Genomic DNA, 48,370 nt, shown 5'->3' on the forward strand with positions numbered 1-48,370 from the left:
CCGCTTTAACAATAGGCCGTTTTCAACAAACAATCCTCGGCCTTGTGCCGAGGATCTAACTACCGCTCCACGCGAGCGGAGTTGGCGTTTCTGAGGAGATTGTATTTAAATAGTTTTTTTGGTCCGAGACGCTTGTCGTGGTCATATGTGCTTAGACCCTCGGGTCAAGCCCGAAGATGACTCAGAAATGAAAAGCAGAGTGAAGTGCCCTCTATCAACCGACCCGCCGCATCGCCGGCGGGTTTTGTTTTTGCGCGGAAAGCGCCGGCGGCGGGCGGGCGTTGCACACTAAATCGGCGAAGTATTGCGGAACTGCCTGTTTTTCGGCGCGTTTCTGTGAAGGAGCACTTTAAAAATGGTTGTCGCGCGGCAAGGCATGGTCCTTGCATTGCTGACGATGTTGTATTGATATGTAAGAATAACAATCGGGGGATGAACGCTTTGGCATTCGATGAAATGATGACCGCGGACAACCAGCCGCGCGCGCCCTACCAGGATTATTACGACTGGTACAGCCAGCAAAATCCTGCATCATTGATCGCTAAATCCCGAGATGCCGAAAACATATTCCGCAAGACGGGCATCACCTTTGCCGTTTACGGCCATGCCGACAGTTCGGAAAAGCTGATCCCCTTCGATATCGTTCCGCGCATCATCGCCGGGCGCGAATGGCGCAAGCTGGCCGCCGGCATCGAGCAGCGCGTGATCGCCCTTAATGCCTTCCTGAAGGACATCTACCACAAGCAGGAAATCATCAAGGCAGGCCGCCTGCCGCGCCGGCTGATCGAGGAGAACGACGCCTTCCTGCCGCAAATGATCGGCTTCGAGCCCCCCGGCGGGGTCTATACCCATATCGTCGGCACCGACATCGTGCGCACCGGCGAGGACCAGTTCTACGTGCTGGAGGACAATGCCCGTACGCCCTCCGGCGTCTCCTACATGCTGGAGAACCGGGAAACCATGATGCAGATGTTTCCCGAACTGTTCTACAAGAACCGCGTGCGACGGGTGGAGGACTACCCACAGCTTCTGCGCCAAAGTCTTGCAACGCTGGCGCCACCCGGCTTTGCCGGCACCCGCCCGCGCGTGGCGGTGCTGACCCCCGGTATCTATAATTCCGCCTATTACGAGCACTCCTTCCTCGCCGACATGATGGGCGTGGAACTGGTCGAGGGATCGGACCTGCGCGTCATCGACGGCAAGGTGCAGATGCGCACCACGCGCGGCTACCAGGCGATCGACGTGATCTACCGCCGCGTCGATGACGACTTCCTCGATCCGCTGACCTTCCGCCCGGATTCGGCGCTCGGCATTCCCGGCATCATGGATGTCTACCGCGCCGGCAACATCACCATCGCCAACGCGCCGGGCACCGGCATTGCCGATGACAAGGCGATCTATTCCTACATGCCGGAGATCGTCGAATTCTACACCGGCCAGAAACCGCTTCTGGAGAACGTGCCGACATGGCGCTGTTCGGAACCGGAAAGCCTCGCCTATGTGCTCGACAACATCGCCGACCTCGTGGTCAAGGAGGTCCATGGTTCGGGCGGCTACGGCATGCTGGTCGGCCCGACGGCAAGCAAGAAGGAGCTTGAGGATTTCTCCGCCAAGCTGCGCGCCCGGCCGGGGAACTACATCGCCCAGCCCACGCTGTCGCTGTCGACCGTGCCGATCCTCGTCAAGAAGGGCATCGCGCCGCGCCATGTCGACCTTCGTCCCTATGTCCTGGTTTCCGATCGCGTCCGCATCATGCCCGGCGGGCTGACGCGCGTGGCGCTGAAGGAAGGCTCGCTGGTGGTCAATTCCAGCCAGGGCGGCGGAACCAAGGACACCTGGGTGCTGGAGGACTGATCATGCTCGGAAAAACCGCAAACGGCCTCTACTGGATGTTTCGCTATATCGAGCGCGCGGAGAACATGGCCCGGCTGATCGATGCCGGCCAGCGGGTGTCGCTGACCCGCTCCAAGGGCGCCGACGACTGGGACGGCATCCTGCAGAGCGCCGGCGTTCAGGAGGCCTATTTCGAGGTCTACGACAAGCTGACGGCCGATAACGCCATCGACTTTCTGCTGCGCGACCGCCGCAATCCCTCCAGCGTCGTCTCCTGCATCGATTCCGGCCGCCAGAACGCCCGCATGGTGCGCACCGCGCTGACCCGGGAAACCTGGGAAGCGACCAACGAGTGCTGGATCGACACCCGCGCGCTGCTGGGCGCCAAGGTGAAGCCGGCCGACCTGCCCAAGGCGATCGACGTGATCAAGCACCGGACCGCGCTGATCCGCGGGGCCTTCCACGGCTCGATGCTGAGGAACGAGATCTATAATTTCGCCCATATCGGCACCTTCATCGAGCGCGCCGACAACACCAGCCGCATTCTGGACGTGAAATATTACGTGCTCCTGCCTTCGGTGCACCATGTCGGCACCTCGCTCGACAATCTGCAGTGGGAATCGATCCTGCGATCGGTCTCCGCCCACCGCGCCTATGGCTGGGTGCATAACGGCGAATACCGGCCGAGCGAGATCGCCGAGTTTCTGCTTCTGGACGTGCAGCTTCCGCGCTCGCTCGCCTATTGCTACGAGAAGATCGTGCTGAACCTCGACTACCTGGCCGCCGATTATGGCGCCCGGGTGCAGGCGCACGAAACCGCCCATGCGATCCGCAACACGCTGAGAACGCAGAAGATCAAGACGATCATGGATAACGGCCTGCATGAATTCCTGGAGGATTTCGTCAGCCGCAACAATATCGTCAGCCAGCAAATCAGCGAGGGGTATCGCTTCTACGTCTGACGCAGAAGCGTGAAAAGGGACAGGAAACTATGCTTTTGAACATCAGCCATGTGACTGAATACAGTTACGACGAGCCGGTTCAGTTCTCCCTGCAGCGGCTGCGGCTGACGCCGGTGAGCGCCGCGAGCCAGACCGTGAAGGACTGGACGGTATCAATCGAGGGCGCCAAGAGCGAGGTTGCCTATATCGACCAGTATGAAAACCATGTCCGCCTCGTCTCGGTGGAAGGCGACCACAAGACCGTGCGGCTGACTGCGGCAGGCGTGGTCGAAACCCGCGATACCGACGGTATTTTCGGTCCGGCCTCGCCCGATATTCCGCTCTGGCTGTTCCTGCGGCCGACGCCGCTGACGATGGCGGAAGAGCCGATCAAGGCGCTTATCGCCCGCCTTGAAGGCGATTCCGATCTCGCCCGGCTGCACGATCTGATGGCCATCCTGCACAAGTCGATGACCTTCAAGCCCGGCTCCACCTCGATTGCGACCACCGCCGCCGAGGCGCTGGAAAACAAGGAAGGCGTCTGCCAGGACTACGCCCATATTGTGATCGCCGCGGCGCGCGCGATGAAGGTGCCGGCGCGCTATGTCTCGGGCTATCTCTATATGGAGGAAGGCCCCAACCAGACCGCAAGCCACGCCTGGGCGGAATGCTATCTGGAGGGCCTCGGCTGGGTCGGCTTCGACGCCGCCAACAAGGTCTGCCCGGACGAACGCTACGTCCGCGTCGCCACCGGCCTCGACTACCGCGACGCCGCCCCCGTCTCCGGCATGACCATCGGCGGCGGCCGCGAAACGCTCGAGGTAAAGCTCAGCGTGGCCGGCCAGAGCCAGTCGCAGAGCCAGAGTTGAAATCGATGCCGCTTGCCCCAAACAATCTCTCCCCTTGAGGGAGAGATGCCCCGACAGGGGCGGAGAGGGGTGAACCCTTTCCTCATACTCGGAGTTTGCGGCTTATGCCCATACCCCTCTCTGTCGCTTTCGCGACATCTCCCCCTCAAGGGGGGAGATCGTGGGCTGATAGGTCTTGCCTCAGGGTTCAAACGCTACCCGGATAGTTCGGGCTTTCGCGGGTGATCGTCACGTCGTGGGCGTGGCTTTCGCGCAGGCCCGCGTTGGAAATCTGGACGAAGGTCGCCTTTTCCTGGAAGTCGGGGATGGTCTTGCCGCCGACATAGCCCATGGCGGCGCGCAGGCCGCCGCCGAGCTGGTGCAGCACCGCGCCGGCCGGGCCCTTGTAGGGCACCTGGCCTTCGATGCCTTCGGGCACCAGTTTCAGCGTATCGCGCACCTCCGCCTGGAAATAGCGGTCGGCGGAGCCGCGCGCCATCGCGCCGACGGAGCCCATGCCGCGATAGGCCTTGAACGAGCGGCCCTGGTAAAGGAACACCTCGCCCGGGCTTTCATCGGTACCAGCAAGCAGCGAGCCGACCATGACGGCATCCGCGCCGGCGGCGATCGCCTTTGCCATATCGCCCGAAAACTTGATGCCGCCATCAGCGATCACCGGAATGCCCGCCGCGCGCGCGGCCTCGGCTGCGGCCATGACGGCTGCCAACTGCGGCACGCCGACGCCGGCGACAATGCGGGTGGTGCAGATCGAGCCCGGCCCGATGCCGACCTTGACGGCATCCGCGCCGACATCGATCAGCGCCTTGGTACCGTCCGACGTCGCGACATTGCCGGCCATGATGCGCACCGAATTCGACAGCGTCTTCACCCGGCCGACCGCATCCAGAACCTTCTGCGAATGGCCGTGGGCGGTGTCGATCACGATCAGGTCGACGCCTGCATCGACCAGCATTTCGGCGCGCTGATAGCCATCATCGCCGACCGAAATCGCGGCAGCAGCCCGGAGCCGGCCCTGCGCATCCTTGGAGGCATTGGGGTTGAGCTGCGATTTCTCGATATCCTTCACGGTGATCAGGCCGACGCAATGGCCGCGATCGTCGACCACCAGCAGTTTCTCGATGCGGTGGTGGTGCAGCAGGCGCTTGGCTTCCTGCTGCTCGACCGTCTCGCGCACGGTGATCAGGTTTTCGCGCGTCATCAGCTCATAGATGCGCTGTTCGGGATTGGAGGCGAAGCGGACGTCGCGATTGGTGAGAATGCCGACAAGCCGGCCCGATGTGTGGCCGTCGCTGGTGCCCTGCTCGACCACCGGAATGCCGGAGATGTGATGGGCCTTCATCAGCGCCAGCGCTTCGGCGAGCGTGGCGTCGGGACCGATCGTCACCGGATTGACGACCATGCCGCTTTCGAACTTCTTGACCTGGCGAACCTGCTCGGCCTGTTCATGGGGCGAAAGGTTGCGGTGGATGACGCCGATGCCGCCGGCCTGCGCCATGGCGATGGCAAGCCGGGCCTCGGTCACGGTATCCATGGCGGAAGAGAGGATCGGCAGGTTGAGGTGGATGTCCTGGGCGATCGTGGTCGAAACATCGACCTCGCCCGGCATGACCTCGGAATGACCCGGCTGCAGCAGCACATCGTCGAAGGTGAGCGCCTGCATGCCGGTCGCGGCCTGAATGATTTGCGCCATGGCCAATTTCCTTTTCAAAATACGAAATGGCCCGGAAGGATTTCCCCATCCGGTCCCTTGCAAGATAATCCTGGAAGTTGGCGAGTGCTCGTAACACGAAGATGACGGCTTGGAAATAGCAATCCGCAGCCATGACTGCGGATTGCAGGGTTTTCCAGCAAAGCCGTGGCGCTATTGAGGTCTCAAAGCGCGAACTGGTAGGTTTTCGGCATGAACATATAGCCTTGGTCAGTCTTCTCGACATAGCCGACCGAGGGGAACGGCATGTGATAGCCGAGGAACGGGATTTTCTCCGCCGCGACCATGTCGAAGACTTGGCGACGAGTCGCCGCCGCCATCTCCTTGTCCATGTCGAACCGCACCTGCCAGTCCGGCCGCTGCAGCGAAAGCACGTAGTGATTGGCGGTGTCGGCGGTGAGCAGCAATTGCCGACCGCCCGATTCGAGCATGAAGATCATGTGGCCCGGCGTATGGCCGAAAGCCTCCATGGCGGTGATGCCGGGCGCCACCTCATCGCCGCCCGTGATGAACCGCGCCTGATCGGCGAGCGGGACGATCAGTTTCGTGACGCTTTCATGCCCGCCTTCCGCCGGCGTGCCGACGCGGGCCTCATCGCTCCAGAAGGCATATTCCTTGTCGCCGAACACATAGCTGGCATTGGGAAAGGCCGGTCCACCCTCCTCCATCAGCCCGTTGATGTGGTCGCCATGCATATGGGTGATCACCACGACATCGATATCGCCGGGCTGATAGCCATTGGCCTTCAGGCCCGCCATAAGCTGCCCCGCGCCCCAGGAGCGACCGGCCGGGCCCATGCCGGTGTCGAACAGGATCGTCTGCTCGCCGGTATCGACCAGCACCGGCGCGAAGCCGTTCACCATCTTGTCCTCAGGCAGGAAGTTTTCTTCCAGCAGTGCCGCGACGGTTGCCGGATCCTGCCCCGTGCCGAAGGTATCGCCCGGATTTTCCATCACGCGGGTGCCGTCCTCGACCACGACCAGCTTGAAATCGCCGAGGTTGAAGCTGTCCGCCCGGGGACCCCGCGACGTTTCCATCGTCTCTCCGTCGGCGGCGATCGCGCTGCCGCCTCTGGCGATAAAGGGCGCGGCAAGTGCGGTAATGCCGGCTGTCGCCATCAGGCGGCGGCGGTGAATGCCATTGTCTTCTGCCATCATCGTCCTCCTTGAAATAAAAACACTGACTTTGGGGAGAAAACCACGGTTTCAAGACAATGAGTCCATTTCGGCCGCGCTCGGGTCTCACTTTTGCGTGAAACGCCGCGTGATTATCGTTTGGCGTTTCGGACGGTGGGGTCTAATAAGTATGCCTTTCGCATGTTTTTGACAGAGAAGTCCCGTCTATGAATCCCGTCGTTCCGCTCATCATGGCTGTTGCCCTGTTCATGGAAAACATGGATTCAACGGTGATATCCACGGCGCTGCCGGCGATCGCCGCCGATCTCAATGTCGGGCCGATCACGCTGAAACTGGCGCTGACGACCTATATGGTGGCGCTGGCGATCTTCATTCCGGTCTCCGGCTGGATGGCCGACCGTTTCGGCGCCGCGCGGGTGTTTCGCTCCGCGATCCTCGTGTTCCTGCTGGGCTCGGTGGCCTGCGCCGTCTCCGGCAATCTGCTGGAATTCGTCGGCGCCCGCTTTCTGCAGGGCATGGGCGGGGCGATGATGACGCCGGTGGGCCGTCTCGTGATCCTGCGCACCACCGACCGCTCCGAACTGGTGCGCGCCATGGCGCTGTTGACGATCCCGGCGCTGGTCGGGCCGATGGCGGGCCCGCCGGTGGGCGGCTTCATCACTACCTATTTCTCCTGGCACTGGATCTTCCTGATCAATGTGCCGATCGGCATTGTCGGTCTCATCATGTCGGCCATATTCCTGCCGACGATCAAGGATGAGCCGACGTCGAACCTCGACTGGATGGGCTTCTTCCTGGTGGCGACCGCCGCTTCCGGCATCGTCTTCGGCATGTCGGTGATCTCGCTACCGGCCCTGCCGCCGTCAACCGGGATCATCACCACCTTGATCGGCATCGCGGCAGCACTTGCCTATCTCTGGCACGCACGGCGCAAGGCCAATCCGCTCCTGAACCTGAAGCTGTTCCAGACGCCGACCTATCGCGCGGCGGTGGGCGCCTCGGCCTTCTTCCGGATGGCGACCGGCGCGTTTCCGTTTCTGATGCCGCTGATGCTGCAGCTCGGCTTCGGGCTCAACCCGTTCCAGTCCGGCATGATCACCTTTGTCGGCGCGGTCGGCGCGCTGGTGATGAAGTTCGTAGCGCCGCGCGTCTTTGCCGCCTACGGTTTCCGCACCGTGCTGATGGTTGCAGCACTCGGCGCCTCGCTGCTGACGATGAGCTTCGCCTTCTTCGAGGCGACGACGCCCTACATCATCATTGTCACGCTGCTGTTTGCCACCGGGCTCTGCCGCTCGTTCTTCTTCACCGGCGTCAACGCGCTCGGCTATGCCGATATCGAGCCGGCGCAGGCAAGTCAGGCAACGGCTTCGACCTCGATGTTCCAGCAGGTCAGTCTCGCGCTTGGCGTCGCCTTCGCCGCAACCATCCTCGAGGTCACGGGCTGGATTACCGGCGAAGGCCTGACGGTCCAGCACTTCCACATCGCCTTTTTCGTTGTTTCCTTCATTTCGCTGGCCGCGATCATTCCGCTGTTGCGGCTTGACGCCGACAGCGGCTCCGCCGTTTCCGGTCACAGACGGCTGAAGCCGGAGGCCAGCGGCGAAGCGGCCGAATGAGTTCGCAAAACGCCAAAACGAATATTTTCGAACATTTTCTTTGACAAAACGAATGTATCCGCGCATGCTTCCCCCGTTCACCAGCGGGAGCGCGCATGTCGGAACCTGTCGACATTTTTGTTATCGGCGGCGGCGTCAATGGCGTCGGCGTGGCGCGTGATGCCAGCGGGCGCGGACTGACAGTGGCGCTCGCGGAGATGCACGACCTTGCCTCGGCCACCTCCTCGGCTTCGACCAAGCTCTATCATGGCGGGCTGCGCTATCTCGAATATTACGAATTCCGGCTGGTGCGCGAGGCGCTGATCGAACGCGAGGTGCTGCTGAAGGCGATGCCGCACATCGCATGGCCGATGCGTTTCGTGCTGCCGCACCACAAGGGCCTGCGCCCCTGGTGGCTGGTGAGACTCGGCCTGTTCCTCTACGACCATCTCGGCGGGCGCAAGATCCTGCCCGCCACCAAGGCGCTCGATCTTTCCCGCGACGAGGCCGGCAAACCGCTCAAAAACGAATATCGGCGCGCATTCGAATATTCCGACTGCTGGGTGCAGGATGCCCGCCTTGTTTCGCTGATGGCGCGCGATGCCGCCGCGCGCGGTGCGCGGATCATGACCCGCACGCGGGTGACCGGGGCCGAACAGGTGGCGGGTGAGGATGGTACGACGCTGTGGAAGATCTCTCTTGAAAATGCCGCCGGCCCGCAGCCGCCGGTCCATGCCCGCGCGCTGGTGAATGCCGGCGGGCCCTGGGTCGCCGATCTGCTGAAAGACACGCTCGGCATCGAGACGAAGGAAAAAGTGCGCCTCGTGCGCGGCAGCCATATCGTCACCCGCAAGCTTTACGACCATGACCGCTGCTACTTCTTTCAGGGCTCCGACGGCCGGATCATCTTCGCGATCCCCTACGAGCAGGATTTCACCCTGATCGGCACCACCGATCAGGACCACCACGGCCCGGCGAGCGAAGCGAAATGCACGCCCGAGGAGGCGGACTATCTCTGCCGCTTCGCCTCGGAATATTTCGAAAAGCCGGTCACGACCGACGATATCGTGTGGACCTATTCCGGCGTCCGTCCGCTTTATGATGATGGCGCTTCCTCCGCCACCGAGGCGACGCGGGATTATGTGCTTTCGCTGCGCAAGGAAGGCGCGCCGCTACTCAGCGTCTTCGGCGGCAAGATCACCACCCATCGCAAGCTTGCCGAGGCGGTTATCCACAAGCTGTCCCACTATTTTCCACAGGCGGGCGACGACTGGACGGCAACATCGACATTGCCCGGCGGCGACTTTCCGGTTGCCGACACGGCGGCCATGCCCGACAGGCTCGTCCGCGATTACCCCTTCCTCGACCGTGCCGCTGCCTTGCGACTGATCCGCAGCTATGGCAGCGAATGCTGGGACGTGCTTGGCGATGCAAAAACGCCCGCCGATCTCGGTCGCGATTTCGGCGCCGGGCTTTACGAGGCCGAGGTGCGCTGGCTGATGGAAAAGGAATTTGCCGTCACGGCGGAGGATATCGCCTTTCGCCGCACCAAGTGCGGCCTTAGGATGAGCAGCGAGGAAATCGCGGCGCTTGACGATTGGCTGAAGGCGGTCGATTGAAGGCAAGCGCCGTGCAGTAAAACGGGGAGGAGAAACCCATGGGCCATATTCTGGCAATTGACCAGGGCACGACATCAAGCCGGGCCATTATCTTCGATGACGCAATGAAGATCGTGGCATCCGCCCAGGAGGAGTTTCCCCAGCATTATCCCGCTTCCGGCCATGTCGAGCACAATCCCGCCGACATCTGGTCGACGGTCGCCGCCACCTGCCGCGAGGCGATCGAGCGCGCCGAGGTCGCGACCTCCGATATCGCCGCGATCGGCATCGCCAACCAGCGCGAGACTGTGATCGTCTGGGACCGTGACACCGGGCGACCGATCCACAATGCCATCGTCTGGCAGGACCGGCGCACCGCCGAGAGCTGCGCGAAACTGCGCGAGGACGGCCATGAAGGTTTCATCACGTCGGCCACCGGCCTGCTGCTCGACCCTTATTTCTCGGCCACCAAGCTCGCCTGGCTGCTCGACAATATCGAGGGCGCGCGCCGGCAGGCGGAAGACGGCAAGCTCGCCTTCGGCACGGTCGACACCTATCTGATCTGGCGGCTGACCGGCGGGCGCTCCCATGTGACGGACGCCACCAATGCGGCGCGCACCATGCTCTACAATATCGACAAGGGCGAATGGGACGCCGATATCTGCAAGCTCCTTGATATCCCGCAGGCGATCCTGCCGGAGGTGAAGGACTGCGCCGCCGATTTCGGCATGACGCGCGCCGATCTGTTCGGCCGCGAAATCCCGATCTACGGCGTTGCCGGCGACCAGCAGGCGGCAACCATCGGCCAGGCCTGTTTTACGCCCGGCATGCTGAAATCCACCTATGGCACCGGCTGTTTCGCGCTGCTCAACACCGGCGACAGGATGGTTCAGAGCAAGAACCGCATGCTGACCACCATCGCCTACCAGTTTGACGGCCAGCCCACCTATGCGCTTGAAGGCTCGATCTTTATCGCCGGGGCGGTGGTGCAATGGCTGCGCGACGGGCTGAAGGTGATCCGCCATGCCGGCGAGACCGATGCGCTGGCAAAATCCGCAGATGCCGGGCAGACGCTCTACATGGTGCCGGCCTTCACCGGCCTCGGCGCGCCCTATTGGGATGCCGAAAGCCGCGGCGCGATCTTCGGGCTGACGCGCAATTCCGGCCCCGCCGAATTCGCCCGCGCCGCGCTTCAAAGCGTCGGCTACCAGACCCGCGACCTCCTGGAAGCGATGCAGGATGACTGGGGCAGCGCCGACAGCGCCAATATCCTGCGGGTCGATGGCGGCATGAGCGCCAATGACTGGACCATGCAGTTTCTCTCCGACATTCTGGGCGTTCCCGTCGACCGACCCAAAGTGGTCGAAACCACCACGCTGGGTGCCGCCTGGCTCGCCGGCAGCCGGGCTGGAATCTACCCCGATCGCGAGGAATTCTCGAAAATCTGGGCGCTCGACCGCCAGTTCACCCCGTCAATGGACGAGGCCACCCGCGAGCGGCTCTACAAGGGCTGGAAAAACGCCGTCAACCGCACACTCGGGGCGATTTGAACGCCTTTCCCAACGCACGCACTTTTCAATGGACCACCTGCCTCTCCCGCGTCGTCCTCGGGTTTGACCGGAGGATCCAGGCCGTCTCGCATCGACTAAAAAATACCCTTCTGATCAACGGCTTGCGCAGTATGGATGCTCGGGTCAAGCCCGAGCATGACCCCTGTGGGGGCTGCGTGAGACAAAACGCTGTGGCCGCGGCCTAGTCAGCAGTCTCACTACTCCGCAAACAGATACTGCATGGTGACGAGGTCGAGCCAGCGGCCGAACTTGGTGCCGACCTCAGGGTAGCGGCCGGTGTGGAAGAAGCCGAGCTTTTCATGCAGCGCGATGGAGCCGGCATTACCGGCCTCGATGGCGGCGATCATCGCATGAACGCCCGCCTTTTTCGCATAGGCGAGCAAAGCCTCCATCAGCGCCCGGCCGATGCCGCCGCCGCGCGCATCGCTGCGCACATAGACGGAATGCTCCACCGTGTGGCGATAGCCGTCAAAGGCGCGCCAGTCGCCATAGCTCGCATAGCCGAGGACCGTGCCGTCGCGCTCGGCCACAAGCACCGGAAAGCCCTTGGCGCGGCGCGCGGCCAGCCAGGTCTGGCGGTTGTCGAGATCGACCACGATCTCGTTCCAGATCGCGGTCGAATTCATGACAGCGTCGTTGTAAATCTCGAGAATGGCCGGAAGATCGGCCTCCACGGCATCGCGTATCAGCATGGGCTCACCTGAATTGGGTCTGACCCGGCTCTACAACGCCGCGAGAGGCTCGTCCACGCGCTTCAATTCTCCTGCCAGGAATTTTCGAGATAGATATACTGGCCGGCCGTCATCTCGAGCAGGCAACCCGACGCGAGCGTCGAAGCGATCGTGCCGCCCATGCCGAGCGCATACTGAAAGGTGCAGGACGCGTCGCGGAAGGTGATCCAGGCGCGCTGCATGTCGCGCAGGCTGTCGGCGATCTTGTACATGATGCGCGGATCGTCCGCGTTCATCTTGTCGAACTTTTCGGCGCGCGCCATCAGTTCCTTGTAGGTCGCGTTCAGCTTCGCGTCCCAGAAGTCGGTTTCCTTGCCCGTACATTCCGCCATGCCGACGGTGGTCGAGCCATAATCCGAGGCATCGACGCATTTTGCCGTCGCAAGCCCGATACAGGCGCGCATCGCATCCGCCGTATCGGCCGCCGCAAGGCAATCCGCCGTCGGCGCGTCGGAATACTTGACCTCTTCATCCTGAGCGAAAGCCGATCCGGCCAGCATCAATGCCGCCGCCAAACTCAAACCAAACGCCTTCATGATCGCCGCTCCTCATGTTCGCAATGCGCATCATATTGAGCGAGAGGCGGGTCCGTGTCAAAACGATCATTCAGCCGGCGACCGCGCTTTCCGCAGTTATGTGCCCCCAATTCGGTTGCCCGGTCTTGAAGTCCTGTTGACGGAGCGTGTAGAGCGCCACATTCCTACCGCACTCGGCACTGAAAGCCGACATCAACCTTACCGTTCTTATGGAGTCGCAACGATGCGAGCGCTCAGCCTCTTCGCTTTAGCTGTTCCGCTGTTTTCCCAGCCGAGTCTGGCCGAGCTTGCGGACAAGACCGCGCCTCTCGCCGATTGTGCTGCGCTTCTCGCCTCCATTCCGGACGTTAAGACCACACAAGATACCCTTATCGAAGATGTCGATGGCGGCTGCCGCGCCACTGACCTGTCCTGGGTCGAGAGTTCATACATCCATTATAGAATTGATGAAGTCGTTCTGCTCAGTCCCGACCTCCCGCAAACCTTGCCGACCGCGAAGCTTTCCGCCGCTGCCGATCTGACGCTAAAGGGTCTGCGTATCGTGCCGCAAACGGGCTCACCGCTCCAGGATTACATCATCAGCCTCTCCAGTACCGGCATAGACCTTCACCTTGCCTACACGACCGATCCGACTGATCGCACCGGCGAGGTCGATTTCGAGCTCAGCGCCGGAAAGCTCGGCCGTCTCTCGCTATCAGCCGGTCTCTCGGACTTCGACAACAGCGATGTGCCGCTATCAAATCTGACCGAGGTCACTGGCACGCTCGATCATTTTGAGGCTTCTCTTGAAGACAACGGCCTCTTCGCCGGGCTCTTCGCGCCGCCCATCCTGAGCACCCTGCCTGCCGACCAGGACCCACGCCCCGCAATCGCGGCAGCTCAGGAGGCTGCGATTGCGATGCTTGCAAGCTGGCCTGAGACAACGATGCCCCCCGAATCATTGGCCGCACTCAGCGCGTTGATCCGGGCCTTCCCCAAACCGGAAGGCAGTTGGACGCTGAGCATCGACAGCGAACCCGGTCTCTCCCTGGAAAGTCTTTCCAGCGGAGACCTTTCCGCTCTCTCAGCCGCCATCGCAGGAACCAAGGTCACGGCCACCGGAACGCCTGCAGCGCCCTAACAACGTGGCTGCTCTAGAAATCAATTGTAACGGAGGGCGCGCTGCGTTTTGCCTCTCCCTGGTACACGGCCTCGATATTGTTGCCCTCGGGGTCGAGGACGAAGGCGGCGTAATAGGACGGATGATAGGCCCGCAGGCCGGGCGCGCCATTGTCACGCCCTCCATGCGCCAGCGCAGCGCTGTAGAAAGCGTCAACGGTCGCACGATCTTTCGCCTGGAAGGCGAGATGATGACGCCCGGTCAGTTGACCCGAAGCGGTTGCGCTGCCAACGGACGATACGACCAGTTCGTCTGCCATGAGGTAATCATCGCCCATGACGAAAACCGGTATGTCGAGTACCGACATGACCGCCTTGTAGAAGGTTTCGCTGGCCTTGAAATCGGGAACCACGAGCTGAACGTGGTCAATCAGACGACCGCGATGAAGCTGGTTTGTTGCCATGACCGGCCTTCCTTTTGAAGCGGGTCGAAGGCTTTGACCTTCAGGCCAATCAGCCTCCGCCCATCCGCCAGATCAAAGAGAAGCGGCGCATTTCTTGCAGAATGGCGTCTGCGGCACGACTTCCAGACGTTCCTCGGAGATCGGCTTGCCGCACTTCACGCATTTGCCGTAGGTGCCGGCCTCGATGCGCTGCAGGGCGGCTTCAAGCGCCTTCAACTCGTCCGAGCCGACATGGCCGAACTCTTCCAGCACCTCGTCGTTTTCGGCTTCCGTCGCCCGTTCCGCGCTGTCGGGATCGCGGGTGCGGCCGAGATCATCGTCGATCCGGTGCAGCCGTTTCAGGATTTCGGCCTGGCGCGTTTCCAGCACGGCCTTGTAATGTGCAACGTCCATGATTGTTCTCCTCGGCTGTCCGACCTGCCGGCCGGAAGCCCTCAATGATATGATTATCTGCGCACCAGCACCGAACAGACGGCGTGACGCACGACCCTGTCGGCGGTCGATCCCAACAGATAGTTCGAGAAATCCGGCCGATGCGAGGCGATGATGATCAGGTCCGCGCCCTGCTCCTTGGCGCAGGCGAGAATTTCGCGCGCCGGCGGGCCGCTGCGCAATTCGATCTCGGCATCGATGCCGGTGTCGTCGCGCAACTTCACGAGTTTGTCCTGCGCCTCGTCCGTGGCATTGGCGATGAGATCGGCCGGCATGTCGATCGCGAGGTAAGAAGGCACTTCCTCCACCACGTGGAGGAGTATGATCTTCCCGCCCTCGTCCAGAAGGCTGGCGGCTTTCCTGAAGATATCGGCGCCCTTGTCGAGGGTCGAAATATCGACAGGAACGATGATCTTCGTAAACATGACGTCTTGCTCCTCTGTGCAGAACTTATGGCTTCAATCTGCCCGTCCTGCCGGAGTGCGGCATTGACTAAGATCAATTCTGCGGACGCCGCGCGCCGCTTTCGGGAAACTGGTCGGGGTGAAGCGCGATCTCGCGTTCGATCAATGCCAGCACGCGCTTGACCGGCGGCGGCTGCAGCGCCGACACGCGCTGGATGATCGAATAGGCGCTGACATCGATGGCCTCGCGCACGGGCAGTTGGCAGATCGCCGCGCCGAGCTTGCCGCCGGCATGAAAGAAATCCGCCACCGGCCGGGCGACCGGCGTCACCGCGTCGGTCTCCGCGATCATGGCGAGCGAGAGCAGCGGCGATGTGGTGACCAGAACATGGCGGGGAAGCTGGAAGCCATTCGCCATCAGATGCGCCTCGACCGAGCGACGCAACGGCGTGCCGACCGGCTGCATCACCCAGTCATAGTCCAGGCACTCGCCGATCGAGATCGACTCCCGGCCGGCGAGCGGATGGTGCACGCCCGCGATCATGGTCACCGGTTCGACGCCCAGCGGCCGCATGGTCACGGATTTCGCGTCCATATCCTCCGGCAGGCGGCCGATGTAGAAATCGACAGCGTGGGAAAACAGCGCCTCGGCGAGCTTGTCCGAGGTATCGACCTGCACCGAAACCTCGATCTCGGGAAAATCTCTCCTGAGCTGCCGGATGACCGGCATGATCAGTTGCAGCGAGGGGCCGGTCACCGCGCCCATGCGCACCAGCCCGCGCGCGCCCTCGACGATCTGCGCGATCTCGCGATGGGCGTAATCGAGCTGGTTGAGGATCACCAGCGCCTGCTCGGCCATCGCCTGGCCGGCCTCTGTCAGTTCGACGCCGCGGCCGTGGCGTTCATAGAGCTTGGCGCCGACCGTATGCTCCAGTTCCGACAACAGCCGCGAGGCCGCCGACTGGGTCATGCCGAGCTGGGCGGCGGCCGATGATATCTGGCCCTTGCGGTCGAGCAACGCGATCAGACGCATCTGCGAAAACCGCAGTCCGCGCCGGATGAATTCGTCCTGTCCGCTGTAGCGCTCGCCGTCTGACGTCATATCCATACCATTTCTGCTATATCAGAAACACGATTATTCATTTGTCCCTATAGCGGTAAATTGCAACACTCCCCTCATCGCAAGGACATTTTTTGCGGGAAGCTTGGCCGGGAAACCTGCCGGTTGCCGCAAAACGCAACGGTCGTGGCGGGAGGACATGCCCCCGACCGTGCGGAATGTCTCGGCGTAGTGCCGGGTGGCTCGAAAGCGCCGCCGGCGTCTGCGGCAAAGCCTTGCCGCGTTCTGTTAACGGGAGGACATAACAGATGAAGTCTCTATTGCTTACAACCGTCGCCGCCATCACCATGACGGCAGCCGCCGCCTCGGCCCAGACCGTCGGCTTTTCGCAGATCGGCTCCGAATCGGGCTGGCGCGCAGCGGAAACCACGCTCACCAAGCAGCAGGCCGAAGAGCGCGGCATCGACCTGAAATTCTCCGACGCCCAGCAGAAGCAGGAAAACCAGATCGCCGCCATCCGCGCCTTCGTGGCCCAGGGCGTTGACGCCATCCTGCTCGCCCCGGTCGTCGCCACCGGCTGGGACAGCGCGCTGGAAGAAGCCAAGGATGCCGACATTCCGGTCGTCCTGCTCGACCGCCAGGTCGACAGCTCCGACGATCTCTATCTGACGGCGGTCGGCTCCAACCTCGTGCATGAGGGCGAAGTGGCCGGCGGCTGGCTGGTCGAAGAGGTCGGCGACAAGGATTGCCGCGTTGTGGAACTCCAGGGCACGACCGGCTCCTCGCCGGCGATCGACCGCGCCACCGGTTTCCGCAATGCGATCGAAGGTCATGACAATATCGAGATCGTCCGCAGCCAGACCGGCGACTTCACCCGTTCGCAGGGCAAGGAAGTTATGGAAAGCTTCCTGCAGGCGGAAAACGGCGGGGCCGACATCTGCGCGCTCTATGCGCATAATGACGACATGGCCGTCGGCGCCATCCAGGCGATCAAGGAAGCCGGCCTGAAGCCCGGTTCCGATATCCTGATCGTCGCGATCGACGCGGTTCCGGACTATTTCCAGGCCATGGCCGCCGGCGAGGCGAATGCCACGGTGGAACTGACGCCGAACATGGCCGGTCCCGCCTTCGATGCTCTGGAAGCCTACTGGGCCGACGGCACCATGCCGCCGAAATTCATCCAGACGGAATCGAAGCTCTACACCCAGGCAGACGATCCTGCGGGTGAGGCAGAGCGCCGCAAGAGCCTCGGCTACTAAGCCATCCTCCCGGGTGCGGTCGGGGTCATCGGGGTCCCGGCCGCCTCGGCACGCCTGAAGCATATTTCGGTCGGGCGCCTCGCCCGCCGAAAATGCTTGCAAGACAAAAGGCGCCGCGCGATCGATCCAGGGTGCTCGAAAATGCTTCTGACAATTCAAAACCTTACCAAGAGCTTCGTCGGCATGAAGGCGCTCGACGATGTCGATTTCGAGCTTGCCGCCGGTGAAGTGCACGCCCTGCTCGGCGAAAACGGCGCCGGCAAATCCACGCTGATCAAATGCCTGACCGGCGCCTACAGCCGCGACGAGGGCACGATCACGCTGGACGGCCAGACCATTTCCCCGCGTTCCACGCTGGAGGCCCAGGATCTCGGCATCGGCACGGTCTATCAGGAGGTGAACCTGCTAGCGAACCTCACGGTCGCGCAGAACCTCACCTTCGGCCGCGAACCGCGCCGTTTCGGCATCATCGACGGCGGAGCCATGCGCCGCGAGGCCGAAGCGATGATCGCCGGCTACGGTCTCGACATCGACGTCAATCGCGATCTCGGCAGCTATTCGGTCGCCGTCCAGCAGATCGTCGCCATCGCCCGCGCGGTGGCGCTTTCCGGCAAGGTGCTGATCCTCGACGAGCCGACCGCGAGCCTGGATGCCCGCGAGGTCGAGATGCTGTTCGACGTCGTGCGCAAGCTGCGCGACGAGGGCCTCGGCATCATCTTCGTTTCCCACTTCCTCGATCAGGTCTTCGCGCTCACCGACCGCGTGACCGTGCTGCGCAATGGCTGCAAGATCACCACCGAGAAGACCGCCGAGCTCGACCGGGTGCGGCTGATTTCCCACATGCTCGGCCGCGAGCTGGACGAGAGCGAAACAGACGCCCAGCGCCGCGGCACCGAGGGCCGGGTCGGCAGCGAACCGCTGATCAAGGTGCGCGATTTCGGCAAGCGCAATTTCATCGAACCCTTCGATCTCGATATCCATCGCGGCGAGGTGGTCGGCCTTGCCGGGCTGCTCGGCTCGGGCCGCACCGAAACCGCGGAACTGATCTTCGGCGTGCGCAGCGCCCAGTCCGGCTCGATCTCCGATGAAAACGGCAAGATCGCGATCGCCAATCCGCGCGACGCGATCGCGGCCGGCTTCGGCTTTGCGCCCGAGGACCGCAAGACCGACGGCATCATCGCCGATCTGTCTGTCCGCGAGAATATCACACTGGCGCTTCAGGCGCGGCGCGGCTGGGCCCGCCCGATCAGCCGCGCCGAGCAGGACCGGCTGGCCGCCGAATATATCGAGAAGCTCGATATCCGCACCTCCAGCGCGGAAAAGCCGATCGGCGAACTCTCCGGCGGCAACCAGCAGAAGGTCGTGCTCGCCCGCTGGCTTGCCATGAACCCGCGCTTCCTGATCCTCGACGAGCCGACGCGCGGCATCGATGTCGGGGCGCATGCCGAAATATTGCACCTGATCCAGGACATTACCGAGGAGGGCATGGCAATCCTGATCATCTCATCCGAGCTTGACGAACTGATCGCGGTTTCCGACCGCGTCATCGTCGTGCGCGACCGCCGCCATGTCGCCGAACTGACCGGCGCGGAGATCGCCACCGACAATATCGTCAAGACCATCGCCTCCTCGAAAAAGACGGAGGCCGTGTGATGCCCGCCGGACTGAAACGCGTTATCCCGCAACTGATCACGCTCGCGGTGCTGGTGGCCCTCGTCAGCCTGTTTTTCCCGAGCTTCCTGCAGATCGAATATTCGTCCGGCCGCTTCGTCGGGCCGGTGATCGATGTTCTGAAACGCGGCGCCCCGGTGGCGCTCTTGGCGATCGGCATGACGCTGGTGGTCGCCACCCGCGGCATCGACCTTTCCGTCGGCACCGTGATCGCGATTACCGGCGCGATGGCGGCCGCCACCATCGGCGCGGGCTACGGCCTTGCGGCGGCGATTGCCATGGCGGTTATCGCCGGGCTCGCGGCCGGCCTTTTCAACGGCGTGCTGGTGGCCTTCATCGGCATCCAGCCGATCGTCGCCACGCTGATCCTGATGATCTCCGGGCGCGGCATCGCGCAGTTGATCACCGAGGGGCGGATTCTCACCTTCAACCTGCCGAGCTTCGCCTTTCTCGGCTCCGGCTCCGTGCTGGGCATGCCGGTGCCCGTCTGGATCTGGGTGCTGACGGCGGCGCTTGCGATCCTGCTGGTGCGGCGCACCGCGCTCGGGCTCCTGATCGAGGCGATCGGTGTCAACCGGCGGGCAAGCGCGCTCGCCGGCATCAATGCCCGCGTCCTGCTGATCGCGGTCTACATGGCCTCCGGCTTCTGCGCGGCGCTTGCCGGCATCATCATCACCGCCGATATCCGCGGCGCGGACGCCAACAATGCCGGGCTCTGGCTCGAACTCGACGCGGTGCTCGCCACCGTCGTCGGCGGCAACTCCCTGATGGGCGGGCGGTTCTCGATCTCGGCGGCGGTGATCGGCGCGATGATCATCCAGACCATCGACACCGGCATTCTGCTCGCCGGCTTCCCCTCGGAATACAATCTGGTGATCAAGGCGGTGCTGGTGATCTTCATCCTGGTTCTGCAATCGCCCAACATCACCGGCGACCTGAAATATCTGAGGCAGAAACTGCTGGGCCGCAAGACCGCACAGGAGGCGGGAGAATGAGAAATCCGCGCCTCTATCCGCTCTACGCCACGATCGCGATCTTCATCGTCGCCTATGCGATCTGCTACATCCAGTTCCCGTTCATGCTGTCAACGCGGGTGGTGGGCAATTTGCTCACCGACAATGCCTATCTCGGCATCGTCGCCGTCGGCATGACGGTAGTGATCCTGTCGGGCGGCATCGATCTTTCGGTCGGTTCGGTGATCGCATTTTCCGGTGTGTTCATCTCGGTCCTGCTGCGCGACACCGGGCTGCATCCGCTCGTAGTGTTCGCGCTGCTGCTCGCCATCACCACGGCCTTCGGCGCGGCCATGGGCTGGCTGATCTACACGCTCGGCATGCCGGCCTTCATCGTCACGCTTGCCGGCATGTTCCTGGCGCGCGGCGTCGCCTATATGCTGACCATCGATTCCGTGCCGATCGACAATGAATTCTTCAACATGCTGCAGAAGACCTACTGGGTGATGCCCGGCAAGGGCCGGCTGACGCTGATCGGCATCGTCATGCTGCTTTCCTTCGTGGTCGGCCATCTGGTCGCGCACAAGACAAGGTTCGGCGCCAATGTGTTCGCGCTTGGCGGCGGCGAGCAGACGGCGCGGCTGATGGGCTCGCGGATCGGGCGCACCACGGTCTCGATCTACGCCTTTTCCGGCTTCATGGCCGGGCTTTCCGGCATCGTGTTCGCGATCTACACCGGTTCCGGTTATCCGCTCGCGACCGTCGGCACGGAGCTGACGGCGATTGCCACCGTCGTTATCGGCGGCACGCTTCTGACGGGCGGCGCGGGCTATGTGTTCGGCACGCTCTTTGGCGTTCTCACCATGGGCCTGATCCAGACCTACATCGTCTTCGACGGAACGCTTTCGAGCTGGTGGACCAAGATCGCCATCGGTATTCTTCTGCTCCTGTTCATCCTGCTGCAGAAGGGCTTGCTGCGCTTGACCACGGAGCGGGCAACAGCACAATGAAAACAACAGCACAGTCTCCGGCTTGCCGGGGACCCGCTAATAAGTGAATGGTTTAGGCGAGGCATCCATGTTCTCCATAGGTATCGATTACGGCACAAACTCGGTGCGTGCTCTGGTCGTCGGCTGCGATGACGGGTTTGAATACGGAACCCATGTCTTCGATTATCCAAGCGGCGATCAGGGCGTGTTGCTCGACGCCGATGATCCGCTGCTCGCGCGCCAGAGCCCCGCCGATTATCTGCAGGGCCTGGAAGCATGCGTTCGCGGCGCGCTGGAACAGGCGTCCCGGCACGAGAAGTTCGATGCCGCGAAGGTGATCGGCATCGGCGTGGACACCACCGGCTCCAGCCCGCTGCCGGTGAACGCCGAGAACGGCGCGCTGGCGATGGACCCGGAATTTGCCGACAATCTCAACGCCCATTGCTGGCTGTGGAAGGACCACACGAGCTGGCGCGAGGCCGAGAAGATCACCGCGCTCGGCAAGGCCGAACGGCCGCATTATCTCGCCATGGTCGGCGACACCTATTCATCGGAATGGTGGTGGTCGAAGATCTGGCACTGCCTGAATGTCGACCGCGCCGTGTTTGATGCGGCGGCCTCCTGGGTCGAGCTCGCCGACTGGATCCCCTCGGTGCTGGCCGGGGTAAAAGCCCCCGCCGATATCAAGCGCGGCGTCTGCGCGGCCGGCCACAAGGGGCTCTACAATCCCAAATGGGGCGGCCTGCCGGACAAGGAGTTCCTGGGCATGCTCGATCCCGCGATCGCCGACCTGCGCGACCGGCTTTACGATACCGCGCAGGACATCTCGGTGCCCGCCGGCACGCTATGCGCCGAATGGGCCGAGAAGCTCGGCCTGCCGGAAGGCATCGCGATCGCAACCGGCGCCTTCGACAACCATCTCGGCTCGATCGGCTGCGGCATCGAGGAAGGCATGCTGGTCAAGGTCATCGGCACGTCGACCTGCGACTGCGCGATCGTCGACATGTCGAAATCGGACACCATCCCCGGCCTTTGCGGCATTGTCGAAGGCTCGATCCTGCCGGGCTTCTACGGCATCGAGGCAGGGCAATCGGCGGTCGGCGATATCTTCAAATGGTGGGTCGAGCGTGTCTGCCAGGGCGGCCCGGAATTGCATGACGAGCTTTCCCGCGAGGCCGCGGGGATGAAGGCCGGGCAAAGCGGGCTTCTGGCGCTCGACTGGAACAATGGCAACCGCACCATTCTGGTCGACCAGCGCCTGACGGGTCTCATCCTCGGACAGACGCTCTATTCGACCCGCGCCGAGATCTATCGCGCGCTGGTGGAGGCCACCGCCTTTGGCGCGCGCGCCATCGTCGAGCGCATGACCGACTACGGCGTGCCGATCGACAAGGTCGTCTGCGCCGGCGGCATCGCCGAGAAGAACCCGATGCTGATGCAGACCTATGCCGACGTCATGAACCGGACGATGCTTGTGACCCGCTCGGCCCAGACCTGCGCGCTGGGCGCTGCCGTGGCCGCCGCCTCCGTCGCCGGCGCCCATGGGGACATCAAGGCGACCACGCGGGCGATGACCGGGCTGAAGGACATCCGCTACGACCCGATCCCCGAAAACGTCGCGATCTACGAGGAACTCTACGGTCTCTATTTGACGCTGCATGACGGTTTCGGCGGGATTACCCGCGATTCCGACCTGTCGAAGATCATGAAGGACCTGATCGAGATCCGCGACAGGGTTCGCGCCGCATAACACGGTGCCAGAAAGCGCCATACATTTGTTTCACGCGCGTCAGGCCGGGAAACGGCAACTTACCGACGCGCTCACATTCCGGAGGATAAACATGATCGGCCTCAAACCACTGAAGATCTGGTTCGTCTGCGGTTCGCAGCATCTCTACGGCCCCGAAACGCTCGCCCAGGTCGACGCTCAGTTCACCGAGATCGCCAACGCGCTGTCGACGGATGGCAACCTGCCGCTCGAAATCGTGCCTCAGCCCGTGGTCAAGAGCCCGGCGGAGGCGACCGAACTGGCGGTGCGCGCCAATTCCGATCCCGAATGCGGCGGGCTGATCCTGTGGATGCACACCTTCTCGCCGTCGAAAATGTGGATCCGCGGGCTCAACCTGCTCAACAAGCCGTTCCTGCACTTCCACACCCAATATGCCCGCGAATTGCCGTGGGATACGATCGACATGGACTACATGAACCTGAACCAGGCCGCCCATGGCGACCGCGAGGCGGGCTTCATCCACACCCGCATGCGGCTCGGCCGCAAGGTCGTCGCCGGCCATTGGACGGACAAGGAGGTTCATGCCCGCATCGACGCCTGGATGCGCGCCGCGCGCGCCTGGGACGACTGGCAGGGCGGCCGGTTCTGCCGCTTCGGCGACAATATGCGCGAGGTTGCCGTGACCGAGGGCGACAAGGTCGCCGCCGAAATGAAGCTCGGCTTTTCGGTCAACGGCTACGGCATCATGGACCTGGTCGATGTCATGAACACGCTCTCCGACGGCGATGTCGCCGATCTCGCGGCCAGCTACGAGAACGAATACAATGTTGCTGACGTTCTGAAAAAGGGTGGCGATCGCCATGACAGCCTGCTGAACGCCGCGCGTCAGGAACTCGGCCTCAAGACCTTCCTCGAGGCCGGCGGATTCAAGGGCTTTACCGACACGTTCGAGGACCTGCATGGCATGGAGACGCTGCCGGGCATGGCGACCCAGCGGGTGATGGCGGCCGGCTACGGCTTTGCCGGCGAAGGCGACTGGAAGACCGTGGCGCTGGTGCGCGCGCTGAAGGTGATGGGCCACGGCATGAGCGGGGCGACCTCGTTCATGGAGGACTATACCTACCACATGGCCCCCGGCCACGAGCAGGTGCTCGGCTCCCACATGCTGGAAATCTGCCCGTCGATCGCCGACGGCAAACCGTCGATCGAAATCCACCCGCTCGGCATTGGCGGCAAGGCCGATCCGGTGCGCATGGTGTTCAACGCCAGGCTCGGCCCGGCGCTGAACGCCAGCCTGATGGACATGGGCAACCGCTTCCGCCTGCTGGTCAACGAGGTGACCTCGGTGGAGCATCCCGACCTGCCGAAGCTCCCCGTCGCGCGGGCCGTGTGGGAATGCAAGCCGGACTTCAAGACCGCGCTTTCCGCCTGGATTCTGGCAGGCGGCGCGCACCACACCGCCTATTCCAACGACGTGACCACCGAAATGCTGGAGGATTTCGCCACCATGGCCGGGATCGAGCTTGCCGTCATCAATGACGACACGCGCCTCGACCGGTTCAAGCAGGATCTCCGCAACAACGAGATCTACTGGCATCTCGGCCTCGGCATCAAGGCTTGAGGAGGCAGGCATGTACAAGGAAATCCGGCGCGAGGCCTATGAGGCCAATATCGCGCTTCCGAAACAGGGGCTGATCAACCTGACCTTCGGCAATGCCAGTGCAGTCGACCGCGACAAGGCCGTATTCGCGATCAAACCGAGCGGGGTCGACTATGCCGACCTCACGCCCGGCAACATGGTGATCGTGGATTTCGAGGGGAATATCGTGGAGGGCAATCTGCGGCCCTCCTCCGATACACCCACCCACCGCCGCCTGTTCCTGGCCTTCGAGGAGATCGGCGGCGTGGTCCACACCCATTCCACCCGCGCCACCGCCTTCGCCCAGGCCGGCCGCGCCATCCCCAATTTCGGCACCACCCATGCCGACTACTTCTATGGCGAGATACCGGTCACCCGGAAGATGACGCCGGAGGAGATCGCATCCGCCTATGAATGGGAGACCGGGAACGTCATCGTCGAGCGGTTCAAGGACCTCAATCCGCTCGATTTTCCGGCCGTGCTCGTCAACCGCCATGCACCATTCACCTGGGGCAAGACCGTCGCCAAGGCCGTCGAGGTCGCCGTCGCGGTGGAATGCATCGCCGATATGGCGCTGTCATCGCTGCAGCTTGAGCCTGGCCTGAAGCCGATCGAACAGGAGCTGCTCGACAAGCATTTCCTGCGCAAGCACGGCGCGACCGCCTATTACGGACAGCCGGAATAGCACATGCGCCTGTCGGCCGGAAGGCTTCTTGCCCGCCGGCCCTGATCTCTGTTAGCGTCGGTGCATGTTTTCCGGTCGCGTCCGCGACCCATGCTGTCTTGCGCTGGAGGTGTCTGCCCGATGAAATCGCTACGCCGCCTGTTTTCCCGTCCCGGTCCGGCAAGTCCGGACCCACTGCCGCCATCCTTTCGCGGCGGCCTGCCGACGCCGGACGAGGGCTTTGCGGCGATCGGCGATGTTCACGGCTGCGTCGACGCGCTCGCGGCGCTGTGGGACAAGGTCGCCACCGCCGCGCCCGGGTTGAGGATCATCCATGTCGGCGACTATATCGACCGCGGCGAGGATTCCGCCGGCGTGTTGAGGATGCTCCACGAACGCCAGACGCATGACGGCGATATCCTCTGTCTCAAGGGCAATCACGAGGAGATGCTCCTCGACTTTCTGCGGGCGCCGGAGGAAAAGGGCGAGCGCTGGCTGCGCAATGGCGGACTGCAGACGCTGCAGAGCTTCACGGAAATTTCCCTCGGCAACGCGCTGACGGACCGCAATTTTTCCGTGGTTCGCGATGCCCTGGCCCAGCAGCTCGGCGACATGGCCGGCTTTCTGGAGGCAATGCCCCGGCTCTGGAAAAGCGGCAATGTCGCCGTGGTGCACGCCGGCGCCGACCCGCGCAAGCCGCTGGAGAACCAGCGCCCGGCCAACCTGACCTGGGGGCATCCGGCGTTCGGGCAACTGCCGCGCGAGGACGGCACATGGATCGTCCACGGCCATACCGTGGTCGACCGGCCAATCATGGCGAACGGGGTGATCTCGATCGATACCGGTGCCTATGCCAAGGGTCGGCTGACCGCCGCCATCATCCGGCCGGGGCGCGAGGTCGAGTTCGTGCAAGCCGCCGCGCAGCGACAGGGCTGAGCTCCTAAAACTGCTTGGTCACGAACAGCGAGACCGTGCTCTTGTTGTAATCATAGAGCTCGACATTCGAAAAATTCTGCGAATAGGCATATTCCAGACGGGGCGCGAAGCCCTTCATCGCCAGCGTGCGGAATGTCGCGCCGACTTCGATATCGATGCGACGGTCGAGCCGCGGCTCGGTCATCAGTGGAAAATCGCCGACATAATCCCTGAGCGTACCCGAGACCGCGATATCGGTGAGGATGCCACCTGACCATTCGCGCGCATATTTGGCGTTCAGATTATAGCCGTCATAGGAATTGATGTCGTTTTCGGCATGGACGTAATTATACCCGCCGCCGAGGCGGATGCTGCTCGCCGCCGTCAGCGCGTAACGATGATTGAGGCTGAAACCGACCTGATAGCCGTCAAAGGCATCGACCTCGTCGTAATCCAGCCACTGATACGAGACATTGGCGGAAGTGACGCCGAAAGCCCCGAAGGACCGGCGCACGGAAAACACCGGCCCGTAACCGGTGCGATAAGGCTCATTGCCCAGCAGCACCCGCTCGGCCGCGATGCCGCCGCTGAATATCCAGGGGTCCATGCGCCAGGAAAGTTGCGAGAAGCCGCCGAACTGGGTCTGGTTATAGGCGGTTTCCTTGTAGGCAAGGCCGGTGACGGAACCGCCGAAGGTCAGCGAGAGATCGTCGACAAGTTCGAACGTGTAGGTGCCGTTCACGCCGTAGTTCAGACCGACGCCGCTTTCGGCCTTCTCGCCGGGCACAAGCGGAATGCCGCCGATATGGACGAGGTCCTCGTCGGTCGAATTCGAGATGTTGGTGCTGGGGGCGATCGCCACATAACCGCCGAGCGTCCATGGCCGGTCGAGATTCACGCGGTCGATGAAATCCTCGTAGAAGGAGCGCAGCGATTCGCTCGGCGCATTGTCGGCGAGGATCGAGAAATGGTAGATCGCGGCCTTCTTCTCGCCCATCAGGGAAAGCGTATGGGCAAGCTCCTGGCGCACCCGCGACAGGTTCGGCTTTTCCGCGAGGATCGCGCGCATGATCCCCGCCGCCTCTTTCAGCTTCCCCTGGCGCTTCAGGATCAGCGCATAGGTGAATTTCTGCGACAGGGCGGACATTTCCGGGTCCCGGGTCAGATGCGCCGACAGCGCCATTGCCTGGTCATACTGGCCCGACTCGATCAACATCTTGATCTCGGGAAACGGGTTGTCGGCCAACGCCGCGCCGCCGGAAAGGCCGACGACGACGAGTGCCACGGCGGCCGAAGCCGCCATGCGTTTCAGACCGAGAATGAGACGTGCGAACTGCATCCGATGACCGCGAACTCTGTACCAATGCGTTTCGCGACCGGATGGCTTCGCCCGAGGTCTGCGAAAAGGCTTCAAACACATGGAGAGAACGGTTGCGCTTTGGCGAAAGGGCAAAACCGCTCCATCGACCGGAATATCTCCCGAGGAACGACCGCGGGCCGAAAGGGGCCCGCGATCGCTCCGGCGAGGGTCAGTTCCGGTCGGCGACGAAGGCGCCGACGGCGCCTGCGCCATCCAGCGACCCCTGACCGTTCAGCAGATAGGTCCCCGCCATGCCGGACGCGCCAGAGCCGTAGAACCCGCCCTCGACGCCGGAAGCCCCCTGGTTGATGACGCCGTAATCATTGCCGATCGCGATCGAATTGGCGTTCGAGTTGAACTCGGCCCCGGAAATGGTGGCATCGAAGGTGATGTCGCCCAGATCGCTTTGCATCGCGCCCGCAAGCTGACCGGCGCCGAAATCGACATTGGCCTGGAAACCGCCCTCGATATAATCGAGATACTGGCCCGGGATCGTCGCTCCGCCCAGATGGCTGCCGGTATAGGTCGCAAAGCCCGTGACCGGCATGTCGGATTCAGCGGTCATGTCGTTGCTCGAGCGAAGCGCCATCAGGGTGAGCTCTTCGTCATTGTCATTGACGTCGATCAGGGCCACCACCGGGCCATCCTTGACGTTCGGATTGTCGAAATAACCGAGCTGCAGATAGGCCTCGGCGTCGTCGGTCGTATAGCCGCCCGCGCCGTCGTAATAGAAGGTTCTGGTTTCCCCGGCATAGGGACCCTCGTTGATCTGAACGGTCACGCTGTCATCGTCGTTGACCTGAATACCGGCCTCCGCCGTCCCCGACCCGTCGATCCGGCCCGTGTCCCAGTTCACGTCCCCGTAATAGCCAAGCGCGTTGGTCGCGATGCCATCATTGCCATTGTTGCCACAGCCAGCCGCAAGCGCGGCCGCGCCCAGCACGACACATGTCAGATATTTCATTGTCCCTCTCCAGTCACTCGTCAGATTAACAAGTAGTTAACTTTCTCAATCTCCGCTAGCCATGTCAACCAGAGGTGAAATAAATTATAGACTGCAACTCAGACAAGACGAATCGAGAAGAGGATCAGCGATTGTTCCGCTCCGGCAACCCATGTAAGAGAGCGGTACGTCATACCGGACAGGGCCGAGAGGAGACCATAATTCAATGACCACCCAAACCCAGTTGCCGCTTTTCTACAGGAAGCCGCAGGTACTGCGCTTCGAGGACCACAAGGCGATGGGGCTTGTCGGCAGCCAGGATTTTTCGTTCACGGCCGAGGCCACGGCAATCCCGCTGTCCGTCAGCGAATTCATGCCCTCGATCCGGCATTATCCGATCGTGTTCGTCGGCGGGAAAGAGCCCTCGCCGGTCGCGATCGTCGGGCTGAAGCAGGGCCGCAACCTGATGCTCGAGGAAGACGGCGCCTGGGCGGCGCACACCTACATTCCGGCCTATATCCGCCGCTATCCCTTCATTCTGGTGCAGTCGCCGGACCAGGATACCCGCTATCTCGCCTATGACAGCGAGAGCGGCCGCGTGAAACCGCTTTCGGATGCGCCGGACGCGGCGCCGATCTTCAACGAGGACGGCACCGCCAGCAAGGCGGTCGAACCGATGCTGCATCTGTGCGAGGCCTATCATCAGCACCGCGCGCAGGACACCGCCTTCCTGAAGGCGATTTCCGAGGCGGATATCCTCGTCGCCCGCCATGTCGACATGGATTTCCCGGACAAGTCGCGCTATCGCCTCGACGGCTTCAGCGTGATCGATATCGAGCGCTACCGCGCGCTGCCGGCAAGAACCCTGAAGCAATGGACGGAAAAGGGCTGGACGGACGCGATCGCGCTCCACCTCGCCTCCGCCCAGAACTGGGGCCTCCTGATGGAACGCAATCAGCGCTTCGTCAAAAGCGCCTGATCTGCCCCGACTGAAAATGGAGCGTGCCCGGAAAACCGGGCGCGCGGAATCCGCCGGTCAGGGCATATATTGCCCGCCATTGATGTCGATGATCTGTCCGGTGATAAAGCCGGACATGGTCGGCGAGGCCAGGAACACGAAGCTCCAGGCGCAATCCTCCGCCGTGCCGAGGCGTCCGAGCGGGATCGCGTTCAGCGCCGCGTTCATGGCCGCGTGCGGCGTCTCGTCGTGAAACGGCGTCTCGATGACGCCGGGCGCAAGCGCATTGACGCGGATGCCGTCGCCGGCCAGCTCCTTGGCAAGGCTGCGCGTCAGCGAATGGACGGCCGCCTTGGCCGCGGCATAGACGCCCGATCCCTTGTTGCCGCCGTGACGCGCGGCAATGGAGCCGAGATTGATGATCGAGGCCCGGTCGCTTTCCCTGAGCAGGGGTGCTGCGTGGCGCACCATTCTGAGGATCGAGCGGGTATTGAGGTCGAAGACTTGCTCATAGACCGCCTCGTCGAAATCGGAGACCGCGACCCGGCCAATCGCGCCGGCATTGTTGACCAGGCAATCGAGCCCGCCCATCAGTTCGGCCGCTTCCCTGACGATCCGCTCGGTATCCGGCGCCCGCGAAACATCACCGCCGACCACATGCGCCGTGCCGCCCGCCGCCCTCAGCTCCGCCGCCAGCGCCTCGGCCGCTTCCTTGCCGCTGTAATAATGCAGGCACACCTCGGCCCCGGAACGAGAAAACGCGGACGCGGCCGCAGCGCCGATGCCGGAGCTTGCGCCGGTCACCAGAACCTTCATTCCAACGAGATCGTCGACAGGTATCATGAGATCGCCCTTTCAATCGAGAGTGCGGGTTTTATAGACCGGAAGCCGCCGGCGATGCCACTGATGATTTCTGTAAATGCTGCCGCTGAAATGCAAAAACCCGGCCGGAGCCGGGTCTTTTGGGGTCGGTCAACGCGTGATCAGTTGCAGGTGCTGATCTTGTTCAGCGCCGCGGTGATGCCGATCAGGGAGTAGGTGTGGGACGTCTTGGTGCCGCGAGCGGAGGTGGCGTCCACCTCCATGGTGCGGCCGGCCTTCATGGCGGCCACCAGCGTCGGCTCCTGCGCGGCGTTTTCAAGCCAGCCGCCCTTGCCCTTGTGATACATCGGGAAGCTCTTGCCATCGACCACGACGTCGATGGTCGAACCCTCCTTGAGGGTGAAGCCCATCATCGCCTGCGGCTCAAGCGAAACGTTCTGGCCCGGATATTTGGTCACCACGAAGAAGTTGTCACCGTGATCGACATTGGACGGTTCCTTTTTGGCCGGCACCGAGAGGGCGTAGCACACCTTGCCGGCATCCGACTGGTAGGAATAGGCGACCCATGCGTCGAATTTCTGGATGGGCGTCGGCGTCTGCGCGGAAGCGATCGAGGCGCCGGTGAATAGAAGTACCAGTACGAGGACGATTCTTTTTGCAAACATGTGATCCTGCCGATTTTCTCTGCTTTGGGCCGGTCGCGGCACCATAAAGATGCGCGCCCCGCGACTTTGAGACTTGTCCAAATACATACGCAAGCGAGGTTACCAAAATCTCAACACCGGAGCGTTTCCGGCCTTGCCCCGCTTATGTGCGTCCTGACGATTATGCCACGACAAATGCCGCCAATCACGGCAAGATTGCGGCAGAGGGGGAATCGCATTCCAATCAGTGCTTGCGCAGCACCGTCAGAGCCGAATCCGCGCGTTCGTAATGCGCGTCCTCGATGTTCCTGCGGATCATGGTCAGCGCCGTGGTCAGCACCGCCAGATCGTCGGTAAAGCCGACGAACAGGAAGATATCCGGAATGAGATCGGCGGGCATGATGAAATAGGCAAGTGCCGCGTAAAGCACCACCCGCACGCCGAGCGGGGTGTTGCGATCGGTGGCGCAATAATAGGCGGCAACGGCATCGCGGGCGAAGGGAATGCGGGCCGCCGTGCGGGTCAGCTTGCGCCAGAAGCCCTCGCGCACGATCCGCTCGTTTTCGGCCTGCGTTTCCTCGTCGCCCGGCTCAAGAATGTCGCCATATTTGATATCGCTCATGACAAACTCCGTTTTACCGGCGATATAGGGCGTGTACGGTCAAATACCATAGCGCCGGGCCGCCGCATCCATGATCTTCGACATTTCAATGTCGCGGGCGGAAACGCCGCCGGAGGAATGGGTGGTCAGCGACACGCCGACCCTGTTATAGACATTGTTCCAGGAGGGATGATGATCGAGCCGCTCGGCGGCAAGGGCGCATTCGCTCATGAAGGCGAAGGCCTCGCGAAAGTCAGCGAACTTGAAATCGCGGGTGATCGCGGTTTCGTCTTCGGCAAGCGCCCAGCCCTCGCGGGCGCTGAGGGCATGATTCAGCTCTTCCGGTTCCAGTCGGGTGTCATCCATGGCATCCTCCATCACCATAATACCTACATGAAATTGCGCAAACATCATGGCACAACCGCATAAACACGCCGTCCTGTTCGTCTGCAGCGGCAATATCTGCCGCTCTCCGCTGGCCGAGGGCCTGTTTGCCCACCTCGCCGAGAATGCCGGACGGGACGACGAGTTCCGGCTGGATTCCGCCGGTATCGGCAACTGGCACCAGGGCGAACTGCCCGATCCGCGCTCACGGGCAACCGCGATCCGCCATGGCTTCGATATCGCAAATCAGCGCGCCCGCCAGATCACGCGACAGGATTTCAACCGGTTCTCGCTGATCCTCGGCATGGATTTCAACAATGTCACGGCGCTCAAACGCCTCGCCGATCCCGATCCGGAAGCGACCGTGGCGCTCTTCAGCGAATACACGCTCGGTCGCCGCGAGGAGATCCCCGACCCTTATTATGACGCGGAAGACGGTTTCGAGACCGTCTACCACATGCTGTTGGCGGGTTGCCAGTCGCTGCTGTCGAAGCTGTAGGCGTCCTGCGGATCGTAAAGATCGAACGCCTCCTCGACCTTGTAGGGCCCGCCGCCGACGGAATCGCGCGACGACATCAGCACGAAGCGCCCGACCGTGAACGGCAGCGTCTGGAAATTGCCGCGCGCGGCCAGGTAATCGACGACATCGGACACCTTGGCGCCGCGCAGCCGCGCCAGCGTGACATGCGGCATGAACTTGCGCGGATCGGCCTTCAGCCCGAGCCTCTGACAGATGCGGTCGATATCGGCCTGCAGCGCGACAAGCTCTGGCGAGGGCGACACCCCGGCCCAGATCGAATGCGGTTTCTTGGAGCCGAAATGGCCGGTTCCGGCGAGACTGAGCCGAAAGGAGGGCCGTTCGATCCGGTCAAGCCAGTGAACGACCTCGTCGGCGGTGCGGAAGTCGACATCGCCGATGAACCGCAAGGTGATGTGGTAGTTCTCCACATCGATCCAGCGGGCCCCGGGCAGGCCGCCGCGCAACAGCGAAAGACTTAACGCCTGTTCGCGCGGGATTTCGAGGGCGGTGAAAATTCTCGGCATGGCGAGCTCCCCGAATCTGCTAGTCGTAACCTCAGCGAATCATTTAACCCGCCATGAGGCAAGCGTTAATTTGATTGTCCCCCGCTCTGTGGCCTGATCGACCGGATGAAGGCTTCGACGCTCGGCAGCGTGTTTTCGACCATCACCTCGACGCCCTCGGCATTCGGATGCATGCCGTCGGCAAGCTGATATTCGGCATGGGTGGCGACGCCATCGAGGAAGAACGGATAGAGGTCGAGCCCGTATTCACTGGCGAGTTCGGGATAGATCGCATTGAAGTCGGCGGCATAATCGGCGCCCATGTTCGGCGGCGCCATCATGCCCATCAGCATCACCGGAATTTCGCGGTCCCGCAGCCGCTCGATGATCGTCGAAAGGTTTTCCGCCGCCTGATCCGGCGAAAGGCCGCGCAGCGCGTCATTGGCGCCAAGCTCCAGGATCACGGCATTGGCGCTGTCGGGCACCGACCAGTCGAGCCGGGCCAGCCCGCCGCTGGTGGTATCGCCAGAAACGCCGGCGTTGGAGATCGCGACATCGTAGCCGGCTTCGCGGAGCGCGGCTTCGAGCTTTGAGGGGTAATCCTCGCCGGGCGCGAGTTCGTAGCCGGCCACCAGACTGTCGCCGAGCACGACGATTTCGAGCGGCGTTTCGGCGCTTGCCGAGGCGCCGGAGAGCGCAAGAGCGGCAAAAACAATCGGCGCTGTCGCTTTTAATCGCATGGTCGAACTCCTAAATCCAGTTTTCTACCCGGTCCATCGGGACCGATGCTGCGTATTCCTTTATGTGTTGAGCCAAGCGTCGAATTTCAAAGCGGGAAGCGAATTTGTCCGAAAATCTGATTGCACTTGAAGACGCCCACCTGACCCTAGGCAGGGGCACCGCCGCCGTTCATGTGCTGAAGGGCATGTCGCTTGCAATCGGCAGCGGCGAGTCCGTCGGCATTCTCGGGCCCTCCGGCTCCGGCAAGTCGACGCTGCTGATGGTGATCGCCGGCCTCGAGCGGCTCGACAGCGGCGAGATCACCATTCTCGGCACGCCGCTTACCGGCCTCTCGGAAGATGCGCTCGCCGCCTTCAGGGGCGAGAATATCGGCATCGTGTTCCAGTCCTTCCACCTGATCGCCAACATGACCGCGCTCGAAAACGCCGCGATCCCGCTGGAGCTTGCCGGCAAGCGCGACGCCTTCGAGCGCGCCCGCGCCGCCCTTGAGAGCGTCGGCCTCGGCCATCGTCTCAGCCATTATCCGGGCCAGCTTTCCGGCGGCGAGCAGCAGCGGGTGGCGATTGCCCGCGCGCTTGCCCCCGAACCGGCGGTGCTGATCGCCGACGAGCCGACCGGCAATCTCGACGGCGACACCGGCGCGCAGATCGCCGACCTTCTGTTTGCCCGCCAGCGCGAGATGGGAACCACGCTGGTGCTTGTCACCCATGACGCCACGCTTGCCGCGCGCTGCGACCGGCAGGTTCATGTCCGCTCCGGCGAGATCGTCGCGCCCGCCGAAACCGTAGCGCCCGGAACTGCCGCGCCCGGAACTGCAGCGCAATGAGGCAGAACCGGCTCAACCTTCTCCTCGCATTGAAATTTGCGCTGCGCGAAATGCGCGGCGGGCTTTCGGGTTTCTATATCTTCCTCGCCTGCATCGCGCTTGGCGTCGCCGCGATCGCCGCCGTCAACTCGGTGTCTCAGGCCGTCAACGCCGGCATCGCCGAACGCGGACGAGAGATCCTGGCCGCCGATATCCGCTTCGAACGCGACAACGAGCCGCTTTCCGGCGCCGCACTTGGCTATATCGAGACACTCGGCCCGGTATCGCAATCGGTGACGATGCGCTCGATGACGCGGCTTCCCGATGGCACAGACCAGTCGCTGGCAGAAATCAAGGCCGTCGACGGCGCCTACCCGCTTTACGGCGAAGTCATAGCCGATCCCGCCATGCCTGTCGGCGAAGCGCTGGCCGAGACCGATGGCAGATACGGCGTATTGGTCGCGCCGCTGCTGGCGGAGCGGCTGGAGCTTGCCCCCGGCGACAGTCTACTGCTCGGCAATGCGGAACTCGTCGTATCCGGCACGCTGGTGCAGGAGCCGGACGCGTTGTCGGAAGGCTTCGCCTTCGCCCCGCGTATCCTGATTGGCCGGGACGCGCTCGACGCCTCTGGCCTCGTCCAGATCGGCAGCCTTGCCGAATACGGGTATCGCGTGCGGCTTGCCGATGCCGCGATGACGCCGGAGGCGGTCAAGACCGAGGCAGAGGAGAAATTCCCCGATACCGGCTGGCAGATCCGCACCAGCGACCGCGCCGCCCCCTCGCTCAGCGAGAATGTCGACCGGCTGTCGGAATTCCTGACGCTGGTGGGGCTTGCCACGCTGATCACCGGCGGCGTCGGGATCGCCAATGCCGTCAGCGCCTATCTCGAAAGCCGCCGCCGCGCGATCGCCGCCTTCAAATGCATGGGCGCACCGGCCGATATGGTGGTCGCGATCTACTTCCTGCAGATCATGCTGGTGGCGCTGATCGGGATCGCGATCGGCCTCGTCTTCGGCGCCATCATCCCGCTGATCGCGCTGCCGCTGCTCTCCTCGCTGCTCGAAATCGCGATCCCCGCCGGCATCTTCCCTCTCGCTCTGGCGCTGGCGGCGCTGTTCGGCATCCTGACCGCGCTCGCCTTTGCGATCCTGCCGCTGGCCGCCGCCCGCAACGTGCCGGCGACCGCGCTGCTGCGCGAACACAGCTTTGACGAGGGCGGCCGCCCGGCATGGCCGTTCCTGGCGGCCACCGGCGTGACGCTGGCGCTGCTCGCAGCACTTGCGATCTTCACCGCCGAGGAGCGCTTCGTCGCTGCCGTGTTCCTCGCCTCCGTCGCCGGCGCCTTCGTGGTGCTGCGGCTGGTGGCGCTCGCCATCAAATGGCTGGCGGCGCGGGCCCCGCGCCCGCATGCGCCGTCGCTCAGGCTCGCGGTCGGCAATATCCACCGCCCCGGCGCGCTGACGGGCTCCGTCGTGCTCTCGCTCGGCCTCGGGCTGACGCTGCTGGTCGGCCTGGCGCTGATCGACGGCAATCTCAATCGCGAGCTTTCGCGCTCGCTGCCGGAACGCGCGCCGGATTTCTTCTTCGTCGATATCCAGAGCAGCGAGGTCGATGGCTTCAAGGCGCTGATCGACAAGGAAACGCCCGATGGCGAGCTGGCGCTGGTGCCGATGCTGCGCGGCCGCATTCTGAGCCTCAACGACACGCGGGCTAGCGAATGGGACGCCCCTTCGGAAGACGCCAAATGGGTGCTGCGGGGCGATCGCGGCATCACCTATGACGCCGACCTTCCGGAAAACTCGACGCTTTCCGAAGGCGAATGGTGGCCGGAGAACTATAGCGGCGATCCGCTGGTTTCGTTTTCCGCCGAGGAAGGCCAGGAGCTCGGCCTGAAGCTCGGTGATACCGTGACCATCAGCGTGCTCGGCCGCGATATCACCGCGACGATCGCGAACTTCCGCACTGTCGAATGGGACTCGCTGTCGATCAATTTCGTGATGGTGTTCTCGCCCAACACCTTCGCCGGCGCGCCGCATGCCTGGCTCGCCACCCTCACCGATCCGGGCTCCGACACCGCCACAAACGCCGAAATACTGGGGGCAGTGACACGCGCCTTCCCGACCGTCACCACGATCGAAGTGAAAGCAGCGCTCGAGATTGCCGGCGATCTCGTCAGCCAGCTTGCGACCGCGATCCGCGCGGCGGCGGCCATCGCGCTGATCGCATCCGTGCTGGTGCTTTCCGGCGCGCTGGCTGCCGGCAACCGCCGGCGCGGCCATGATGCTGTGGTGATGAAGACGCTGGGCGCGACTCGTCCGGCGCTGATCCGGGCCTTCGTCTACGAATATCTGCTGCTGGGAATAGCCACCGGCGTCTTCGCGCTCGCCGCCGGTTCGGTCGCGGCGTGGTATGCGCTGACGAAGATCATGATGCTGCCCTTCGCCCTGCTGCCGGCGGTGGCGCTTGCGACCGTGCTCGGCGCGGTGATCGTCACCGTCGCCATCGGCCTTGCCGGCACCTGGCATCTGCTTGGCCAGAAGCCCGCGCTCTACCTGCGCGAGCTTTGAGGGCCCAGAGGAACGGGACTATTTGTCGCGGCGCAGCGCGTCCATCAGTTCGGCGTTGCGGCGGTCGGCCCAGTAGTTCTGGACGGCGAACAGGGCCCAGAGCGCGGCGACCGGCCAGCCGATCAGGGTGATCTGCAATATCAGGCAGATAATGCCCGAAAACGGTTTGCCGATGGTGAAAAACGAAAGCCACGGCAGAATGACGGCGATGAAATAGCGCATGAATATCCTCTTTATATTGCGTTCGGCATTATTGCCGGATGGAGGGGCTTTGCAGGAGAAATGGTGCTTCCGATTGCTGTTTTGCAGGCCGCCGGCGCGTTTCTTACGAAAAATTGAGGATTTGCCGACGGATTCCAAACGGATATGCCTTGTATCGCGTTGCCATTCCCCTCATATTATCGCCAGGCTTGCTGGAGCCCCCCAGCGGCGCCTGGGCTGTCGCCTTGCGGCGATGCCCGACACCGTGAACAACGAGGGGCTTTTTTAGAGGAACTCAATGGCTGATCTTCGCAACTATCAGAACCACGCTCAGGCGGGAGCCCAGGCGAGTGCTGAAATCGATCAGGGACTGCGCGCCTACATGCTGCGCGTCTACAATCTCATGGCTCTCGGCCTCGTGATCACCGGCATCGCGGCTTACGGAATCTTCACGGCCTCGGTATCGGGCGATGCCAGCGGCCAGGTTCAGCTTACCCAGTTCGGTCAGGTCATGTACGCCTCGCCGCTGAAGTGGCTCGTCATGTTCGCTCCGCTGATCGCCTTCTTCTTTCTGGCGTTCCGCATCAACAAGATGAGCGTCGCCGCCGCCCAGACCGCGTTCTGGGTCTATGCCGGGCTGACCGGCATTTCGCTGTCGACGATCTTCCTGGTTTATACCGGCCAGAGCATCGTCCAGACCTTCTTCATCACCGCGGCCTCGTTTGGCGCGCTGTCGCTTTACGGCTACACCACCAAGCGTGATCTGTCGGCGATGGGTTCCTTCATGGTGATCGGCCTGTTCGGCGTGATTATCGCCATGATCGTCAACATCTTCCTGCAGTCGAGCGCGCTCGGCTTCGCGATCTCGGTTCTCGGCGTGCTGATCTTCGCCGGCCTGACCGCGTGGGACACGCAGAAGATCAAGGAAATGTATTATGAAGGCGACGGCCATGAAGTGGCTGGCCGCAAGGCGGTGATGGGCGCGCTGACGCTCTACCTCGACTTCATCAACATGTTCCTGTTCCTGCTGCGCCTGCTCGGCAACCGGAACTGATCCCGATCGAGGATATCAATCTGATCAAGGCGGCTTTCGGGCCGCCTTTTTCATGCCCGCTTCCCTGCGAGCCGAAAGCGGATTATCGTTTCCGTTACCTTTCCACCTGCCCCGACCCGGACCATGACCGCCACCCTCCGCCCCGCCTCCCCCGCCGATCTTTCCGCGATCACCGAAATCTATGCCGAATGCGTGCTGAACGGGGTGGCGAGCTATGAGCTGGAGCCGCCGAGCCGGGAGGAAATGGAAGCGCGGATGACCGCGATCACCGCCGCCGGCTACCCCTATCTCGCCGCGACCGAGGGCGATCGCGTGATCGGCTATGCCTATGCCAGCGCCTTTCGCACCCGTCCGGCCTATCGCTGGCTGGTCGAAAATTCGGTCTATCTTTCGCCAGAGGCGCGCGGCAAGGGCGTCGGCAAAAGCCTGCTGTCGCAATTGGTAACGGAGTGCGAGACGCGCGGCTTCCGCCAGATGGTGGCCGTCATCGGCGGGGCCAGCCCGGCCTCGATCGCGCTTCATACAGCGCTCGGCTTCACCGAGGCCGGCCGGCTGACGGGCACCGGCTTCAAGCACGGCAAATGGCTGGACACGGTATTCATGCAGCGCCCGCTTGGCGAGGGGAACCGGAGCGACCCGCTGCCATTATCGCTTTGACCGCGTGTGACATCGCCGCCGGCGGAACCTTCCGCTCGGGCCGCGCATTGAAGAAGACGGGACGCCTTGCAAAGACGGACGAATCCCTGCACTTTCCTCATCCTCCCTTCATTTCGGGCAAGGAAAACGATTTGCGCTACGCCATCTATTTCACTCCCGCCATCGACCATCCCCTGACGATTGCCGCCAGCCGCTGGCTCGGCTACGACGCCTTTGCCGGCGAGGAACGGCCGTTTCCAGACAGTATCGCGCTCGCCGCCGGCCGGATGAGCGCCGTAACCGCGGCCGCCGCCCGCTATGGCTTCCACGCCACGCTGAAGGCACCGTTCCGGCTTGCCGACAATGCCACGCCGGCAGCGCTGGAGGCCGCCTTTGACGTGTTCTGCCGCAAGCACAGTCCATTCGACATACCCGAATTGAAGCTCGGCAAGCTCGGCAAGTTCCACGCCCTCGTTCCGGCTGGAGAAAGTCAGATGCTGCAGGATTTCGCCGCCGATGTGGTGCGCTATTTCGAGCCGATGCGCGCGCCGCTCGCCAATGAGGAGATCGCCCGGCGCAAGCCGGAGGAACTGAGCGAGACGGAGCGCGACAATCTGGAGCGCTGGGGTTACCCTTATGTCTTCGATGACTTCCGCTTCCACATGACGCTGACCGGGCCGGTGACGGGCACCGACATGCATGTGATCGAGACCGCGATCGAGGATTATTTCGCCCCCTTTGTCGGCAAGCCGCTTGAAATTTCCGGGCTCGGGCTGTTCATGGAGGAGCGGCGCGGCGCGCCCTTTGTGATCCGCCGCTGGCAGCCGCTGACGGGCGGCCAAACCACGCTTTTCGGGGCCGACGAGACAGTGATGGGGGAAACTGGGACGAGCGAGACTGGGGCCGGAGAAACCGAGGAATGAGCGCCGAAACCGTTTTCACCAATGCGCGGATCGTGCTTGAGGACGAGATCGTGCACGGCGCGCTCCTGGCGCGCGACGGCGAAATCGTTGACATTTCGGGACACCCGACCCGCCATGGCGACGACATGGAGGGCGACTACCTGATCCCCGGCCTGATCGAGCTTCATACCGATCATCTCGAAGGCCATTATTCGCCGCGTCCCGGCGTGCGCTGGGACAAGATCGCGGCCGTTCAGGCCCATGACGGCCAGATCATCGCGTCGGGCATCACCACAGTTTTCGACTGCCTGCGCATGGGTTCCGACGGCGACGACGGCTTCGATCTCGGCGAGATGCGCGACATGGCCGACGCGATCCAGCAGGCCGAGCGCGAGAACCGGCTGAAGGCCCAGCATTTCCTGCATCTGCGCTGCGAGGTTTCCGCCGCCAATGTCATGGAGCATTTCGCCGGCTTCGAGAACGATCCGCATGTCAGACTGACATCGCTGATGGACCACGCGCCCGGCCAGCGGCAGTTCACCGATCTTTCCCAATACGAGCTTTTCTACAAGCCGAAGCGCGGGCTTTCCGATGAGGCCTTCGCCGCCTTCGTTGCAGAGCGTCAGGGCCAGTCGGAAAAATATGCCGGCCCGCACCGGCAGATGATCTCCGATCACTGCGCCGCCCGCGGCATCGCCATTGCCAGCCACGACGACGCCACGCTTGCCCATGTGGAAGAGGCGATCGGCCATGGCGTTGCGGTTGCCGAGTTTCCGACGAGTCTCGAGGCCGCGAACGCCTCGCACAAGGCGGGAATGTCGGTGCTGATGGGCGCGCCCAATGTGGTGCGCGGCAAGTCGCATTCGGGCAATATCGCCGCGCGCGATCTGGCCGAACGCGGCGTGCTGGACGTGCTGTCGTCGGATTACGTGCCCTTCAGCCTGCTCTACGCGCCATTCATCCTCGCCGATACGGTCGAGACGATCAGCCTGCCGCGCGCGCTGAAGATGGTGACGGCGACGCCGGCGAGAGCCGTGAAGCTCGACGATCGCGGACGGATCGCGCCGGGTCTGAGGGCAGATATTGTGCGCGTCCATCGCCCCTCCGGCGCGCCGGTGACCCGCGCGGTCTGGCGGGCGGGCAAGCGGGTGGCCTGACCGAATGGCAGAGCCGGGCAGGATTATTGTCGTGGTCGGTCCGAGCGGAGCCGGCAAGGACAGCGTGATCAACTACGCGGCCGCCGCCCTTCGAAGCCATCCGCGCTTTGCCGTGGTGCGCCGGGTGATCACCCGGCCGAGCGACCACGACAGCGAAATCCACGACACGATGGCGCCGGACGCCTTCGCGGCAAAAAAGGCCGCGGGCGGCTTTGCGGCTTCATGGTCGGCGCATGGCCTGGATTACGGTATACCGGCCGAACACCGCGCCTTCGTCGCCAATGGCGGGGTGGCGCTCTGCAACGGTTCGCGCAAGGCACTCGATGATTTTCGCGCGGCCTTTGCCCGGCTCACCGTCGTCAACGTCACCGCGCGGCCCGAAATCCTTGCCGCGAGACTTGCCGCGCGCGGTCGCGAAAGCGCCGACCAGATCGCAGCCCGGCTGGCCCGCTCGACCATGGCGGTCCACGGCGATTTCGATGTGGTGACGATCGACAATTCCGGGACACTTGAAGCTGCCGGCGAACGGCTGGTCGCGCTTATCAGGGAAAGCCTTGCAGCCAACGAGCCCTGAACGTCAGGCCTCGACCTCGACATCGGTCAGCGGGCGCGAGCAGCAGGCGAGGATATAGCCCTCCTCGATCTCGTCATCGAGAATGCCGCCATTGTGCTGCATGTCGACCTTGCCGGATTTGCACATGGTGCGGCAGGTGCCGCAGATGCCGCTCTCGCAGGCGGCGGGAATGCGGACCCCGGCATTGCGGGCGGTCTGGAGAATGGTGAAGCCGGGCGGCACCTCGGCGCGTACGCCCGAATCGGCGAATTCGATCACCAGCCGCCTGTCCTCGTCCGCGCTTTCGCCCACGAACACGGCAGGCGTCGGCGCTTCCGGCTTGAAGGTCTCCTGGAAATAGTTGTTTTCCATGTCGAAGCTGGAGCTTTCGAGCGAATCCCGGACCGTCGCCATGAACGGGTCCGGCCCGCAGCAGAACACCCGACGCTCCAGAAAATCCGGCACCAGCAGCGCGATCTTGGCGCGGTCGATGAAACCCTTCAGCCCGGACCAGAGCTGGGTGCGCTCCAGCTCGGTGACGATGAAGCCGAGATTGAAGAACGGCATGTAGCGCGCCTTGTACTCCAGCTCCCAGCGGAAGATGATGTCGTTCGGCGAACGGGCGCAATGGATGAAGGCGATATCGGTGTCGGGATCGCGGTCGCCGAGATCGCGCGTCATCGACATCATCGGCGTGATCCCCGAGCCCGCCGAGATGAACAGGTATTTCTCCGCCGGCTTGGTGACATAGGAGAAATCGCCAAGCGGGCCGATCGCCTTCAGCTTCATGCCGGGATGCAGGTTCTCGAACATCCAGCGCGTGCCGATGCTGTCCTTCTGCGCCTTCACCGTCACCGCGATGGTGAAGGGACGGGTCGGGCTGGAGGAGATCGTGTAGGTCCTCAGAACTGGCTCGGGGCCGACCGGCAGCTCCAGCGTGATGTACTGGCCCGGCATATAGCGGAACCAGATATTTTCCTGCTCCGCCTTGAAGGTGAAGGTCATCACGTCCGGCGCTTCCGGCGTCCAGGCCACGCATTCGAGCATATGCTCGCGGCCATTCCACGGCACCATCTCGTCGATATGCTTGAAGGGCTGCGGCTTCATCATGTCAGGCAACGATCGACAGCGGCGCGGCGGTGTCGGAAAGCCGCGAAATCGAGGTGTTCGCGTACCATTCGACAAATTGCATCACGCCGCCCTCATCCTCTTCACAATAGGGACCGGGCTCATAGGCGGGCGAGCGGATGCCGCGCGCGTTTTCCTCCACGATCTGGCGATCCTGGTCATTGGTAAAGGTCCACACATGGGTCAGTTCCTCCAGATCGTAGTCGATCCCCTCGACCGCATCCTTCGGCACCATCCACGTGGTGGTGACCTCGGTTTCCTCCGGCCCGAGCGGCAGCACCCGGAAGGAAATCGCGTGATCGCCCAGGAAGTGGTTCCAGGTGGTGGGGTAATGAAACAGAAGCAGCGTCCCGATGCTGGCTGCAGCCGTTTTTGGCCCCATCGGCTTCCTGACCGCACGCTGACCCGACATGGTGTAGCTTTCCGCGCCCGCAATCAGCGGCATGCGGGCAATGCGAAACTGGCCATCGGGATTGAGGAAGAACCTTGCCTCCAGGCCCGCCGCCTCGCAATGCGCCCAGTGCGCCTGGATTTCCGGATCATCCATCATCCCCTGCACGCCGGAGACGGAGGCGGCCTCGGGATAGGTGCGGCAAAGCTCCGGGTGATTGGCGGCGCAGTGATAGCACTCGCGATTGTTTTCCCAGACGAGCTTCCAATTGCCCTTCTCGATGATCGAGCTCTTGAAGGCGACCTTGGTCTCGCGGATGTTATGCGGCGCGATATAGGGCGTGATCTTCTCCCTCAGCGGCGCGATATCGGGCGCGTCATCGGCGAGGCAGATGAAGATGTAGCCCTCAATGCTCTCGCAATGGACCGGCTTGAGACCGTATTGCGCCTTGTCGAAATCCTCGCCCATATGGCGGACATATTGCAGCGAGCCGTCGAGGTCATAGGTCCACTGGTGATAGGGACAGACGAGCTTGGCGGTGGTGCCCTTTTCCGCGGAGCAGACGCGCGAGCCGCGATGGCGGCAGGAATTGTGCAGCGCCCGGATTTGCTTGTCGCGCCCGCGCGTGAGGATTACGGAATAATCGCCGATCTGGATCGTCAGGTAATTGCCCGGACGCGGCAATTCGCAGTCATGGGCGACGAACAGCCAGTCGCGATAATAGAAATTCTCCATGTCGACGCGGAAATAGTCCGGGTCGGTATAAAACGGCCGGGCGAGCGTGAAACCGTCGCGGCGGTTCTTCAGCTCTTCCAGCATCTTCTGGCGTATCGTCATGGCGGCCTCCGGGGCGAAGACGGGCAATAACTATCATTTAATCACCCGCGCCCTTCGGCATGCATTCCATTCACGACATGACTTTCGGAAAAGACGACACGCGTCTTTTGCCCGTCACCCGCGCGCCAGCGCCGTCACCTCGATCTCGATCCGGTATTTCGGGTCGATCAGGCCGCATTCTATCATGGTCGCCGCCGGCGGGTTGTCGCCGAAGGTGGCGGCGAGCAGCGGCCAGCAGGCCTCGAAATCCGGCGCATGCGGCAGGTAATAGGTGACCCGCACGACATCGGCAAAGCTCGAGCCGGCCTCTCCGAGCGCCTTTTCGATCGCCGCCAATGCCGAGCGGCACTGGCCTTCGACATCGCCCGGATTGTCCGCGCCCTGTGCAGTGGTGCCGGCCACATGCACGAAGCCGCCGGCCACCACGGCGCGGCAATAGCCGATCTTCTTCTCGTAAATTCCGCCCGAGAAAATCCGTCGCATCAGAAAATCCTTTGTTCAGCGTTTGGGTTGTTTTAAACGATGATGGAACAGGAAGGGCGGGAATACCATGGCGCGGATCATCGATATCAGCCGGGAAGAAGAGCTTGCGCTGGCGGAGGGTCGGCGGTTGCTGATCGCCGGCGAACTGGTCGCGATCCCGACCGAAACCGTCTACGGCCTTGCCGCCGACGCCACAGATGCGGAGGCGATCGCCAGGATCTACGCCGCCAAGAACCGGCCATCCTTCAATCCGCTAATCTGCCACATGGCCGACCTTGCAATGGCGGAACGCTATGCCGACTTCTCGCCGCTCGCGCGCGCGCTTGCCGATGCCTTCTGGCCCGGTCCGCTGACGCTGGTGCTGCCGCTGAAACCGGATGCGGGGATCGCATCCGCGGCCACCGCCGGGCTTGCCACCGTGGCCGTCCGGGTGCCGCGCGGCTTTGCCGGTCGGCTGATCGCCGAAACCGGCCGCCCGCTCGCCGCCCCCAGCGCCAACCGCTCCGGCCGGCTGAGCCCGACCACGGCCGGCCATGTGGAGGCCGATCTCGGCGACAGGCTGCAGTTGATCATCGACGCGGGCCCCGCGATCGTCGGGGTCGAATCGACGATCCTAAAAGTCGAGGGCGAGACCATCACCCTGCTTCGACCCGGCGGCATCCCCGCCGAGGCGGTCGAACGGCTGACGGGGCTTTCGGTGACCCGGCCTGCCGCCCCCGGCGCGATCGAGGCGCCCGGCATGATGGCCTCGCATTACGCGCCGAACGCCACCGTCCGCCTCAATGCCACCCATGTCGAGCCAGGCGAGGCGCTGATCATGTTCGGCGCGCCCGAGATCGACAATGCCGCGGCCGCCCATGTCACGCTGCAGCTCTCCAAGACCGCCGACACGGCGGAGGCGGCAAGCCGGCTCTACGACGTGATGAAACAGGCCGACCAGAGCGGCGCCAGCGCGATCGCCGTGACGCCCATACCGCATGATGGCATTGGCGAGGCGATCAACGACCGGCTTGCCCGCGCCGCGGCCCCCCGCCCCAAGGACTACGACTGAATGACCGGCCCTGAGAAAGACCTGATCGCCCGCTTTGCCGAAATCGTCGGCCCCGGCCACGCCCTCACCGAACCCCAGGACATCGCGCCCTACCTCACCGAAACTCGCGGGCTCTACCATGGCGCGACGGCGCTTGTGCTGAAGCCCGGCTCGACCGCCGAGGTCGCCGCGATCATGAAGCTTGCAAGTGAGACCAAGACGCCTGTCGTGCCCGCTTCCGGACGCACCGGCCATGTCGGCGGCGCGGTTCCGCGTGAGGAGGGCTGCGACATCGTACTCTCGCTGGAACGGATGACGCGTATCCGAAAGATCGATACCGCCGGCAATTTCATGGTAGTCGATGGCGGCGTGATCCTCGCCGAGGCGCAGAAAGCGGCGGCCGACAATGACCGGCTGTTCCCGCTGTCGCTCGGCGCTGAAGGCTCGGCGCGCATCGGCGGCAATCTTGCGACCAATGCCGGCGGCACGGCGGTGCTCGCCTATGGCAATATGCGCAATCTCTGCCTCGGCCTTGAAGTGGTGCTGCCGACCGGTGAGATCTGGAACGGGCTGCGATCGCTGAAGAAGGACAATACCGGCTACGACCTGCGCGACCTGTTCATCGGCGCGGAAGGCACGCTCGGCGTCATCACCGGCGCGGTGCTGAAGCTGTTTCCGCGCCCTAAGGGCCATCAGGTGGCGTTTGCCGGGGTCACTTCGCCCGAAAAGGCGCTGGACCTGTTCAACCTTGCCGCAAACCGCTGCGCCTCCGCGCTGACCGGTTTCGAGCTCATGGCCCATATGGCCTTCGCCTTCACGGTGAAGCATACCGAGGGCGCGCGCGATCCGCTGTCGAGCCCTTATCCATGGTACACGCTGATCGATGTTTCGACCTCAGACAGCCAGCAATCGGCCGACGCCATGATCACGGCTTTGCTGGAAGAGGCCTTTGAGCAGGGTCTTGTCGAAGATGCCGTGATCGCCAAGTCCGAGGCCGAGATCACCGAACTCTGGCATATGCGCGAAACCATGTCGGAGGCGCAGAAGCCGGAGGGCGGCTCGATCAAGCACGATGTCTCGGTCCCGGTCTCCTCCGTGCCGGCCTTCCTGCACGAGGCGGATGCCGCGGTGATGGCGGCCGTGCCGGGCGCGCGCATCTGCGCCTTCGGCCATCTCGGCGACGGCAATATCCACTACAACATCTCGCAGCCGGAAGGCGCTGACAAGGCGGCCTTCCTGGCGCGCTGGGGCGAGGTCAACGCAATCGTCCACGCCATCGTGCTTGCCCATGGCGGCTCGATCTCCGCCGAGCACGGCATCGGCCGGCTGAAGCGCGACGAACTGGCGCGCATTCGCGAGCCGATCGAGATCGAGCTGATGCAGCGGATCAAGAAGGCCTTCGATCCCGCCGGCATCATGAACCCGGACAAGGTATTGAAGGCCTGACACGCGCCCGCGGCTTTGGGGCGGTTCAGACCGCCTCCGCCGCGATCGCGGTTTCCCGGTGTCCGTAAAACACGCCAAGTCGCGCCCTGCGCCGGTTCAGCCACAGGACCGTGATCGCGATCGCCAGCATGCCGAGATCGCTGATGGACGCGGCCATCCACAATCCCGTTTCGCCGAAGATGAACGGCAGGATGAAGATCAGCGGCAGGGTGAACACATAGGTCCGCCCGAGCGTGATCGCCGCCGCCCGGCTGGCCATGCCCAGCGCCTGGAAATAGCCGGCAAGCACCATCAGCGGCGCGACGAGGACATAGGCGGCGGTCACGATCCGCACGATATGGACCGCCTCGGCGATCACCGCCGGATCGGTCACGAACAGCGCGGCGATCGGCCTTGCACCGACGATAAACGCGAGCTCGACCGCCACCCCGTAGCAAAGTCCCGTGGCGAGGCCGACGAGCAGCGTCCGGTCTGATCGGCCGAACAGATGCGCCCCAAAATTATTGCCGACGATCGACTGGCAGGCGAAGTTCAGCCCCAGGAGCGGCAGAAAGGCGAAAGTCAGAAGCCGCGAGGCGATGCCATAGGCGGCGATCGCGACATCGTGGTTGTCGCCGCTCCATATGCCGATGCCGATAATGTAGCAGCCCGCCGAAAGGCTGGTGCCGGCAAGCCCGAGAGACGGCGGCAGGCCGAGCGCCAGAATGCGCGGCCACGCCTCCGTCAGCCGGTGACCGGTGCGGCGCGCGAGCGCAAGCGGGGTCCGCCCGGAAAGCCGGAGCCAGATGACGACGCCCATGGCCACCGCCTGCGCCGCAAGCGTGCCGATCGCCGATCCGACAACGCCCCAGCCAAGGCCGGCGATCAAGACATAGTTGAAGCCGATATTGGCGAGCGTGACCAGGACGCCGATCCCGGCCATCACCCCCGGCTTGCCCTCCGAGCGCAGGGCATCGCCCTGGATCGAGATCACGAATTGCAGCGGACTGCCGAAAATCACAAACGCCAGATAGGTCTTCGCCATGGCCGCCAGCGCGGCGTCGCCTTCGGAAAACCAGTCGACAAGCCTGATCCCGAGCGTGAGATAGAATGCCATCAGCAGCACGGCAACGAGCAGCGACAGCATCATCGCCGATTGCAGCACCGCCTGCGCGCCGTCATCATCGCCGGCGCCGAGCCGGCGGGCCAGAATGGAGGCCATGCCGGAGGAAACCAGCGTCGACAGCGCGGCCACCGCCATGAAGATCGGGAAGACAAGCGTGACGGCGGCCAGCGCGCGGGGCCCCACCAGCAGGCCGAGAAAGATCGCGTCGACAATGGTGTAGAGCCCGCTGACAAGCATCAGCAGAACAATGGGAGCGGCGGTCTTGAGAAACAGCGGCCAGACCGGGCCGGAAAGATAGGGGTTCGCCCGCGGCGAAACGACGTCAGACATTTTCGTTGCCCTTCAAGGACACTCACGCCGCCGGAGCGACCATGCTCGGTACCCGCATTGCCGGAAGCTTCGAGTGTCGTCGAGAACACGAAAAACCGAAGTCGGAACTGACTTCACCATCGCCATTTGAGGCGCGCGGGCGGCAGGCGTCAGCAACCGCGCGCAATTAGCCTGCGTGATGGTCGCAAGTCAAGCGTGTTGGCAAGCAGACCGGGTTGCCTATGCTCTTCCTTTCGAGAACCTCTCAGCCCCAGTCTCCCCCTTGAGGCAGGACTGTCGCATATGACTTTGTCGCATAGCCCCCCAATCTTCTCGCCCCGGAGGGGAGAGATGTCGCGAAAGCGACAGTGAGGGGAGAGTCCATCCCCGCGAACGCCCTCACGATTTGATACGCTTCACCACCCTCACTGCCCCTTTCGGGGCATCTCTCCCGCCAGCGGAGAGAGTATTGGGAGCAAGCTGCTACGCCATATG

47 protein-coding genes are annotated in these 48,370 nt (G+C 63.2%); 26 read left to right on the forward strand and 21 right to left on the reverse strand.

The features are described from left to right. Positions 1-441 precede the first annotated feature (441 nt). From K7H91_RS14790 to K7H91_RS14800, 3 genes are read left to right on the forward strand one after another with little or no spacing between them, the layout of a single operon-like run. Entirely contained in the window at positions 442-1,854 is a 1,413-nt protein-coding gene (locus tag K7H91_RS14790) for a circularly permuted type 2 ATP-grasp protein (protein WP_230721039.1), read from the forward strand. A gap of 2 nt (positions 1,855-1,856) precedes the next feature. Then, on the forward strand, positions 1,857-2,795 hold the full coding sequence (locus K7H91_RS14795; protein ID WP_230721040.1) for an alpha-E domain-containing protein: 939 nt from the start codon (positions 1,857-1,859) through the stop codon (positions 2,793-2,795). 29 nt (positions 2,796-2,824) lie between these two features. Then, positions 2,825-3,643, forward strand: a complete 819-nt coding sequence (locus K7H91_RS14800; RefSeq protein ID WP_230721041.1) for a transglutaminase family protein — start codon at positions 2,825-2,827, stop codon at positions 3,641-3,643. 187 nt (positions 3,644-3,830) lie between these two features. Here K7H91_RS14800 and guaB read toward each other — a convergent pair whose 3' ends face one another. Together guaB and K7H91_RS14810 are read right to left on the reverse strand one after the other, a co-directional pair. Beyond that, positions 3,831-5,333: an IMP dehydrogenase gene (guaB, locus tag K7H91_RS14805; RefSeq protein WP_230721042.1), complete on the reverse strand. Its 1,503-nt coding sequence runs from the start codon at positions 5,331-5,333 to the stop codon at positions 3,831-3,833. A gap of 182 nt (positions 5,334-5,515) precedes the next feature. Continuing rightward, positions 5,516-6,505, reverse strand: coding sequence for an MBL fold metallo-hydrolase (locus tag K7H91_RS14810; protein ID WP_230721043.1), 990 nt, complete (start codon positions 6,503-6,505; stop codon positions 5,516-5,518). 188 nt (positions 6,506-6,693) lie between these two features. On the opposite strand from K7H91_RS14810, the gene K7H91_RS14815 reads away from it, so the two are divergent. The 3 genes from K7H91_RS14815 to glpK all read left to right on the forward strand — a co-directional run bounded on the left by K7H91_RS14815 (position 6,694) and on the right by glpK (position 11,230). Next, positions 6,694-8,103 carry an MFS transporter gene (locus K7H91_RS14815; RefSeq protein WP_230721044.1) on the forward strand — a complete coding sequence of 470 codons (1,410 nt, stop codon included), beginning with the start codon at positions 6,694-6,696 and terminating at the stop codon, positions 8,101-8,103. A 95-nt stretch (positions 8,104-8,198) separates the two neighbouring features. Further along, positions 8,199-9,701, forward strand: a complete 1,503-nt coding sequence (glpD, locus tag K7H91_RS14820) for a glycerol-3-phosphate dehydrogenase (protein ID WP_230721045.1) — start codon at positions 8,199-8,201, stop codon at positions 9,699-9,701. Between the two features lie 38 nt (positions 9,702-9,739). Continuing rightward, the gene (gene glpK / locus K7H91_RS14825) at positions 9,740-11,230 is read left to right on the forward strand and encodes a glycerol kinase GlpK (RefSeq protein ID WP_230721046.1); all 1,491 of its coding nucleotides are present in this window, start codon (positions 9,740-9,742) and stop codon (positions 11,228-11,230) included. A 218-nt stretch (positions 11,231-11,448) separates the two neighbouring features. Here the strand turns inward: glpK and K7H91_RS14830 are convergent, their stop codons facing one another. After that, on the reverse strand, positions 11,449-11,943 hold the full coding sequence (locus tag K7H91_RS14830; protein ID WP_230721047.1) for a GNAT family N-acetyltransferase: 495 nt from the start codon (positions 11,941-11,943) through the stop codon (positions 11,449-11,451). Between the two features lie 62 nt (positions 11,944-12,005). Further along, entirely contained in the window at positions 12,006-12,518 is a 513-nt protein-coding gene (locus K7H91_RS14835; protein WP_230721048.1) for a lysozyme inhibitor LprI family protein, read from the reverse strand. 223 nt (positions 12,519-12,741) lie between these two features. On the opposite strand from K7H91_RS14835, the gene K7H91_RS14840 reads away from it, so the two are divergent. After that, complete coding sequence (locus K7H91_RS14840; RefSeq protein WP_230721049.1) at positions 12,742-13,638, forward strand: hypothetical protein; 897 nt, start codon at positions 12,742-12,744, stop codon at positions 13,636-13,638. 13 nt (positions 13,639-13,651) lie between these two features. Here the strand turns inward: K7H91_RS14840 and K7H91_RS14845 are convergent, their stop codons facing one another. The 4 genes from K7H91_RS14845 to K7H91_RS14860 all read right to left on the reverse strand — a co-directional run bounded on the left by K7H91_RS14845 (position 13,652) and on the right by K7H91_RS14860 (position 16,024). Further along, on the reverse strand, positions 13,652-14,080 hold the full coding sequence (locus tag K7H91_RS14845; protein WP_230721050.1) for a VOC family protein: 429 nt from the start codon (positions 14,078-14,080) through the stop codon (positions 13,652-13,654). A 72-nt stretch (positions 14,081-14,152) separates the two neighbouring features. After that, complete coding sequence (locus K7H91_RS14850; protein ID WP_230721051.1) at positions 14,153-14,473, reverse strand: TraR/DksA family transcriptional regulator; 321 nt, start codon at positions 14,471-14,473, stop codon at positions 14,153-14,155. Positions 14,474-14,526: 53 nt separating this feature from the next. Continuing rightward, positions 14,527-14,937, reverse strand: a complete 411-nt coding sequence (locus tag K7H91_RS14855) for a universal stress protein (RefSeq protein ID WP_230721052.1) — start codon at positions 14,935-14,937, stop codon at positions 14,527-14,529. Positions 14,938-15,010: 73 nt separating this feature from the next. Continuing rightward, positions 15,011-16,024, reverse strand: coding sequence for a LysR substrate-binding domain-containing protein (locus K7H91_RS14860; RefSeq protein WP_230721053.1), 1,014 nt, complete (start codon positions 16,022-16,024; stop codon positions 15,011-15,013). A 260-nt stretch (positions 16,025-16,284) separates the two neighbouring features. Between K7H91_RS14860 and ytfQ the strand changes: the two genes are divergently transcribed. From ytfQ to K7H91_RS14900, 8 genes are all read left to right on the forward strand, one after another. Continuing rightward, the gene (gene ytfQ / locus K7H91_RS14865) at positions 16,285-17,235 is read left to right on the forward strand and encodes a galactofuranose ABC transporter, galactofuranose-binding protein YtfQ (protein ID WP_026173465.1); all 951 of its coding nucleotides are present in this window, start codon (positions 16,285-16,287) and stop codon (positions 17,233-17,235) included. Between the two features lie 141 nt (positions 17,236-17,376). Continuing rightward, on the forward strand, positions 17,377-18,888 hold the full coding sequence (locus K7H91_RS14870; RefSeq protein WP_230721054.1) for a sugar ABC transporter ATP-binding protein: 1,512 nt from the start codon (positions 17,377-17,379) through the stop codon (positions 18,886-18,888). Continuing rightward, positions 18,888-19,901, forward strand: coding sequence for an ABC transporter permease (locus K7H91_RS14875; protein WP_018064762.1), 1,014 nt, complete (start codon positions 18,888-18,890; stop codon positions 19,899-19,901). Before K7H91_RS14870 ends, K7H91_RS14875 begins: the two co-directional genes overlap by 1 nt. After that, positions 19,898-20,869: a galactofuranose ABC transporter, permease protein YjfF gene (gene yjfF, locus K7H91_RS14880; protein ID WP_230721055.1), complete on the forward strand. Its 972-nt coding sequence runs from the start codon at positions 19,898-19,900 to the stop codon at positions 20,867-20,869. Before K7H91_RS14875 ends, yjfF begins: the two co-directional genes overlap by 4 nt. 67 nt (positions 20,870-20,936) lie before the next feature. Continuing rightward, on the forward strand, positions 20,937-22,598 hold the full coding sequence (locus K7H91_RS14885) for a ribulokinase (RefSeq protein ID WP_230721056.1): 1,662 nt from the start codon (positions 20,937-20,939) through the stop codon (positions 22,596-22,598). Between the two features lie 91 nt (positions 22,599-22,689). Next, on the forward strand, positions 22,690-24,198 hold the full coding sequence (gene araA, locus K7H91_RS14890; RefSeq protein ID WP_230721057.1) for an L-arabinose isomerase: 1,509 nt from the start codon (positions 22,690-22,692) through the stop codon (positions 24,196-24,198). A gap of 10 nt (positions 24,199-24,208) precedes the next feature. Next, a complete protein-coding gene (araD, locus tag K7H91_RS14895) occupies positions 24,209-24,901 on the forward strand; it encodes an L-ribulose-5-phosphate 4-epimerase AraD (RefSeq protein ID WP_230721058.1) in 693 nt (230 codons plus the stop codon). 120 nt (positions 24,902-25,021) lie between these two features. Continuing rightward, positions 25,022-25,816, forward strand: a complete 795-nt coding sequence (locus tag K7H91_RS14900; RefSeq protein WP_230721059.1) for a metallophosphoesterase — start codon at positions 25,022-25,024, stop codon at positions 25,814-25,816. Positions 25,817-25,820: 4 nt separating this feature from the next. Here K7H91_RS14900 and K7H91_RS14905 read toward each other — a convergent pair whose 3' ends face one another. Continuing rightward, on the reverse strand, positions 25,821-27,134 hold the full coding sequence (locus K7H91_RS14905; protein WP_230721060.1) for a surface lipoprotein assembly modifier: 1,314 nt from the start codon (positions 27,132-27,134) through the stop codon (positions 25,821-25,823). Positions 27,135-27,324: 190 nt separating this feature from the next. Continuing rightward, the gene (locus K7H91_RS14910) at positions 27,325-28,119 is read right to left on the reverse strand and encodes a transferrin-binding protein-like solute binding protein (RefSeq protein ID WP_230721061.1); all 795 of its coding nucleotides are present in this window, start codon (positions 28,117-28,119) and stop codon (positions 27,325-27,327) included. A 205-nt stretch (positions 28,120-28,324) separates the two neighbouring features. Between K7H91_RS14910 and K7H91_RS14915 the strand changes: the two genes are divergently transcribed. After that, on the forward strand, positions 28,325-29,077 hold the full coding sequence (locus tag K7H91_RS14915; protein WP_230721062.1) for a SapC family protein: 753 nt from the start codon (positions 28,325-28,327) through the stop codon (positions 29,075-29,077). 57 nt (positions 29,078-29,134) lie between these two features. Here K7H91_RS14915 and K7H91_RS14920 read toward each other — a convergent pair whose 3' ends face one another. The 4 genes from K7H91_RS14920 to K7H91_RS14935 form a co-directional block, all read right to left on the reverse strand. Further along, on the reverse strand, positions 29,135-29,899 hold the full coding sequence (locus K7H91_RS14920) for an SDR family NAD(P)-dependent oxidoreductase (protein ID WP_230721063.1): 765 nt from the start codon (positions 29,897-29,899) through the stop codon (positions 29,135-29,137). A gap of 140 nt (positions 29,900-30,039) precedes the next feature. Further along, on the reverse strand, positions 30,040-30,543 hold the full coding sequence (locus tag K7H91_RS14925) for an invasion associated locus B family protein (protein WP_230721064.1): 504 nt from the start codon (positions 30,541-30,543) through the stop codon (positions 30,040-30,042). 223 nt (positions 30,544-30,766) lie between these two features. Continuing rightward, positions 30,767-31,144 (reverse strand): YkvA family protein, encoded by a 378-nt coding sequence (locus tag K7H91_RS14930; protein ID WP_230721065.1) that lies wholly within the window; start codon positions 31,142-31,144, stop codon positions 30,767-30,769. Between the two features lie 39 nt (positions 31,145-31,183). Beyond that, positions 31,184-31,489: a 4a-hydroxytetrahydrobiopterin dehydratase gene (locus K7H91_RS14935; RefSeq protein ID WP_230721066.1), complete on the reverse strand. Its 306-nt coding sequence runs from the start codon at positions 31,487-31,489 to the stop codon at positions 31,184-31,186. 46 nt (positions 31,490-31,535) lie between these two features. Here K7H91_RS14935 and K7H91_RS14940 point away from each other — a divergent pair, with 46 nt between their 5' ends. Beyond that, positions 31,536-32,006, forward strand: a complete 471-nt coding sequence (locus K7H91_RS14940) for a low molecular weight protein-tyrosine-phosphatase (protein WP_230721067.1) — start codon at positions 31,536-31,538, stop codon at positions 32,004-32,006. On the opposite strand, the gene thpR is transcribed toward K7H91_RS14940, so the two are convergent. Both thpR and K7H91_RS14950 read right to left on the reverse strand, forming a co-directional pair. Then, entirely contained in the window at positions 31,958-32,551 is a 594-nt protein-coding gene (gene thpR, locus K7H91_RS14945) for an RNA 2',3'-cyclic phosphodiesterase (protein WP_230721068.1), read from the reverse strand. The genes K7H91_RS14940 and thpR overlap by 49 nt on opposite strands. Positions 32,552-32,616: 65 nt before the next feature. Next, positions 32,617-33,270, reverse strand: coding sequence for an arylesterase (locus K7H91_RS14950; protein ID WP_230721069.1), 654 nt, complete (start codon positions 33,268-33,270; stop codon positions 32,617-32,619). A 104-nt stretch (positions 33,271-33,374) separates the two neighbouring features. On the opposite strand from K7H91_RS14950, the gene K7H91_RS14955 reads away from it, so the two are divergent. Both K7H91_RS14955 and K7H91_RS14960 read left to right on the forward strand, forming a co-directional pair. After that, on the forward strand, positions 33,375-34,097 hold the full coding sequence (locus K7H91_RS14955; RefSeq protein WP_230721070.1) for an ABC transporter ATP-binding protein: 723 nt from the start codon (positions 33,375-33,377) through the stop codon (positions 34,095-34,097). Further along, the gene (locus K7H91_RS14960; RefSeq protein ID WP_230721071.1) at positions 34,094-36,643 is read left to right on the forward strand and encodes an ABC transporter permease; all 2,550 of its coding nucleotides are present in this window, start codon (positions 34,094-34,096) and stop codon (positions 36,641-36,643) included. The genes K7H91_RS14955 and K7H91_RS14960 overlap by 4 nt, the downstream gene beginning before the upstream one ends. A gap of 18 nt (positions 36,644-36,661) precedes the next feature. Here K7H91_RS14960 and K7H91_RS14965 read toward each other — a convergent pair whose 3' ends face one another. Then, the gene (locus tag K7H91_RS14965; RefSeq protein WP_230721072.1) at positions 36,662-36,865 is read right to left on the reverse strand and encodes a YqaE/Pmp3 family membrane protein; all 204 of its coding nucleotides are present in this window, start codon (positions 36,863-36,865) and stop codon (positions 36,662-36,664) included. Between the two features lie 277 nt (positions 36,866-37,142). On the opposite strand from K7H91_RS14965, the gene K7H91_RS14970 reads away from it, so the two are divergent. The 5 genes from K7H91_RS14970 (at position 37,143) to phnN (ending at position 41,167) form a co-directional block, all read left to right on the forward strand. Then, on the forward strand, positions 37,143-37,898 hold the full coding sequence (locus K7H91_RS14970) for a Bax inhibitor-1/YccA family protein (RefSeq protein WP_230721073.1): 756 nt from the start codon (positions 37,143-37,145) through the stop codon (positions 37,896-37,898). Positions 37,899-38,021: 123 nt separating this feature from the next. Continuing rightward, positions 38,022-38,555, forward strand: a complete 534-nt coding sequence (locus K7H91_RS14975) for a GNAT family N-acetyltransferase (protein WP_230721074.1) — start codon at positions 38,022-38,024, stop codon at positions 38,553-38,555. Positions 38,556-38,686: 131 nt separating this feature from the next. Then, positions 38,687-39,457, forward strand: coding sequence for a DUF1045 domain-containing protein (locus K7H91_RS14980; RefSeq protein WP_230721075.1), 771 nt, complete (start codon positions 38,687-38,689; stop codon positions 39,455-39,457). Next, a complete protein-coding gene (locus K7H91_RS14985) occupies positions 39,454-40,593 on the forward strand; it encodes an alpha-D-ribose 1-methylphosphonate 5-triphosphate diphosphatase (RefSeq protein WP_230721076.1) in 1,140 nt (379 codons plus the stop codon). Before K7H91_RS14980 ends, K7H91_RS14985 begins: the two co-directional genes overlap by 4 nt. A 4-nt stretch (positions 40,594-40,597) precedes the next feature. After that, positions 40,598-41,167: a phosphonate metabolism protein/1,5-bisphosphokinase (PRPP-forming) PhnN gene (gene phnN / locus K7H91_RS14990; protein WP_230721077.1), complete on the forward strand. Its 570-nt coding sequence runs from the start codon at positions 40,598-40,600 to the stop codon at positions 41,165-41,167. A gap of 3 nt (positions 41,168-41,170) precedes the next feature. Here phnN and K7H91_RS14995 read toward each other — a convergent pair whose 3' ends face one another. From K7H91_RS14995 to K7H91_RS15005, 3 genes are all read right to left on the reverse strand, one after another. Next, positions 41,171-42,253 (reverse strand): hybrid-cluster NAD(P)-dependent oxidoreductase, encoded by a 1,083-nt coding sequence (locus tag K7H91_RS14995; RefSeq protein WP_330166011.1) that lies wholly within the window; start codon positions 42,251-42,253, stop codon positions 41,171-41,173. Positions 42,254-42,257: 4 nt separating this feature from the next. Next, a complete protein-coding gene (locus tag K7H91_RS15000) occupies positions 42,258-43,502 on the reverse strand; it encodes an aromatic ring-hydroxylating oxygenase subunit alpha (protein WP_230721078.1) in 1,245 nt (414 codons plus the stop codon). A 114-nt stretch (positions 43,503-43,616) separates the two neighbouring features. Next, the gene (locus K7H91_RS15005) at positions 43,617-43,985 is read right to left on the reverse strand and encodes a RidA family protein (protein ID WP_230721079.1); all 369 of its coding nucleotides are present in this window, start codon (positions 43,983-43,985) and stop codon (positions 43,617-43,619) included. A gap of 67 nt (positions 43,986-44,052) precedes the next feature. Between K7H91_RS15005 and K7H91_RS15010 the strand changes: the two genes are divergently transcribed. Continuing rightward, positions 44,053-45,036 (forward strand): L-threonylcarbamoyladenylate synthase, encoded by a 984-nt coding sequence (locus K7H91_RS15010; RefSeq protein WP_230721080.1) that lies wholly within the window; start codon positions 44,053-44,055, stop codon positions 45,034-45,036. Beyond that, positions 45,037-46,461 (forward strand): FAD-binding oxidoreductase, encoded by a 1,425-nt coding sequence (locus K7H91_RS15015; RefSeq protein ID WP_230721081.1) that lies wholly within the window; start codon positions 45,037-45,039, stop codon positions 46,459-46,461. Between the two features lie 25 nt (positions 46,462-46,486). Here K7H91_RS15015 and K7H91_RS15020 read toward each other — a convergent pair whose 3' ends face one another. Continuing rightward, positions 46,487-47,896, reverse strand: coding sequence for an MATE family efflux transporter (locus K7H91_RS15020; RefSeq protein WP_230721082.1), 1,410 nt, complete (start codon positions 47,894-47,896; stop codon positions 46,487-46,489). Positions 47,897-48,370: the final 474 nt, after the last annotated feature.

The organism is Martelella mediterranea, from assembly GCF_021021415.1.
Taxonomy (GTDB): Bacteria; Pseudomonadota; Alphaproteobacteria; order Rhizobiales; family Rhizobiaceae; genus Martelella; species Martelella mediterranea_C.

Excerpts from the sequence above, each read along its gene's own strand:
- K7H91_RS14900 (WP_230721059.1), top strand. The coding sequence starts at position 25,022 with ATGAAATCGCTACGCCGCCTGTTTTCCCGTCCCGGTCCGGCAAGTCCG.
- K7H91_RS14975 (WP_230721074.1), top strand. The coding sequence starts at position 38,022 with ATGACCGCCACCCTCCGCCCCGCCTCCCCCGCCGATCTTTCCGCGATC.
- K7H91_RS14925 (WP_230721064.1), bottom strand. The coding sequence starts at position 30,543 with ATGTTTGCAAAAAGAATCGTCCTCGTACTGGTACTTCTATTCACCGGC.
- K7H91_RS15015 (WP_230721081.1), top strand. The coding sequence starts at position 45,037 with ATGACCGGCCCTGAGAAAGACCTGATCGCCCGCTTTGCCGAAATCGTC.
- K7H91_RS14855 (WP_230721052.1), bottom strand. The coding sequence starts at position 14,937 with ATGTTTACGAAGATCATCGTTCCTGTCGATATTTCGACCCTCGACAAG.
- K7H91_RS14830 (WP_230721047.1), bottom strand. The coding sequence starts at position 11,943 with ATGCTGATACGCGATGCCGTGGAGGCCGATCTTCCGGCCATTCTCGAG.
- K7H91_RS15010 (WP_230721080.1), top strand. The coding sequence starts at position 44,053 with ATGGCGCGGATCATCGATATCAGCCGGGAAGAAGAGCTTGCGCTGGCG.
- K7H91_RS15000 (WP_230721078.1), bottom strand. The coding sequence starts at position 43,502 with ATGACGATACGCCAGAAGATGCTGGAAGAGCTGAAGAACCGCCGCGAC.
- thpR (WP_230721068.1), bottom strand. The coding sequence starts at position 32,551 with ATGCCGAGAATTTTCACCGCCCTCGAAATCCCGCGCGAACAGGCGTTA.
- K7H91_RS14995 (WP_330166011.1), bottom strand. The coding sequence starts at position 42,253 with ATGAAGCCGCAGCCCTTCAAGCATATCGACGAGATGGTGCCGTGGAAT.
- K7H91_RS14965 (WP_230721072.1), bottom strand. The coding sequence starts at position 36,865 with ATGCGCTATTTCATCGCCGTCATTCTGCCGTGGCTTTCGTTTTTCACC.
- glpD (WP_230721045.1), top strand. The coding sequence starts at position 8,199 with ATGTCGGAACCTGTCGACATTTTTGTTATCGGCGGCGGCGTCAATGGC.
- yjfF (WP_230721055.1), top strand. The coding sequence starts at position 19,898 with ATGAGAAATCCGCGCCTCTATCCGCTCTACGCCACGATCGCGATCTTC.
- K7H91_RS14850 (WP_230721051.1), bottom strand. The coding sequence starts at position 14,473 with ATGGACGTTGCACATTACAAGGCCGTGCTGGAAACGCGCCAGGCCGAA.
- K7H91_RS14930 (WP_230721065.1), bottom strand. The coding sequence starts at position 31,144 with ATGAGCGATATCAAATATGGCGACATTCTTGAGCCGGGCGACGAGGAA.
- K7H91_RS14885 (WP_230721056.1), top strand. The coding sequence starts at position 20,937 with ATGTTCTCCATAGGTATCGATTACGGCACAAACTCGGTGCGTGCTCTG.
- K7H91_RS14940 (WP_230721067.1), top strand. The coding sequence starts at position 31,536 with ATGGCACAACCGCATAAACACGCCGTCCTGTTCGTCTGCAGCGGCAAT.
- K7H91_RS14860 (WP_230721053.1), bottom strand. The coding sequence starts at position 16,024 with ATGGATATGACGTCAGACGGCGAGCGCTACAGCGGACAGGACGAATTC.
- ytfQ (WP_026173465.1), top strand. The coding sequence starts at position 16,285 with ATGAAGTCTCTATTGCTTACAACCGTCGCCGCCATCACCATGACGGCA.
- guaB (WP_230721042.1), bottom strand. The coding sequence starts at position 5,333 with ATGGCGCAAATCATTCAGGCCGCGACCGGCATGCAGGCGCTCACCTTC.
- K7H91_RS14935 (WP_230721066.1), bottom strand. The coding sequence starts at position 31,489 with ATGGATGACACCCGACTGGAACCGGAAGAGCTGAATCATGCCCTCAGC.
- K7H91_RS15020 (WP_230721082.1), bottom strand. The coding sequence starts at position 47,896 with ATGTCTGACGTCGTTTCGCCGCGGGCGAACCCCTATCTTTCCGGCCCG.
- K7H91_RS14815 (WP_230721044.1), top strand. The coding sequence starts at position 6,694 with ATGAATCCCGTCGTTCCGCTCATCATGGCTGTTGCCCTGTTCATGGAA.
- K7H91_RS15005 (WP_230721079.1), bottom strand. The coding sequence starts at position 43,985 with ATGCGACGGATTTTCTCGGGCGGAATTTACGAGAAGAAGATCGGCTAT.
- K7H91_RS14920 (WP_230721063.1), bottom strand. The coding sequence starts at position 29,899 with ATGATACCTGTCGACGATCTCGTTGGAATGAAGGTTCTGGTGACCGGC.
- araA (WP_230721057.1), top strand. The coding sequence starts at position 22,690 with ATGATCGGCCTCAAACCACTGAAGATCTGGTTCGTCTGCGGTTCGCAG.
- K7H91_RS14875 (WP_018064762.1), top strand. The coding sequence starts at position 18,888 with ATGCCCGCCGGACTGAAACGCGTTATCCCGCAACTGATCACGCTCGCG.
- K7H91_RS14840 (WP_230721049.1), top strand. The coding sequence starts at position 12,742 with ATGCGAGCGCTCAGCCTCTTCGCTTTAGCTGTTCCGCTGTTTTCCCAG.
- K7H91_RS14950 (WP_230721069.1), bottom strand. The coding sequence starts at position 33,270 with ATGCGATTAAAAGCGACAGCGCCGATTGTTTTTGCCGCTCTTGCGCTC.
- K7H91_RS14905 (WP_230721060.1), bottom strand. The coding sequence starts at position 27,134 with ATGCAGTTCGCACGTCTCATTCTCGGTCTGAAACGCATGGCGGCTTCG.
- phnN (WP_230721077.1), top strand. The coding sequence starts at position 40,598 with ATGGCAGAGCCGGGCAGGATTATTGTCGTGGTCGGTCCGAGCGGAGCC.
- K7H91_RS14960 (WP_230721071.1), top strand. The coding sequence starts at position 34,094 with ATGAGGCAGAACCGGCTCAACCTTCTCCTCGCATTGAAATTTGCGCTG.
- glpK (WP_230721046.1), top strand. The coding sequence starts at position 9,740 with ATGGGCCATATTCTGGCAATTGACCAGGGCACGACATCAAGCCGGGCC.
- K7H91_RS14910 (WP_230721061.1), bottom strand. The coding sequence starts at position 28,119 with ATGAAATATCTGACATGTGTCGTGCTGGGCGCGGCCGCGCTTGCGGCT.
- K7H91_RS14835 (WP_230721048.1), bottom strand. The coding sequence starts at position 12,518 with ATGAAGGCGTTTGGTTTGAGTTTGGCGGCGGCATTGATGCTGGCCGGA.
- K7H91_RS14915 (WP_230721062.1), top strand. The coding sequence starts at position 28,325 with ATGACCACCCAAACCCAGTTGCCGCTTTTCTACAGGAAGCCGCAGGTA.
- K7H91_RS14970 (WP_230721073.1), top strand. The coding sequence starts at position 37,143 with ATGGCTGATCTTCGCAACTATCAGAACCACGCTCAGGCGGGAGCCCAG.
- K7H91_RS14985 (WP_230721076.1), top strand. The coding sequence starts at position 39,454 with ATGAGCGCCGAAACCGTTTTCACCAATGCGCGGATCGTGCTTGAGGAC.
- K7H91_RS14795 (WP_230721040.1), top strand. The coding sequence starts at position 1,857 with ATGCTCGGAAAAACCGCAAACGGCCTCTACTGGATGTTTCGCTATATC.
- K7H91_RS14845 (WP_230721050.1), bottom strand. The coding sequence starts at position 14,080 with ATGGCAACAAACCAGCTTCATCGCGGTCGTCTGATTGACCACGTTCAG.
- araD (WP_230721058.1), top strand. The coding sequence starts at position 24,209 with ATGTACAAGGAAATCCGGCGCGAGGCCTATGAGGCCAATATCGCGCTT.
- K7H91_RS14870 (WP_230721054.1), top strand. The coding sequence starts at position 17,377 with ATGCTTCTGACAATTCAAAACCTTACCAAGAGCTTCGTCGGCATGAAG.
- K7H91_RS14800 (WP_230721041.1), top strand. The coding sequence starts at position 2,825 with ATGCTTTTGAACATCAGCCATGTGACTGAATACAGTTACGACGAGCCG.
- K7H91_RS14810 (WP_230721043.1), bottom strand. The coding sequence starts at position 6,505 with ATGGCAGAAGACAATGGCATTCACCGCCGCCGCCTGATGGCGACAGCC.